General features: G+C 48.9%; 39 protein-coding genes, 8 tRNA genes and 1 riboswitch. Of the genes, 9 read left to right on the plus strand and 38 right to left on the minus strand.

Features of this window, described 5'->3' with window-relative positions:
• A partial coding sequence (locus FC99_RS14270) for an RNA-guided endonuclease InsQ/TnpB family protein (protein WP_235805919.1) occupies positions 1 to 312 on the plus strand: 312 nt, incomplete at its 5' end.
• A 568-nt stretch (positions 313 to 880) separates the two neighbouring features.
• Positions 881 to 1,063: a hypothetical protein gene (locus FC99_RS11520; protein ID WP_048735465.1), complete on the plus strand. Its 183-nt coding sequence runs from the start codon at positions 881 to 883 to the stop codon at positions 1,061 to 1,063.
• A gap of 258 nt (positions 1,064 to 1,321) precedes the next feature.
• Here the strand turns inward: FC99_RS11520 and rpoC are convergent, their stop codons facing one another.
• From rpoC to FC99_RS11610, 17 genes are all read right to left on the minus strand, one after another.
• Positions 1,322 to 4,969 carry a DNA-directed RNA polymerase subunit beta' gene (rpoC, locus tag FC99_RS11525; protein ID WP_048735463.1) on the minus strand — a complete coding sequence of 1,216 codons (3,648 nt, stop codon included), beginning with the start codon at positions 4,967 to 4,969 and terminating at the stop codon, positions 1,322 to 1,324.
• A 21-nt stretch (positions 4,970 to 4,990) separates the two neighbouring features.
• Positions 4,991 to 8,605, minus strand: coding sequence for a DNA-directed RNA polymerase subunit beta (gene rpoB, locus FC99_RS11530; protein ID WP_048735460.1), 3,615 nt, complete (start codon positions 8,603 to 8,605; stop codon positions 4,991 to 4,993).
• Positions 8,606 to 8,886: 281 nt separating this feature from the next.
• On the minus strand, positions 8,887 to 9,492 hold the full coding sequence (locus FC99_RS11535) for a TetR/AcrR family transcriptional regulator (protein ID WP_048735457.1): 606 nt from the start codon (positions 9,490 to 9,492) through the stop codon (positions 8,887 to 8,889).
• A gap of 655 nt (positions 9,493 to 10,147) precedes the next feature.
• The gene (locus FC99_RS11540; protein ID WP_048735454.1) at positions 10,148 to 12,640 is read right to left on the minus strand and encodes an ATP-dependent Clp protease ATP-binding subunit; all 2,493 of its coding nucleotides are present in this window, start codon (positions 12,638 to 12,640) and stop codon (positions 10,148 to 10,150) included.
• A gap of 17 nt (positions 12,641 to 12,657) precedes the next feature.
• A complete protein-coding gene (locus tag FC99_RS11545) occupies positions 12,658 to 13,125 on the minus strand; it encodes a CtsR family transcriptional regulator (RefSeq protein WP_048735451.1) in 468 nt (155 codons plus the stop codon).
• Positions 13,126 to 13,706: 581 nt separating this feature from the next.
• Positions 13,707 to 13,780 (minus strand) — tRNA-Pro (locus tag FC99_RS11550).
• A gap of 35 nt (positions 13,781 to 13,815) precedes the next feature.
• Positions 13,816 to 13,889, minus strand: a tRNA-Pro gene (locus tag FC99_RS11555).
• A 36-nt stretch (positions 13,890 to 13,925) separates the two neighbouring features.
• A tRNA-Arg gene (locus tag FC99_RS11560) sits at positions 13,926 to 13,999 on the minus strand.
• A gap of 17 nt (positions 14,000 to 14,016) precedes the next feature.
• Positions 14,017 to 14,102, minus strand: a tRNA-Leu gene (locus tag FC99_RS11565).
• An 11-nt stretch (positions 14,103 to 14,113) separates the two neighbouring features.
• Positions 14,114 to 14,185, minus strand: a tRNA-Gly gene (locus FC99_RS11570).
• 28 nt (positions 14,186 to 14,213) lie between these two features.
• Positions 14,214 to 14,286, minus strand: a tRNA-Thr gene (locus tag FC99_RS11575).
• A 36-nt stretch (positions 14,287 to 14,322) separates the two neighbouring features.
• Positions 14,323 to 14,404: transfer RNA gene (locus FC99_RS11580), tRNA-Leu, on the minus strand.
• A gap of 37 nt (positions 14,405 to 14,441) precedes the next feature.
• Positions 14,442 to 14,514 (minus strand) — tRNA-Val (locus FC99_RS11585).
• A gap of 566 nt (positions 14,515 to 15,080) precedes the next feature.
• Positions 15,081 to 16,352, minus strand: coding sequence for a serine--tRNA ligase (gene serS, locus FC99_RS11590; protein ID WP_048735447.1), 1,272 nt, complete (start codon positions 16,350 to 16,352; stop codon positions 15,081 to 15,083).
• 287 nt (positions 16,353 to 16,639) lie between these two features.
• Positions 16,640 to 17,272 carry a deoxynucleoside kinase gene (locus FC99_RS11595; protein ID WP_048735445.1) on the minus strand — a complete coding sequence of 211 codons (633 nt, stop codon included), beginning with the start codon at positions 17,270 to 17,272 and terminating at the stop codon, positions 16,640 to 16,642.
• 294 nt (positions 17,273 to 17,566) lie between these two features.
• A complete protein-coding gene (locus FC99_RS11600) occupies positions 17,567 to 19,072 on the minus strand; it encodes an amino acid permease (protein ID WP_191979287.1) in 1,506 nt (501 codons plus the stop codon).
• 119 nt (positions 19,073 to 19,191) lie between these two features.
• A riboswitch (Lysine riboswitch) is annotated at positions 19,192 to 19,373 on the minus strand.
• A 489-nt stretch (positions 19,374 to 19,862) separates the two neighbouring features.
• The gene (locus FC99_RS11610; protein WP_048735440.1) at positions 19,863 to 20,393 is read right to left on the minus strand and encodes a GNAT family N-acetyltransferase; all 531 of its coding nucleotides are present in this window, start codon (positions 20,391 to 20,393) and stop codon (positions 19,863 to 19,865) included.
• 106 nt (positions 20,394 to 20,499) lie between these two features.
• Here FC99_RS11610 and FC99_RS11615 point away from each other — a divergent pair, with 106 nt between their 5' ends.
• Positions 20,500 to 21,294 (plus strand): lp_1002 family arylesterase, encoded by a 795-nt coding sequence (locus tag FC99_RS11615; RefSeq protein WP_048735437.1) that lies wholly within the window; start codon positions 20,500 to 20,502, stop codon positions 21,292 to 21,294.
• A 384-nt stretch (positions 21,295 to 21,678) separates the two neighbouring features.
• On the opposite strand, the gene FC99_RS11625 is transcribed toward FC99_RS11615, so the two are convergent.
• From FC99_RS11625 to FC99_RS11665, 9 genes are all read right to left on the minus strand, one after another.
• Positions 21,679 to 22,347: a phosphatase PAP2 family protein gene (locus FC99_RS11625; RefSeq protein ID WP_048735432.1), complete on the minus strand. Its 669-nt coding sequence runs from the start codon at positions 22,345 to 22,347 to the stop codon at positions 21,679 to 21,681.
• 108 nt (positions 22,348 to 22,455) lie between these two features.
• Complete coding sequence (locus FC99_RS11630; RefSeq protein WP_048735429.1) at positions 22,456 to 22,905, minus strand: threonine/serine exporter family protein; 450 nt, start codon at positions 22,903 to 22,905, stop codon at positions 22,456 to 22,458.
• Between the two features lie 13 nt (positions 22,906 to 22,918).
• Positions 22,919 to 23,704 carry a threonine/serine exporter family protein gene (locus FC99_RS11635; protein WP_420324053.1) on the minus strand — a complete coding sequence of 262 codons (786 nt, stop codon included), beginning with the start codon at positions 23,702 to 23,704 and terminating at the stop codon, positions 22,919 to 22,921.
• Between the two features lie 159 nt (positions 23,705 to 23,863).
• Positions 23,864 to 24,511 (minus strand): metal-dependent transcriptional regulator, encoded by a 648-nt coding sequence (locus tag FC99_RS11640; RefSeq protein WP_048735424.1) that lies wholly within the window; start codon positions 24,509 to 24,511, stop codon positions 23,864 to 23,866.
• Between the two features lie 163 nt (positions 24,512 to 24,674).
• Positions 24,675 to 25,571 (minus strand): cation diffusion facilitator family transporter, encoded by an 897-nt coding sequence (locus tag FC99_RS11645; protein WP_048735422.1) that lies wholly within the window; start codon positions 25,569 to 25,571, stop codon positions 24,675 to 24,677.
• A gap of 204 nt (positions 25,572 to 25,775) precedes the next feature.
• On the minus strand, positions 25,776 to 26,339 hold the full coding sequence (locus tag FC99_RS11650) for a GNAT family N-acetyltransferase (protein ID WP_048735419.1): 564 nt from the start codon (positions 26,337 to 26,339) through the stop codon (positions 25,776 to 25,778).
• Between the two features lie 612 nt (positions 26,340 to 26,951).
• The gene (locus FC99_RS11655) at positions 26,952 to 28,247 is read right to left on the minus strand and encodes an arsenic transporter (RefSeq protein WP_048735415.1); all 1,296 of its coding nucleotides are present in this window, start codon (positions 28,245 to 28,247) and stop codon (positions 26,952 to 26,954) included.
• Positions 28,248 to 28,324: 77 nt separating this feature from the next.
• Entirely contained in the window at positions 28,325 to 28,645 is a 321-nt protein-coding gene (locus FC99_RS11660; RefSeq protein WP_048735412.1) for an ArsR/SmtB family transcription factor, read from the minus strand.
• A gap of 902 nt (positions 28,646 to 29,547) precedes the next feature.
• Positions 29,548 to 29,988 carry a MerR family transcriptional regulator gene (locus tag FC99_RS11665; RefSeq protein WP_048735410.1) on the minus strand — a complete coding sequence of 147 codons (441 nt, stop codon included), beginning with the start codon at positions 29,986 to 29,988 and terminating at the stop codon, positions 29,548 to 29,550.
• A gap of 222 nt (positions 29,989 to 30,210) precedes the next feature.
• On the opposite strand from FC99_RS11665, the gene FC99_RS11670 reads away from it, so the two are divergent.
• Entirely contained in the window at positions 30,211 to 31,710 is a 1,500-nt protein-coding gene (locus FC99_RS11670; RefSeq protein ID WP_048735407.1) for an MDR family MFS transporter, read from the plus strand.
• Positions 31,710 to 32,432: a DUF4811 domain-containing protein gene (locus FC99_RS11675; RefSeq protein ID WP_048735405.1), complete on the plus strand. Its 723-nt coding sequence runs from the start codon at positions 31,710 to 31,712 to the stop codon at positions 32,430 to 32,432. Before FC99_RS11670 ends, FC99_RS11675 begins: the two co-directional genes overlap by 1 nt.
• Before the next feature lie 679 nt (positions 32,433 to 33,111).
• Here the strand turns inward: FC99_RS11675 and FC99_RS11680 are convergent.
• Entirely contained in the window at positions 33,112 to 33,351 is a 240-nt protein-coding gene (locus FC99_RS11680; RefSeq protein ID WP_048735403.1) for a helix-turn-helix domain-containing protein, read from the minus strand.
• A gap of 187 nt (positions 33,352 to 33,538) precedes the next feature.
• Between FC99_RS11680 and FC99_RS11685 the strand changes: the two genes are divergently transcribed.
• The 3 genes from FC99_RS11685 (at position 33,539) to FC99_RS11695 (ending at position 34,982) form a co-directional block, all read left to right on the plus strand.
• A complete protein-coding gene (locus FC99_RS11685; protein ID WP_048735402.1) occupies positions 33,539 to 34,243 on the plus strand; it encodes an AzlC family ABC transporter permease in 705 nt (234 codons plus the stop codon).
• Positions 34,234 to 34,566, plus strand: a complete 333-nt coding sequence (locus FC99_RS11690; RefSeq protein ID WP_048735399.1) for an AzlD domain-containing protein — start codon at positions 34,234 to 34,236, stop codon at positions 34,564 to 34,566. Before FC99_RS11685 ends, FC99_RS11690 begins: the two co-directional genes overlap by 10 nt.
• 152 nt (positions 34,567 to 34,718) lie before the next feature.
• Positions 34,719 to 34,982, plus strand: a complete 264-nt coding sequence (locus FC99_RS11695) for a RelB (protein WP_048735397.1) — start codon at positions 34,719 to 34,721, stop codon at positions 34,980 to 34,982.
• Between the two features lies 1 nt (position 34,983).
• Here the strand turns inward: FC99_RS11695 and FC99_RS11700 are convergent, their stop codons facing one another.
• The 11 genes from FC99_RS11700 to FC99_RS11755 form a co-directional block, all read right to left on the minus strand.
• On the minus strand, positions 34,984 to 35,685 hold the full coding sequence (locus FC99_RS11700) for an ATP-binding cassette domain-containing protein (protein WP_048735394.1): 702 nt from the start codon (positions 35,683 to 35,685) through the stop codon (positions 34,984 to 34,986).
• Positions 35,686 to 35,688: 3 nt separating this feature from the next.
• Entirely contained in the window at positions 35,689 to 36,414 is a 726-nt protein-coding gene (locus FC99_RS11705) for a hypothetical protein (RefSeq protein WP_048735392.1), read from the minus strand.
• 196 nt (positions 36,415 to 36,610) lie between these two features.
• Positions 36,611 to 37,885, minus strand: coding sequence for a uracil-xanthine permease family protein (locus FC99_RS11710; RefSeq protein WP_048735389.1), 1,275 nt, complete (start codon positions 37,883 to 37,885; stop codon positions 36,611 to 36,613).
• Positions 37,886 to 38,137: 252 nt separating this feature from the next.
• Complete coding sequence (locus FC99_RS11715; RefSeq protein WP_048735386.1) at positions 38,138 to 39,328, minus strand: MFS transporter; 1,191 nt, start codon at positions 39,326 to 39,328, stop codon at positions 38,138 to 38,140.
• Positions 39,329 to 39,359: 31 nt separating this feature from the next.
• Complete coding sequence (locus tag FC99_RS11720) at positions 39,360 to 39,767, minus strand: hypothetical protein (protein ID WP_048735384.1); 408 nt, start codon at positions 39,765 to 39,767, stop codon at positions 39,360 to 39,362.
• A 203-nt stretch (positions 39,768 to 39,970) separates the two neighbouring features.
• On the minus strand, positions 39,971 to 40,489 hold the full coding sequence (locus FC99_RS11725) for a GNAT family N-acetyltransferase (protein ID WP_048735382.1): 519 nt from the start codon (positions 40,487 to 40,489) through the stop codon (positions 39,971 to 39,973).
• 15 nt (positions 40,490 to 40,504) lie between these two features.
• On the minus strand, positions 40,505 to 40,957 hold the full coding sequence (locus tag FC99_RS11730; RefSeq protein ID WP_048735379.1) for a MarR family winged helix-turn-helix transcriptional regulator: 453 nt from the start codon (positions 40,955 to 40,957) through the stop codon (positions 40,505 to 40,507).
• Positions 40,958 to 41,586: 629 nt separating this feature from the next.
• Positions 41,587 to 42,150, minus strand: coding sequence for a GNAT family N-acetyltransferase (locus FC99_RS11740; protein ID WP_048735376.1), 564 nt, complete (start codon positions 42,148 to 42,150; stop codon positions 41,587 to 41,589).
• A gap of 232 nt (positions 42,151 to 42,382) precedes the next feature.
• The gene (locus tag FC99_RS11745; RefSeq protein ID WP_048735373.1) at positions 42,383 to 43,138 is read right to left on the minus strand and encodes a DUF1003 domain-containing protein; all 756 of its coding nucleotides are present in this window, start codon (positions 43,136 to 43,138) and stop codon (positions 42,383 to 42,385) included.
• A gap of 5 nt (positions 43,139 to 43,143) precedes the next feature.
• A complete protein-coding gene (locus FC99_RS11750; RefSeq protein WP_048735371.1) occupies positions 43,144 to 44,031 on the minus strand; it encodes an RluA family pseudouridine synthase in 888 nt (295 codons plus the stop codon).
• A gap of 24 nt (positions 44,032 to 44,055) precedes the next feature.
• Positions 44,056 to 44,373: a biotin/lipoyl attachment domain-containing protein gene (locus tag FC99_RS11755; RefSeq protein WP_048735369.1), complete on the minus strand. Its 318-nt coding sequence runs from the start codon at positions 44,371 to 44,373 to the stop codon at positions 44,056 to 44,058.
• Positions 44,374 to 44,611: 238 nt separating this feature from the next.
• Between FC99_RS11755 and FC99_RS11760 the strand changes: the two genes are divergently transcribed.
• Entirely contained in the window at positions 44,612 to 44,836 is a 225-nt protein-coding gene (locus tag FC99_RS11760; protein ID WP_048735366.1) for a hypothetical protein, read from the plus strand.
• The last annotated feature ends 238 nt before the right edge of the window (positions 44,837 to 45,074 follow it).

Consider the following 45,074-nt stretch of genomic DNA (forward strand, 5'->3'; position numbering starts at 1 on the left):
CTAGTCGTAGCCGAAGAACTGCGGGGTAAAAATATGTTGCGTAACCATGCTTTGGCAATGAGTATCTCGGATGTCGGGTGGCGAACTCTACTGAGCATGTTGGTCTATAAGGCTGACATGTACGGCCGAAAATTTTTGACAATCGATCCCCGAAATACGACACAGACATGTAGCGATTGTGGACACGTCATGGCCGGAAAGAATAAGTTGACGTTGGCTCGTAAGTGGACGTGTCCTAACTGTGGGGTATTCCATGTGCGTGATCATAACGCAGCTAAAAATATATTAGCAAAGGGTTTAGCGACGTTGTAAAGAATGAGTCCGCCTGGCAACCTGCGGACCTAAAAGGCTTTGGTAATTAGCGGATAAGTCCTATTCGTAGGCTAGCGCTGTATCTAAGAAAATTGTGGTCGCCATGCCATGGGGTGTGGTTCCCACAAGCGTCCGTTTTTAAACGGGCGTGGTTGACAACATCGTACCTCAACAGAGTTCGAAGATCTCTATGCAATTAGCATTAGAGGCGGTGATATCATTGCCACAAACCTATCACCAACACTACCACTTCGTACCGGTTTCAGTGAAGATAACTATAAAAAAATTACACACTACAAAGAGTCTATAATCTTACTTCACAATCATCCTGAAAGCACCCGACCTTCTATTGCCGATATTTTCACCCTAGAATCAGAATCAGTTGTAAGCGCCAGTCTCATCATTGGCCATGATGGCTCTTTACAACTAATTACGATTCCAAACGGAGACCCGAATATAGATACGCTTTTCAAATTCTGGTATACTGCCAGTAAAGAAAAGGGCTATCACCGTCACGAAGCCATTTTGAATGCCACCGACCAGATTTACGCCAGAGGAGCTGTACATTTTGAAGAATATTGAAAAAGATGACTTAGTATTTATCATCGACGAACGTGAAACAAGAGCCCTAACGCCCGAGGAAAACGAGCACATGGCCGACCAAAAAAAGGACCCAGCTTACCAACAGTGGATGCGCCAAAAAGAAGCCGAAGCGGAGAAACTCTTCAATTTACGACCATCCTCGCACTAAACTCAACTGAAAATGCACATACTAAACTGCAAAAGCGACTCGCAATCTGTACAGTGGATTGCGAGTCGCTTTTTTATCTTAGAGTGTCCTTAATGTCCGAGTCTTCCCCTATTACCACTGTTTCTAAAATGTACGCCACAAGCCAGATCTCTCTGCGCAGAAAAAAAGGACCCCCAATCGGCAATCACCGGTCAGGAGTCCTTTCCTCTCTAATGCTCAGAGTCTCAACGACTCATTTTGCACGTTACTTAGCTGTCACTAAGCTTGAGAGTCTTCTTGCATTTGCTTTTCCAAATCGCTGATGGAGTAGACGCCTTCGGTCGATGAGCCACCGACTTCTTTGGGCTTGATCTGACGGTAATCTGGCATCCCAGTCCCGGCAGGAATAATCTTCCCAATAATAACGTTTTCCTTCAAACCAACCAGTGGATCGTTCTTGCCCCGAATAGCAGCATCGGTCAAGACACGCGTCGTTTCCTGGAAGGATGCGGCTGATAAGAAACTGTTCGTTTCCAAAGCAGCCTTGGTGATCCCCAAGATAACTGGACGTGCGGTAGCAGCAATGCCACCATCGATCAACGTCTGGTAGTTGGCACGACGGAAGTCTTGGATATCCATCAAGGTACCAGGCAGAACGTCGGTATCGCCCGGATCCATGATCCGAACCTTACGCAACATTTGCCGAACCATGATTTCCACGTGCTTATCACTGATCGCAACACCTTGCATCCGGTAAACCCGTTGAACTTCACCTAAGATGTAAGTTTCAGTTGATAAGACATCGCGAACCCGCAGCATTTCCTTAGGATCAACAGACCCATAGTTCAATGCAGAACCACGGTGGATAAAGTCGCCTTCAGTGACCCGCATGCGGGCAGTGATTGGTAACGTGTAACTCCGCGTATCAGCTTCACCCTTAATGGTAATTTCCTTCGTCCGTTCTGCTGGGTTTTCTTCGATTGATTCAACCGTCCCAGTAACTTCGGTAATTTCAGCTTTACCTTTAGGGTTCCGAGATTCAAATAATTCTTGAACACGAGGAAGCCCTTGGGTGATATCTTCGTTCCCGGCAACACCACCGGTATGGAAGTTACGCATGGTCAACTGGGTCCCTGGTTCACCGATAGATTGCGCGGCAACAGTCCCGACAGCTTCACCAACTTCAACTTCGTCACCAGTAGCCATGTTCCGGCCGTAACAATGCTCACAAACACCATGTTCAGTGTTGCAAGTAAAGGCGGAACGAATAGTAACTTCTTCAACACCAGCATCAACGATCTTTTGTGCGGTGTCTTCGACGATCATTTGGTTCTTAGGAACAATAACGTCCCCAGTCTTTGGATCGTAGACGGTCTTTTGGGTGTAACGCCCTAAGATCCGGTCGTACAATGGTTCAATCATTTCATTACCATCAGTGATGGCACGAATCTTCAAACCACGGTCAGTCCCACAATCCTTTTCCCGAATGATAACGTCTTGCGCAACATCGACCAGCCGCCGAGTCAGGTAACCTGAGTTGGCAGTCTTGAGGGCCGTATCGGTCATCCCTTTACGAGCACCATGGGTCGAAATGAACATTTCCATAACCGTCAGGCCTTCACGGAAGTTAGACGTGATCGGCAGCTCCATGATTTCACCGTTAGGAGCGGCCATCAGACCACGCATCCCGGCAAGTTGCGTAAAGTTAGAAATGTTCCCACGAGCACCAGAATCACTCATCATAAAGATAGGGTTCTGTTGATCGAAACTGTGAATCAAGGCGTTTTGAATGTCGTCCTTGGCATCGTTCCAGATTCCAATAACGCGTTCGTAACGTTCATGATCGGTAATCAGACCACGACGGAACTGCTTGGTAACCGTAGCAACCTGCTTGTGGGCTTCGTCGATGATTTCTGGCTTTTCTTTCAAGTCAGTCACATCGACCATCCCAACGGTCAGACCGGACTTAGTTGATTCGTCATAACCTAAGTCCTTGATCCGGTCAAGCAACTTCGACGTTGCCGTTACCTTGTATTGTTGGTAAACGGCCGCAATAATATCGGACAAGAAGCCCTTCTTAAATGGACCGATCAATTCAGCATTTTGCAGGTAATCGTGAATGTCTTCGCCCGGTGCCAAGAAGTACTTGTCAGGGACGTAGCCGTTCAGGTTCGTGCTAGTTGGTTCGTTCAAGTATGGGAACGACTTTGGCAGGATGTTGTTGAAAATCAACTTCCCAACGGTCGTGACCATAATCTTCGTGCGTTGATCATCCGTAAATGGCTTATCAGGCATCGAAGACACTTGAACACCGACCCGACTGTGCCAGTGAACTAAACCATTCCGGTAAGCCAGAACAGCTTCGTTGAGGTCGGTAAAGATCATGCCTTCCCCTTCACGATTGTCTTCTTCCATCGTCAGGTAGTAGTTCCCGATAACCATATCTTGTGAAGGCGCAACAACTGGCTTACCACTGGCAGGAGCCAAAATGTGGTGAGCAGCCAGCATCAGCAGACGTGCTTCAGCTTGTGCTTCGTCAGATAATGGAACGTGGATGGCCATTTGGTCCCCATCGAAATCGGCATTGTAAGCTTCACAAGCCAATGGGTGAAGCCGCATTGCCTTACCACTAACCAAGACAGGTTCGAACGCTTGAATCCCCAAACGGTGAAGCGTAGGGGCCCGGTTCAACAGCACAGGGTGTTCCTTGATGACGTCTTCCAAAACGTTAAAGACATCGTCATCTTCACGGTCGATTTGGCGCTTAGCGTTCTTAATGTTAGAAGCTAACCCGCGAGCAACCAATTCCTTCATGATAAATGGCCGGAATAATTCCAAAGCCATTGGAACTGGCAGACCCATTTGGTTGAACTTGAGGGAAGGACCAACGTCAATAACGGAACGACCAGAGTAGTCAACCCGCTTCCCTAACAAGTTTTGCCGGAACCGCCCTTGCTTCCCTTTCAACATGTGTGAAAGAGACTTCAATGGACGGTTACCAGGACCAGCCACTGGACGGCCACGACGACCGTTATCGATCAAGGCGTCAACGGCTTCTTGTAACATCCGCTTTTCGTTTTGAACGATAATACCAGGCGCATTTAAGTCCAGCAAACGCTTCAACCGGCTGTTCCGGTTGATAACCCGCCGGTACAAGTCGTTCAGGTCGGACGTTGCGAAACGACCACCTTCGAGTTGTACCATTGGACGAAGATCAGGTGGGATTACCGGAATAGCATCCATGACCATCCACTCCGGACGGTTACCAGATGTAACGAAGGCTTCCAAGATGTCCAAACGACGAACGGCACGCGTCCGCTTTTGGCCAGTAGCTTCCTTCAATTCTTCCTTTAATTCCTTAACTTCTTTATCTAGGTCCACGGCCATCAACAACTTCTTGATGGCTTCGGCACCCATTTCAGCCTTAAAGGCACTGCTGCCGTATTCGATCAGCTTGTCACGGTAATCACGTTCGGAAAGTAATTGCTTCTTTTCGAGTGGCGTGTTACCTGGATCTAAGACAACGTAGGAAGCGAAGTAAATAATTTCTTCCAACGCCCGGGGACTCATGTCGAGGACTAAGCCCATCCGACTTGGGATACCCTTGAAGTACCAGATGTGAGTAACAGGAGCAGCCAATTCGATATGGCCCATCCGTTCACGACGAACCTTAGAACGGGTAACTTCAACCCCACAACGGTCACAAACGACACCCTTGTAACGGATTCGCTTGTATTTCCCACAGGCACATTCCCAGTCCTTAGTAGGGCCAAAAATCCGCTCGTCGAATAGCCCGTCTTTTTCAGGCTTTAATGTCCGGTAGTTGATGGTTTCAGGCTTTTTGACTTCCCCGTAAGACCAGCTACGGATCTTATCAGGCGAGGCAAGCCCGATCTGCATGCTTTCGAACTTATTGACATCGACCAAAGAAGCGACCTCCCTTATTAATTAGTCTTGTGTGTTCGGTTGACTTTCATTTTTCGTAGGTGCAGGTGTTGCCTTAGCATCATCGGTCTGAGCAGCGGCTTTCCGTTGTTCTTCCTGCTGTTGAGCATACTTGCTCAAGGCATCAACGTTCACAACATCATCGTCATCGTCGTCCATATCGCGGAGTTCGATTTCTTCGTTGTTCCCGTTTAAGACCTTCATGTCCAGCCCTAAGGATTGTAATTCCTTGACCAGAACACGGAATGATTCAGGCACACCAGGCTTAGGAATTGGATCGCCCTTAACGATGGCTTCGTAGGTCTTAACCCGACCAACCACGTCATCGGACTTGTACGTCAAGATTTCTTGTAACGTATAAGCGGCACCGTAAGCTTCCAAAGCCCAAACTTCCATTTCACCAAACCGTTGGCCACCAAATTGCGCTTTACCACCAAGTGGTTGTTGCGTAACCAGTGAGTAAGGTCCGATGGAACGGGCGTGCATCTTGTCGTCGACCATGTGGGCCAACTTCAGGTAGTTCATGACACCAACGGCAACCCGCTTGTCAAATGGTTCACCGGTCCGGCCATCGTATAAGACAGTCTTAGCATCGGCGGCCATTCCGGCTTCCTTAACAGCGTCCGCGATATCAGTATCTTGGGCACCATCGAAGACAGGCGTCGCAATGTGAATACCCAACTTACGAGCAGCCATCCCCAAATGCAATTCGAGCACTTGCCCGATGTTCATCCGAGAAGGCACACCCATTGGACTCAGCATGATGTCGATTGGCGTCCCATCTGGCATGTACGGCATATCTTCTTCAGGGATAACGACTGAAACAGTCCCCTTGTTACCGTGACGACCAGACATCTTGTCCCCAACCTGGATCTTCCGCTTTTGCGCGATGTAGACCCGAACCATCATGTTAACACCAGGAGAAAGTTCATCACCGTTTTCACGCGTGAAGATCTTAACGTCCTGGATGATTCCGCCACCACCATGTGGCACCTTAAGAGAAGTATCCCGAACTTCACGGGCCTTTTCACCAAAGATAGCATGGAGTAAACGTTCCTCAGCAGATAATTCAGTCACACCCTTAGGCGTTACCTTACCAACTAAGATGTCGCCGTCTTGAACTTCAGCACCAACACGGATAATCCCGTCTTCGTCCAAGTTCTTCAAGGCGTCTTCACCCACGTTAGGAATTTCGCGAGTCATTTCTTCAGGTCCAAGCTTCGTGTCACGTGCTTCTGATTCGTATTCTTCAATATGAATCGACGTGTAAACGTCATCGCGAACCAACCGTTCGTTGATCCCGATGGCATCTTCGAAGTTGTACCCTTGCCAAGTCATGAAAGCAACTAATGGGTTTTGACCTAAAGCCAATTCCCCATTTTCCATTGAAGGACCATCAGCCAAGATTTCGTCGTTGTCGACGTGATCGCCAACCTTAACGATTGGACGTTGGTTGTAGTTCTTCCCACCGTTTGACCGGCGGAACTTCATGAGCTTGTAAGTGTCGAGCGCACCGTCTTCACGCCGCACGCGGATTTCCCGTGCATCAACGTATTCAACAGTTCCGTCGTGTTGACTGATTAAGGCAACCCCGGAATCATGCGCTGCTTTATATTCAATACCAGTCCCAACTAATGGGGCGTGAGGATCCAGCAATGGCACAGCTTGCCGTTGCATGTTGGCCCCCATCAAGGCCCGGTTGGAGTCATCGTTTTCCAAGAAAGGAATACATGCCGTGGCCACAGCAACTACTTGCTTAGGCGAAACGTCCATGTAGTCGATCCGGTCTGCACTGGTTTCAATGTTTTCGGACTTTGCACGAGCCATGATGGTGTCGGTATCAAATGAACCGTCATCCTTCAATGGCGTGTTGGCTTGAGCCACAACGTAGTTATCTTCTTCATCGGCCGTCAGGTAATCGATCTTGTCGGTAACCTTGTGCGTATCCCATGAGACACGACGGTATGGCGTTTCGATAAAGCCGTAGCGGTTAACCCGGGCATAACTGGACAAACTGTTGATCAACCCAATGTTAGGTCCTTCAGGCGTTTCAATTGGGCACATCCGGCCATAGTGGGTGTAGTGAACGTCCCGGACTTCATATCCGGCACGGTCACGCGTCAAACCACCAGGTCCAAGGGCAGACAAACGCCGCTTATGGGTTAATTCACCCAGTGGGTTAGTCTGATCCATGAATTGTGACAATTGAGATGACCCGAAGAATTCCTTAATGGAAGCGACTACTGGTCGAATGTTGATCAATTGTTGTGGCGTTACCGTCGCAGCATCTTGAATTGACATCCGTTCACGCACAACCCGTTCCATCCGCGATAACCCGATCCGGAATTGGTTTTGCAGGAGTTCACCCACGGAACGAATCCGCCGGTTACCCAAGTGGTCAATATCATCGGTGTTCCCGATGCCTAATTGTAAGTTGAAGAAGTAGTTCATGGAAGCAATGATGTCGGCTGGGCGGATGTGCTTCAGCTTGATATCAATGTTGCCATTCCCAATAACGGGAACTTCTTGTTCTGGATCATCTGGTGATTGTACCTTGATGATCTGTAACTTCAATGGTTCAGTGACAACGGCTTCGTCTGAAGGTTGGAAAGTCACCATCTTGAAGTCTTCTTGATCCAAGAATGGTGCCAAGGTCTTCATAACGTCCTTGTCAACGACCGTGCCCTTTTGCGCGATAACTTCACCAGTATCTGGATCAGCTAACGTTTCGGCTAAGGTCAGGCCCAATAAACGGGTCTTTAGGCTTAACTTCTTGTTGGTCTTGTAACGACCAACGGGAGCCATGTCGTAACGCTTTGGATCAAAGAACCGTGCAGTCAGTAAACTCCGTGAAGAGTCAGCCGTCTTTGGTTCACCTGGACGTAGGCGTTCGTAGATGTCCTTTAAGGACTCTTCGACACGTGAATCGTCGGTGTTCTTGTGAATATCCTTTTCCAACGTTGCCATTAAGCTTTCGTTGTCACCTAAGATATCCAAGATTTCGTCATCGGAACCGAACCCTAATGCCCGAACTAATTCAGTCATTGGGATCTTCCGTGTCCGGTCGATTCGAACGTAAGAAATGTTCTTCGCGTCCGTTTCAAATTCTAGCCAAGCCCCCCGGTTAGGAATAACCGTGGCACCGAAAACGGTCCGGCCATTCTTATCGGTATCTTCATTGAAGTAAACTCCTGGTGACCGGACTAATTGAGAAACAATAACCCGTTCTGCCCCGTTGATAATGAAGGTCCCTTGGGCCGTCATTAATGGGAAGTCACCGAAGAAGACATCTTGCGACTTAATTTCACCCGTTTCGTGGTTGGTCAAACGTAAGGTGACGTGAAGTGGTGCTGAATAGTTCGCGTCGTGCTCCCGTGCTTCATCCACGCTATATTTGGGTTCCAGTAATTGATAATCAACAAACTCTAACGAAAGGTTTCCTTGAAAATCTTCGATTGGCATGATGTCGTCGAACATATCACGCAAACCTTCGTCGAGGAACCAGTTGTAAGAATTGGTTTGAATCTCGATTAAGTTAGGTAAATCAAGAACTTCCTTGATCCGCGAATAGCTACGGCGAGTACGGTGTTTCCCGTATTTCACTAAGTGTCCTGCCAAGTTGTTCACCTCTCCTATTTATTCTGTGGACTGGCCAAACCGTTATATTACATTTTGGTTACAAATTACTTTTCACCCGGTTTTTTGGCAAAAAAAATCCAAAAACAAACCCAATTTGATTTGCTTTTGGCTTCTTATAACGGCAACGCCGGACAATAGATCGTCGTTGCCAATTTCAGTTCACAGTTGCATACGAATAATATAATACTAAATTAGTTCTGAATTGTCAATGACGAACACTCACGATTCCTAGCTGTTTTGTAAGTTTCTCGTCAATCAGCCTACTTTTTGACCGCCACGCCAAACAGAATCAGACGAATCAACGCCACCGTCTGGTCATGCTGTGACGCATCTGCCGGCCCGACATGGTGGAATGTATTAAATAGTGGGCTGAGACTGGTGAGATAAAAGGAAGCGGCATCTTGTGGTGCCAACTGCGGTCGCAGGGTCACAATCCCCAATTCGAAGAAGTGCTGCAGCGGCCCAACGTAGTCCTGACCGAATACCATCCCCAGTTGTCGCTTATTTTCTGGTTTGAGGTATTTGAAGCTACTATGGATCACCGTAAAGACATCTCGCGGATGTACGGCCGTCAAGACCTCCGTAATCTGAACCAAGGCGTCGACTGGATCAGGATTCTCTTCGGTGGCTAACCGGTCGTTGACCTGGGTTAAACCGGTCCGAATTTCAGCCCCCACAGTTTTAATGACCTCAAGAAAAATGACCTCTTTATCACTAAAATGGTGGTACAACGCCGGTTGGGTGATGCCCACTTCCTTTGCAATGTCTCTAGTAGAGGTCGCTTGGTACCCCTGCGATAAGAACTGCTCCCGTGCGGCCTGTAAAATGGCGGCGTGTGTGTGGGTTAACTGCTCTTCTCTTTTCATTGGTGGCTCCCGTCCTTTCATCTCTCGTACTGTAAGTGTACCACAGCCACTTATCACCAGCTAGACCAAGTAACAGTTGATGCTTAAATGGTTGTGATATTGCTGAGGGATGGCCGCAACATTGCTGTGAGATAGCCGCACTCCGGCTGCCAGGGGTTCCACCTGCTGTGGGGGACGCTTCGGACTGAGGAACGGTCCTCTCGCTCGCTTTTAAGCCGCGAAAATCACGCGTCTTAAAAGTCGCCCATCTTGATAGCTAGTCAGTGGCCAGCTATCAAGATTACCACGGCTGGCTCCACCCCTGGTCTCCTCCGGCTCTGCTTGTGTCACTTCAAATACAATCACTTACTGCTCTAGACTGAGCCTAATTTCTCCTACAGATCCGCTGGTACCATCACTGTTATGTTTCCGGTCACTAGAACAAAGTTGGCATGAGTATTAGCTGGACGGGTGTTTGTTTCTGTCCAAATAGCGACTACTGTGCCCAACTCAACAGTGAATGACAAGCACAGAAATCCCCCGTAAGTGTCTCCCCACAGACCCGTCACCACAATCCGCACCAAATTAGCCCCCAATCGCCCGCCATCCACATCGCACCAAAAAAGCAGTATGTCCCAGGTCAGCCCCAGCACACACTGCTTTCATTCAATGCAATTTAGTTCGTGGCAACCGCCGTTTTCTTGGTGGCTGACTTGACGCTGACCGTGATCTTACCTTGAGTGGCTCCAATCGTGACTTGGTCGTTGGTCTTGACCTCGCCGTTTAAGAGTTCCTCACTCAGCTTATCTTCAACCTGCGTTTGCAGTGCCCGCCGGATTGGCCGTGCCCCATATTCTGGGTCAAAGCCCGCCTTGGCTACGGCATCGATTGCTGCAGGTGTAATCTTCAGCTTGATGTCTTGTTCTGCCACGCGATCGACGATCTGCTTGGCCATTAACTTCACAATTTCGTGGAGTTCTGGCTTCTTCAAGGAGTGGAAGATGACCGTTTCATCAATCCGGTTCAAGAATTCTGGCCGGAATGATTGCTTCAACGTTTCCCGGATGGTTTGGGCCATTGCCCGGTAATCGTTGGCCATATCTTCGGCACCGAAACCAACGGTCTTTTCATCCCGTAACTTCGTTGCCCCCAAGTTGGACGTCATGATCAGAATTGTATTTCTGAAATCGACCTTCCGTCCCTTGGAATCGGTCAAGTAACCGTCATCTAAGACTTGCAGTAAAATGTTGAAGACATCTGGATGGGCCTTTTCTACTTCATCAAAGAGGACAACAGAGTATGGCTTTTGACGAACCTTTTCCGTCAACTGGCCACCCTCGTCGTAGCCCACGTAACCTGGTGCGGACCCAATCAAACGACTGGTCGAGTACTTCTCCATGTATTCGCTCATGTCGACTCGAATCATGTTGTCTTCGGAACCGAACATCGCTTCGGCCAGTGCCTTGGCTAATTCAGTCTTCCCAACACCGGTTGGCCCAAGGAACATGAAGGACCCAATTGGCCGGTTCGGATCTTTCAACCCGGAACGTGCCCGCCGAATCGCACGAGAAACGGCTGAAACGGCTTCTTCTTGGCCAACGACTCGCTGATGCAAGATCTTTTCCAAATTGACCAGCCGATCCGCATCCGTTTGCTTCAACTGGGTAACGGGAACACCCGTCCACTCGGCAACAACGTCCGCGACATCTTCACCGGTCACATTTAAGCTATAGTGATGCTCTGGCTCTTCGGCAGCAGCCGCAGCAGCCTTGGCCTTCCGTGCCTCAATCTTCTCACGCAACTGCATTTCTTTCGTCCGCAGTTCCGCAGCCTTTTCGAAGTCTTGGTCTTCAATGGCCGCTTCTTTGTCAGCAGACAGCTGATTCAACTCTTGAACCTGCTTGCTAGCTGGCGTTGGCTTGTCCATTTGGTCGATACGGACCTTGGCAGAGGCTTCATCCATCAGGTCGATCGCCTTATCTGGCAAGAAACGGTCGCTGATGTAACGGGTAGACAGCTTCACGGCCTGGTCCAGCGCTTCATCGGTAATGTTAACGTGATGGTGGTCCTCATAACGTGGCCGCAAGCCCTTCAAAATTTCTAAGGCTTCGGCTGGCGTTGGTTCATCGACTTGGACCGTCGCAAACCGCCGCTCCAGCGCAGCATCGGATTCAATGTACTTTTGGTACTCATCCAACGTGGTGGCCCCGATGGTTTGGAGCTCCCCTCGCGCTAAGGCTGGTTTCAAGATGTTCGAGGCATCAATGGCCCCTTCAGCACCCCCGGCACCGATCAGCGTGTGTAATTCATCAATGAAGAGAATGACTTGGCCATCGTTGTAAATTTCTTCGATAACCTTCTTCAAACGGTCTTCAAATTCACCACGATACTTGGTTCCGGCGACTAATGATCCCATATCGAGCATCATTAACCGTTTCTGTTGCATATCTTCTGGGACATCACCGGCAACGATGCGTTGGGCCAAACCCTCAGCAATCGCCGTCTTCCCCACACCAGGTTCCCCAATTAAAACGGGGTTGTTCTTGGTCCGCCGACTCAGAATCTGGATCACGCGCTTAACTTCCTTGTTCCGGCCAACCGTCGGGTCCATACGACCCTCTTTAGCGGACTCCGTTAAGTCCCGAGCCAGAGAGTCCAACGTTGGGGTCCCGCCTTGAGGCGCACCCCGCCGCGCACGAGCATCGTTACGACGCTTAGGCGTGTCGGAAATCCCTAACTTACGGAGCACCACTTTACGAGCATCCACAAGTTCAACGTTTAAATTCTTCAGGATCCGAGAAGACAAGATGGTCTCGTCACTCAATAATGCCAGTAACAAGTGTTCCGTGCCGATCTTAGTTGCCCCCAGCCGCTTGGCTTCATCGCCAGCTAAGGCTAACATCGCCTTGGCCTTTGGGGAGTATGGCAGGTAACTATCCTTGTCGACGTTAGCTAAGGTCCCGTATCCCGTGAAACGTTCGATTTCCTCGCGAACGTCATCGTCGGTCACAGAGAACTGCTGTAAAACCTTGTTGGCAATACCATTTTTTTCAATGGTGAGGGCGAGCAACAAGTGTTCCGTACCCACCGCTTGGTGCTTAAAATATTTTGCTTGTTCCTGTGCCAAAACTAAAACACTTTTAGCACTCGGTGTAAATAGGTTATCCATTGCAACTCCTCACTTTCTCAACTTTCGTAACGCAGATGGTTCAAAATAGAAATCAAGACGCGTGCCCGAATCTGCTGGTCCAGGTCACGGTCGCCAGTATTAATGGCGTCCTTATCGATTGCGGCCAAAATGATATTAACCTCTCGCCGGTTCACAGCGCCCGCCTCAAACAGGCTACGAACAACCGCTAAACCGTCGTGCCGGGTAATGTGGTCACCCACCGCCGCCACGAGAGAGTCAATAAAGTCTAAGTTGTCGAGGAGCTTCACTTTTTCAATCCGAATATAACCGCCGCCACCCCGTTTACTTTGGACCACGTAACCGTCCTGGATGGTAAAGCGCGTCTTAATCACGTAATTGATCTGTGAAGGCACCACGTTAAACTGGTCGGCAATTTCCGCTCTGCGGATCTCCACCTGCTGGGACTCAGCCAGAATCTGCTTAAGGTAAGACTCAATAATATCCGAAATATTTTGATTTTCCATTATCGTCCCCCCTTCAGTGCAGTTTTCTTGACTAATGTTGACTAATATTATACGAACTTCCCATAAAAATGCAACGGATTAGACCGCGTTTACCTGAGAAGTTCTGGTAATCCATCATACCAAATAATCTTTGACCTTCCAAACAATTAGCGTGAAAGCCGTCTCACTGCGCGTAAATTCCCGCACTGTAGCTGCCAGGGATTCCGCCTACTATCAACAATTGGTCCACAAAGAGGCACTAACCATTTAGGCTTTGTCTCACGGCCGCCGGAAAATTTTTATTTTCAATCTCTCTTCAAGCCTACTATAGAAGTCATGCGTTCGAATACGCCATCCTAGCTAGCAGCAACTGCTTTCTCACTAATCAGTCCTTGGCCACAGTCCTATTCTAACCTATTATAATGGCTCGCTTCCATCAAATTGACTTGCTTAGGACTAGTGTTGACCAGTCCCCGTGCCAACCGATTTACTGTGAATCCCTACCGTAGAAGTAATTCGCCATTTTTAGTGCAAAAAAAGAGAACCAATTCGTAATGAACTGATTCTCTAACTTTATTATATGTAGTCTCGGGATAAAAAAATCGGGAAGACAAGATTTGAACTTGCGACCCCCACGTCCCGAACGTGGTGCTCTACCAAGCTGAGCTACTTCCCGAGATAGCCCGCTGGCGAACTGCTTACGCCAGTTAATCGGGAAGACAGGATTCGAACCTGCGACCCCCTGGTCCCAAACCAGGTGCTCTACCAAGCTGAGCTACTTCCCGAAAAAATTGCCCATAATTACTTATAAGCAACAAAAATGCACCCAGTAGGAGTCGAACCTACAACCTTCTGATTCGTAGTCAGACACTCTATCCAGTTGCGCTATGGGTGCATAATTATTAAGTTAAATGCCGAGGACCGGGATCGAACCGGTACGGTCATCACTGACCGCAGGATTTTAAGTCCTGTGCGTCTGCCAATTCCGCCACCCCGGCAAAAGGGCAAAAGCGGAAGACGGGATTCGAACCCGCGACCCCCACCATGGCAAGGTGATGTTCTACCACTGAACTACTTCCGCAAATTGGCTATTTGGTTTTTTGGAACCATGCCGACTAGAGGATTCGAACCTCCGACCTCCTCATTACTAGTGAGATGCTCTGCCAACTGAGCTAAGTCGGCAAAATATTTTAACAATATTTTGCAATATTTGGTTAATGCAGGTGAAGGGACTCGAACCCCCACGTCATAAGACACTAGAACCTAAATCTAGCGCGTCTGCCAGTTCCGCCACACCTGCAACGTTGGCGAACTAACGCCAGGGACCTAGGTCCCAATGGAGGATACAGGGCTCGAACCTGTGACCCTCTGCTTGTAAGGCAGACGCTCTCCCAACTGAGCTAATCCTCCATATCATCCGAACTGAGAAACAACTCTCTCAATCGAAACAACTATTATAATTTACCATGCCGACGAAAGCTTGTCAACATCTTTTTCAAATTGTTTTGAATAAATATTCGTGAACTGAATAACTACTCTCGTAACAACAAATAATATTGTATCGTATCCCCAGAAAAAAAGCTAGGCCTTTTTTGAATTTTTTTGCAAAAAGTTTTAAAAACTGGCTTAACCCACTTAGAATCCGCTTCATTACCGGCCTTGCTGGCGCAAAAGTTTCCAATTAACCTGTCAACTCACCTAGCCTCCCCAGGCTTCCCTCTCTCGGCACAACTATGCATGCCACTTGGATAAGATCTCTTTTATCACTTACCACCAAGGCAATCATCAGAATGGCTGTTTATCCACTACCAATCTTATTTCTACCTCACGGGCTACCTAAATCGTCCTCACAGCCGATTAACGCTCCCCCTTACAACTATTCCCTCACTTTCGCTTACAGACCCGCTCCTCACAACAAAAAAGCCCCCACCAACGACAGCCGTCATCGGCAGAGACTTTCTCATATCAATTTTAACTTACTTGGTGATCTTCGTGACGCCGCCCATGTAAGGAACCAAGACTTCTGGGATGGTAACGGTGCCGTCTGCGTTTTGGTAGTTTTCCAAGATAGCAGCGACGGTCCGGCCAACAGCCAAACCAGAACCATTCAGTGCGTGGACGTATTGGAGCTTACCATTGTCGTCACGGTACTGGATGTGTGCCCGCCGAGCCTGGAAGTCCGTGGTGTTAGAACAGCTAGAGATTTCACGGTAGGTGTTTTGTTCTGGGAACCAGACTTCCAAATCGTGCGTCATTGCGGCCGTAAAGCTCATATCACTCGTGGTCAGGGTAATCACGTGGTAAGCCAGGCCTAACTTCTGTAAGAGGTCCTCAGCGTGCTTAGTCAACGCTTCAAGTTCATCCCATGAGTTTTCTGGCTTACAGAACTTGACCATTTCAACCTTGTTAAATTGGTGTAAACGAATCAAGCCACGGGTATCGCGACCGGCACTACCGGCTTCTGACCGGAATGCTGGCGTTAAGGCCGTGAACCAAACTGGCAGGTCCTCTTCTGGGATCACTTCGTCACGGTAGTAGTTGACCAATGGCACTTCGGCCGTTGGAATCAACGTCATGTCTTCGTCGCGTAATTGGTAAACGTCTTGCTTGAACTTAGGGAATTGGCCAGTGCCGTACATGGAGTCGTCGTTGACGATGTAAGGTGGCAGAACTTCCTTGAAACCAGCCTTAGTGTTTTCATCCAAGAAGAAGTTGTACACGGCTCGTTCCAAACGGGCCCCCAAGCCTAGGTAATAGAGGTAACGGCTACCAGAAACCTTGGCTCCGGCCTCAAAGTCCAAGATGCCCAGGTCTTCACCCAAGTCATAGTGGGCCTTAGGCGTAAAGTCCATGTTAGGCTTTTCGCCCCACTTACGGATCTCCACGCTACCATCTTCAGTCAAGCCAACGGGAACGTTGTCGTTAGGAATGTTTGGCAGGTGTGCCGCTGCATCGTGGACTTGTTCCTTTAACGTGTCGAGTTCCGTGTCGATCTTCTTGATGTCGGCGCTCACCTGACGCATTTCGGTAATCTTATCATCGGCGTCCTTCTTGTCGCGCTTCAACTGTGAAATTTCATCGGACACCGTGTTGCGTTGGGCCTTCATATTTTCACTCTTCACGATCAGGTCACGCCGTTGCTTGTCTAAGGCTAACAGGCTGTCGATGTCGGCTGGATCGACTCCCCGTGTCGCTAACTTTTCCTTAATAAAATCTGGTTCATTACGAATCAACTTCAAATCTAACATAGTTCTGTTTCTCCCTTCGATTTCACGGATGATACAAAAAAAGCCTCCGTCACATGGGACGAAGACCTTCGCGGTACCACCCAAGTTCGTAACTGATCGCCCAGTTACACCCTTGAACATGATAACGGTTTGCACCGTGCGGCATTACCCGCCCACTTCTTTAGTGCTGGAATGTTCGACGTCGCGGTTTGCAGCTTTCCCCGCTTCTCTGGCCGTCTACTGAATAGGCACCTCACGTGTTTACTAATTGGTCATATCATACCGCATTTTCACGGCGTTGACAACGACTAAAGTGACGCAATCTTTTCATCGATCAAATGTAAAACTTCGTCCCGGGCAGCTGGATTTTCAACAAAGTCCAACTTGTCACCATCGATCTGCATCTTAGGTGACTTGTCGTAGGCGTTGTACCAGTTCACGTAGCGTTGATCGAGTTGTTGGTAGTATTCGTACAGACTTGGATCATGGTCGATCTGTTCGTATGAACGGCCACGTTTCTGGATCCGTTCCAACATCGTTTCAAAGGAGATGTTGATGTGGATCAATAAGTCTGGGTTCTTCTTGTGCGTAGCATCGGGCAATTCTTGCATCATGTTGGCCAACAGGGAGTCGTAGATATCAACTTCCGTGCTGGTGGCGCGGCCCAAGTCGGCGTTCAAGTGAAAGAGTAAAGAGTCCTCGAAGATCGACCGGTCCAAGACACTTTCATCGTCAGCGTTAGCGGCCTTGATGCTGTCCAAACGCTTGTTTAAAAAGTAGATTTGTAATAAGAAGGCATACTTTTGAGGATTTTGGTAGAACAACGGCAAAATTTTATTGTCATCGACTGATTCGTAAAAAGCTGGTTTGTGTAAATGTTCGGCTAACAAAGTGGTCAGACTCGTTTTGCCGGCGCCAATGGTTCCGGATAATACAAGCATGCAATCTCTCCTTTAAATAACGACGTGCCGGTTATCCCGACACCACAACTGTTTTAATGGTTCCTACTAGTCCATTCAACTCACGACTGGGCCCGAAAAAATTCAACACCACATATTGTACCAACCTCACTCACAAAAGACAATATGTTGTCCTAAATTCGGCCTGGCCGGTTTTCGTGATTTGGGTTGTTGACGGACAAGAAGCGGCGCCCAGTGGGGATTTCCCCGACCAGTCGCCGCTTCAATTTATTTAAATTTTTCGTGTGCCCACACGTTTTATTTCAAAAGACCCGATTAATCGTTTGCAGCCGTCTTAGCTTCCTTTAACGTGCCGTCCTTGTGGACTGGTGACACGTCAACTTCACTGAGCGGAATTAACTTCGTGTGCTTCTTGATCTTGTAACCCACGTAAAGGATCAAGACTAATGGCACACTGATGTAAGTGATCAGCACTTGTTCCCAGTTACCGGAGAAGAAGGATTGTGGATCTTGACCCACGATAACCGCCACACACAAGATCAATGCTAAGATAGGTCCAATTGGGAACCACTTTGCATGGTAACTCAATTCGGATAACTTGTGACCCTGCTTGATGAATGCCCGACGGAAACGGTAGTGGGATAATGCGATCCCGAACCAAGCGATGAATCCAGTCAACCCACTAGCAGCCACTAACCACATGTAGATTTCTGGACCGGCAATACTGCTGACAAAGGTCAAGGCAGCAACAATCGTCGTGGCAAACAGGGCTGGGTAAGGAATCCCGTTCTTTCCCGTCCGTTCGAACAGTTGTGGTGCGTAGCCTTCCTTAGACAGGGAGTACAGCATCCGCGTAGAAGCGTACATCCCAGAGTTGGCAGCGGAAATAACTGACGTCAAGATAACGGCGTTCATGACACTAGCGGCAGCGGCCAAGCCGGCACGCTGGAAGACCAACGTGAAGGGACTGATGGCAATGTCACTAGCAGAAGAACCCAACAGATCCTTACTGGTGTAAGGCAATACGGCGGCGATAACAAAAATAGCTAAAATGTAGAATAAGATAATCCGCCAGAATACGGAATTGATGGCCTTGGGAACACTGTGTGCTGGATCTTCAGATTCACCAGCAGTAATCCCAACCAATTCAGTTCCTTGGAACGAGAACCCAGCAACCACGAAGACACTCAGGATTGCGGGGAAGCCACCAACGAAGGGGGCCTTCTTGTAAGTAAAGTTTTCCAAGCCAGTGGCGTGACCACCCATGATACCCACGATGACCATTAACCCAACGGCTAAGAAGACGAAGATCGTCACAACCTTGATCAAAGACATCCAGAATTCGGTTTCCCCGAAAGCTTGAACGGCTAAAGCGTTGATCAAGAAGACGATTCCTAACGCAACGGCACTCCAGATCCAACCGGGAACGCCGGGTAACCAGAACTTCATGACCAAAGCAGCGGTTGAAATATCAACGGCCACGGTGATTGCCCAGTTAAACCAGTAGTTCCAGCCCATGGCAAACCCTAACGCTGGATCAACGTACTTCGCGGAGTAAGCGGCAAATGACCCGGAGATTGGCATGTTCGTGGCCATTTCACCTAAACTGGTCATCAGGAAGTAAACCATCAGCCCCATGGCAACGTAAGCAGTCAGCGCACCACCAGGCCCGGCAGTTGAAATTGCCGACCCACTAGCGACGAATAACCCCGTCCCAATACAGCCACCTAACGCGATCATTGAAACGTGTCGCGTCTTAAGTCCCCGCTTAACCTGATCAGAGGCCTCGCTGGTTGTTGCGTTTGTCATACTCTGTTCCATAAATGTTTCCTCCTTCTTATTTTAGAAGGACTTCCTCGAAACGACCCAGTGAACTAAAAAATCTCCTTCGCAATAAAAGCCCGCGAAAGAGATTGGAAAATTCATTATTCCAAGTCAATATCGTTGAAAGCGCCCCGCAACCCATATTTGGCTGCGACAGTCCCTGATCTGTTGAACCAGGACCCAACCTGTCCGCTATGTCCTCACGTACAAGTTTCGGCGACCGCCCCTTTAACTTTCCCGCACCGATGTGACCCATCTTGGGAAAGCGACTCTTGTTGGTCGCGCCTCTTCTATTCGATATAACGTAGTATACTCATGTCTTTTTCAGATTGCAAGATTAAATTGCAATTAAAATCAATTATTTTCACTCATGTTTAATTAATCTTACGGATTAGCCAAATTGAACCGCCTGCGGCTGCCAGGGATTCCGCCTGCCATGGGGACCGTTTCCAGCCCAGAAACGGGCTTCCAACTCGTCTTGAAGCCCCGCACAGACCGCGGGTCTCCAAGACGTCCCAGTCTGTAAGGTCGAAAGCCCATCGACCTAACATCCTTGTCACGGCTGGCTCCATCCCTGGCCTCCTTCGGCTCACATGGGCCACCAATATGATGTGCGTTACTCAACTGGTTTTCTCATAGAGATACCACGAACCATGACAATATCGAATGGACTCTAAACTTACTATTAGTCATCTAGTGACGCTAACCATACGAAAACTGAAATGCCTCCTCGAGCCATGATCACTCAGAGCCCCCCTCTTGGCATTCCACCAGTTGAGTTAGTCCCCTACGCTGGTTCAACCACCAGTCGGAATAGGTACTGTGGAACTGGCGTTAATCCCGCACCACCCGGCGCCATGAAGTGGTCGTCAACCGTTTCAAAGTCTAATTTTTCTAAGACGCGGCGTGACCGTTCATTTTCTAGTAGGCAGGTTGCCCAGACAATCTGTTCCGTTGCCTGGGATTGACTGACCAATTTTAGACTCGCTTGAATAGCCTCGGGCATGATTCCCTGACCCCAATCCACCGGGTCTAAGAAGTAACCAATGTCATACTCCGGTTTGCTTGCCGCCAAATCATGCGCGTAGTACAGGACCACACCCATGAAGCGTGACGTGGCCCGTTCCTCGATGGCAAATGCATACGGGCTTTGGCGATCCGCCGTCAACCACTGGGCAACGTCAGCCGGCGTGGGGGTCACGTTGCCACCGTTGGCCTCATTCAAGACCGGCATCATCATTAACCGCTGGTAATCTGGCAGGTCGCTTTCCGTCAACGGCCGTAACCGCAACCGCGATGTTTCAATCACATTTTGCATTCCTATTCCTCTTTTCAAACGGTGCTAAATTGATGTTTCGCTCAAAAGCATTTTGCCTCACACGTGGTACAATGAACCTATTATAGCTTATCGGGAGGTTTCACACTTGAAAATTATCACTCAAGCACTCGCTAACGATTCTGCTGCCTATCTACAAGGCTACCTGCGTCATCCGCACGACGACACGGCCACTTATCCGGCCATGGTCATCGTTCCTGGCGGCTCGTACACGCATATCCCCGAGCAACAAGCGGAAGATTTGGCCCTGGCTTGGTTCGCCAAGGGCTACCAGGCTTTCTTTCTTCGCTACTCGTTCACTGGAGAATGTCAGCCCCTTCTGCCGACGCCGGTCGTTGAGCTTGCAAAAAGCCTGGCACTGATTCGGGCCAACGCTAAGGATTGGCAAATTGATTCGGCTAACATTACCGTTGCCGGATTCTCCGTTGGTGGTCACATCGTCGCGCTCTTCAACGACTCTTGGAACGACCCCCAGTTCAATCAGCTAGCCGACACGACGCCGGCACAGATCAAGCCACACGCCATTATTCTGGGCTACCCGGTCATTACACCGGCTGCCGGTTTTCCTAACGATGATACGACTCTCGCCGAATGGACCGACGACTCGGCTAAAATTGCCGCCGACAAACTGGTCACCGATGACAACGTACCAACCTTCGTCTGGGTCACGGCCGCCGATCCGCTGGTTCCCGTGCAAAACGCGCTCGCTTACGTTCAGGCTTCACTTGCCCACAACGTCGACACGGAACTCCACATGTTCCATGCTGGGCCACACGGATTGGCTTTGGCCAACGATGTGACGGCTTGGCGGGAAGGGACCGACTTGCCCCACGTCGCCCACTGGCTAGACCTCGCCACCGAATGGCTAGCCGAACTAAAATAGTTGGTAAATTGGCTCTAACTGGTCGCACTGCGGCTGCTGGGGATTGCGCCTGCTGGGGGGACGCTTCAGCCTGGAAGACCACCAGTCTTCTCGCTCGCTTTTAAGCCGCAAGATCACGCGTCTTAAAAGTCGCCCATCGTGGTAGCTGACAGCTACCACGATTTCCACGGCTGGCTCCATCCCCAGCTTCCTCCGGCTAAGTTAGATTTTTCCCGCAACATGGTTATTCTCAAAGCTAGCCTTTACCGTATAGGTCAGTCCTAACTTGCAGAACTCATCTAAAGTTAGCGAGAGCCTTTTTTACTCAGACTATGAAAACTTAATTCCAAACCAAAAGACATGCGCCCTTCCCTTAATCGGAATAGCACATGCCTTTTTTAGACCTTAAATTTCTGACTTCTTTAAGAATGGCCAGCCCTGCATGACTGGTGCCAATCTGATGTAGATACCTTGCGCAATCTGTAGCCATAAGTAAGCTAATAGGACCGCCCCAATCGTATCGGTTGGGAAGTGCGCGTTGAGGTAGACCCGTGAGATCATCACTAGCCCCATCCAAATGATTAAGATAACGCGGACGATCCAGGCCTTCCAGCTGGCACTGATCATTGGAATCAAGATCAACCAGATCATGGCCACCAAGAGAAATGTCCCAAAAACATGTCCACTCGGGAAACTATAGCCATCGTCAATAGCTAAGTGGGCTGTGGGCCGGGCACGCTTAACCACATTTTTAACCAATGCGGCAATGACATCCCCACCAGCTAGTGTGGTCAGGCACCACAGGGCAGGAATCTTGAACTTGAAGCCCCACAGCAGGAATGCGAGAATCAACACCCAAATAATAGCTAATTTTGGCTCTGCGAGACTCGTCACGCCCCGGTAAAGTAATGTCTTCCACTCTGGCTGATTCTTTTGAATCACGTCAACAATCGACGAATCTAAGAACTCCACGTAGGCATTCTGCGCTTGTATGTAAAATGCAACAATTAAAAACAGTACCGTTGCTAGGCCAAACTTCCACGGCCGGTCACGGTCCCGATTGAATAACATCATGATTTTAATTCCTTTCATCAGACCTGATTCTGGGAAAACCCCTAGCAATGAGTATACCACCCCACTCCCAGATTGCTAGGTTCCCCAGCCTTAAGAATTTCCTAAAGACTACCGTCGGTGCCGCCAAACCCGTCGCTGTACCCGGTTGACTACCTCTGACAGCAAGAACCCAAAGGCAATAGCTCCCGAGATCATCACGACCTGTAACAGGTAGTTAAACGCCGTATCGTTCTGACCCAACGCAAAGTTCTTGACCATTTGATAGGCCTGACCACCGGGCACCAGGGGCACAATCGCTGGAATATTAAAGAGAATCATCGGCATCTTCTTAAATTTAGCCGCCTGCAGTGACGCGACCCCAATCGCGACCGCGCCCAGCAAATTACCAACGACATAGCCACCGCCTCCGAGCACCGTGAAGCGATACAGAAGGTAGCCCAGCACGCCGATCCACCCACCAACGTTTAACGCCCGCCGGGGAATGTTGATCAGAATACCAAAGGCCAGCGTGGCCACATAGGTTCCCGCGACCTCCACTAAAAATTGTACGACCGTCATCCGCGTCGCCTCCCTACATGAATTGTAAAATCATGGCGATGCCAAAGCCGATGGCCGCCGCACTCACTAGGGCTTCCACACCCCGCGCCGGTCCACTAACCAAATTACCCGCTAAAATATCTCTGACCGAGTTGGTAATCGGGACCCCCGGCACCAGTGGCATGACGCTCCCAATGATGATGTCATCGACACTGTTACCAAGCCCCATGTGGACCCCCAGAACCGCCAACACGCCAATTGCGGCGGCTGCGGCGAATTCCGACAAGAAACGAATCTGGATAAACTTGCTCAATAGATAGTACACCAGCCAGCCCAGCATCCCCACCACACAGGTGATCCAGAAGTCTGGCAAATTGTGCCGGAAAACGACCTCTAGTGGCCCACTGACCAACGCGGCGGCCAACAGCTGTAGCCAAAATGGGAAGTAGCGACTAACGCTGTCCAAGTGGTCTAAGCGATTCGAAAACTGTTGCAGGTCAATCTTATGGTCCGCATATTGCCGCGACAGGTCATTGACCACCGCGATTTTTTCCAGGTCGAACGTTCGCCGCTTGACCGGTTCGATCTGCGCGCCGACCTCGCCATTGATGGCCATCAAGATTCCCGTGATCATCACAAATAGTTGACTTGTCTGGGCCCCCGCATTGTGGGCGATTCGCGTCATAGTATCCTCGACCCGCTCAATTTCCGATCCATTTTCAATCATGATCCGGCCAGCAGTGAGCGCCGTGTGGAGGATCAGCTGATCCCGTTTCTTCTGACTACTCATCCCGTCTTTCCCTTCTCTCAGCAACGGCATGGCCTCCCGGACAGACCACACTTTTTTATCATTATACGGCACTTCACTCACCGGGAAAATACAAAATCAGTGTTCCTATCAAAATTAAAATAATCGACCGGAAATTCTCAGACTAATAAAGGCACACAACCATTGTTCGATTGTGTGCCCGAGCTTAATCTATTTGACAAAAATGTAATGTGCCGCCTTGTAACTCACAATGAGTTCGGCATCGTCCGTCAGGTTCTGCACCGTCACGGGACCCTCAAATGGGTCATGCTTCAAAATCTTCAGTTGGTCCCCAATGTCTAGCTTGAGGTCGCCCAGGTAGGTCAACAGGTCATGATTATCAATGAACCGGTCGACCGTCACCACTGAACCGTCCTCGGCTTCATTTAAGACCGTGTGACTATCTTCGTGATAGTGACCGTAGCGATCGGGAATAACCCCACCGTTAGGACAGTGCGTGGGGTGACCCAGCATGTCATCCAGTGAATTCACCAACTTGGCACTCGTCACGTGTTCCAAGACCTCAGCCTCGTCATGAACGTCGGGTAAATCATAGTCGAGTTTTTCGACCAGAAAGTCCTCCCAGATCCGGTGTTTACGCACCAAATCTTCCGCCAACCGAATTCCCTTATTGGTGAGCGAAATACCGGCATACGGCGTGTGTTCAGCCAGTCCTTCCGCCGACATCTTGTTGACCATTTCGGTCACGGACCCGGCAGCAATATTTAAGCTGATGGCGATTTGCTTGTTGGAAACCTTTTTCTGCTTACCACCCAGCTCAAAAATAATTTTTAAATAATCCTCCTTCATCGGAGTCATCACTGTTCACCTCATCTAGAATGTGTGTTGCCAATTCACCGCTACCAAACCAACGATAGCGTTTCAAAACTTCATTAACATTTTTACTGCTTAATGCTCTAATTTTACCACAGACTAGCCGGAAAATACCCCGAAAAAGGAGTCAATCACCAGGTTGACTAAATTAGCTGTGCCGCCAATCATTTTGCTGATAAAAAAGCGACTCATCTTCCCCACGATGACATTCGGCCTGAATCGTGACGTGATTAACGTTGTATTTCTGACAGAGCAAGGCCTCAATCTGCCGGTAAATTGGCTCAATCTCGCTGATAGGGACATTGTCCATGTTGACGTGCATCGACACCACAATGTTGTTCTCATCGATCTGCCAAGCGTGCAGGTGATGGACCCCTTCCACCTCGGGCAAGGCACAGATATCCCTGGCGATGCCCTCAAAGTCCAAGTCCGGTGAGGCCTCCATCAAGATGCCAAAGGTCTGTTTCACAATCGGTAGCGACTCGTAGCAGATGTACAGCGCAACTAAAATTGTAATCGTGGGATCAACCCAGCTGACCTGCCAAATGGTGATCAGTAAAGCCCCCACAATGACTCCAACGGAAGCCAGGGCGTCACTCAATAAATGAAGGTAGGTCGCCCGAATGTTCAGGTTGTGTTTCGACCCGCGGTTCAAGAGGACCGTGGATAACAGATTGGCCAGAAAACTCACGACTGCGACCAGCAGCATGATATCCCCTTTGACCGGTTCCGGATGCAACAAGCGTCGTACGGCTTCGCCCGCCAAGATCAGCGAGATCACAATCAGCACGCCAGAATTTAACAGCGCCGCCAAAATTTCCGCCCGCCGGTAACCAAACGTATTGGTCCGTGTCTGCTGGCGGCCACCAATTCTGTGAGCCGCGTAGCTCAGCACAATGGAGAGTGCGTCCCCCAAGTTATGGAAGGCATCCGACAGCAGCGACAGACTACCTGATAATAAACCACCTAATAATTCAAATATCGTAATAATAACATTTAACACTGTGACCAGTAAGAACCGACCACCGGATAAACTCTTTTCCAATCACACCGCCTCCGCATCTAACTTCTCCCCCCATTATCGCAGAGTTTAGGGGGAATGAAAAGTCGGGTTCCGGCTAACCTGACATTTTTTCTATGCGCAGGCAGTCACTTCACCCACCAAAAAGGATCGACTCCGCGTGAAAACGGAACCGATCCTACTATGAGTAGTGCATTTAATTCAGCGGCCTTAAGTCATGACGCCTGATTATTTCACAATTTCTGTGTGAACGACATGCGCCGGTTTAACGTTGGCAGTCAATCGTTCGTAGGCGTAATCTTTGGTGCCCTTAAGTCCAGCGGCTTCTAAATCGATCATCCCAGTTTCGGTGAAGCCATTCTTTTTAATCACGTGTTGCATTGCCATGTTTTGTGGATGCGTGTCGATCCGGATACTCTCGATGTTTTGTGCGTGGTCGATCTGAGCAAACAACCGTTGGAACAGTTCGCCTGCCAGACCACGGCCACGATGGTGACTCGACACTGCTACACGGTGAATTGCCAGGTATGGTGCCTGCACAGTCAGCCACTGGCCATCGATCTGTTTATACGTGGGGTCCTCCCCCGGAATAATGGCAGCAGTCCCCAAAATTTCGTTGTTTTCTTCCAAGACGACCGTCCATCCTTGGTGAATGTCGTCGACTAGGACCGCCGTGTTCGGGTACGCCCCTTGCCATTGGTCAATTGCTTGGGCCGCCAATAACTCACGGCCATCGCGAATAATCGATTCAATTTGTGGTAAGTCAGCCATAGTAGCTTGTCGTAACAGCATGTGTAACACCATCCTTTTTGTTTTTGGTTTAAAGCGATTTTGTTATCTTAACACGTTCGCGTCAGATTTCAACGAAATAGATTACTTTTTTGCATTATTTTTTTGAAAAGGTGGTGAAAGCTTGTTGGCATTGGAGTTAGCGTGTAGCTGTAGTTCTAATTTTTCATTCATTTTCTTAAGCTGTTTTCATAAAATACGTGAGTTTGTGAACAAGTTGTTGGGGCGTCCAGCCGGTGCTTAACCTCCACTATTGACAATTTATCTAACAAAAAGAGTGTAGGACGAAATGTGGTTAGTCAATGCGTACTAACGTCGATAGCCAACCAATTCCGGTTTCTGATCGTTTGGCTATCGATGTTAAGTAGAATTGGTCGCCCGTTTTCAGCAATATAAGTTTGGGGATGCTAAAAAGGGCCTGGAGTTTTATCCCAGACCCGATTTTTCTTTACAGTAGCAGATCAAACATAACCATTCGCGAGTTTTAAGACCCGGCGACAGGTTCTCACCGTTCTAGCCCCTATCTGCTGGCCGGATTCCAGCCCACCTAATTCTTTACCAATATCGCTGCTATGTCAGGTTTGGCTAATCTTTTGCGACTTTCAATCTTAAAATCTAGTGGAAAATAGATAATGAGAGATATAGGCCTAACAACGTTACCAGCAGAACCGGTAGCGTCACCGTGATTCCAATTTTAAAATAAGTCCCCCATTTAATTTTTATTCCCTTCTGATCCAACACGTGTAACCAAACTAACGTTGCCAACGACCCAATCGGTGTAATCTTGGGTCCTAAATCGGAACCCACCACGTTAGCCAGAACTAAACTCTTATGTAAGAGGCCGACCGTATTACTGTCCTGAATCGATAGCGCATTAATCATAACTGTTGGCATATTATTCATTACGGACGAAAGGAAGGCCGCCAAGTATCCCATCCCTAACGTAGCGCCTAACCTTCCCCAATGAGCCATCTGTTGGATAGCACTTGCTAAGATACTGGTTAACCCGGCGTTCTGAAGACCGTATACCACGACGTACATTCCGATGGAAAACACCACAATATTCCATGGGGCGCCCTTAACGGCAGCCTTGGCATCAATCTGAGGACTGCGTTGCGCTAAGACTAAGAAAATCGCAGCAATTGGTAACGCAATCAATGACACTGGCGTCTTCAGAAAACTACTCAAAAAGTAGCCAACCAGCAAAGTAGCCAACACAACCCATGACAAATGGAACAACCGTAAATCCTTAATCACGCTTTGTGGCTCAGGCAGGTGCCGCCCTTCAAACTCCTTTGGGATTGCCTTTCGGAAATACAAATATAAGATCAGAATGCTTGCCCCTAAAGAAAAAAGATCAGGTAACCACATTCGCAGTGCATACTCAGAGAATGATAGTCCAAAAAAGTCTGCCGATACAATATTCACTAGGTTACTTACCACCAGCGGCAAAGATGTTGCATCCGCAATAAATCCACTCGCTATGATAAACGGGAGAATTTTTCGATCATCAAACTTCAAGGCTCGAACCATCGATAAAACAATTGGCGTTAAAATCAAAGCTGCACCGTCGTTAGCAAAGAGGGCGGCCACCACAGCCCCCAAAACAGCAATCAGAACAAACATTGTTACCCCTTTGCCGTGCGCCAAACGCGCCATATGTAAAGCAGCCCACTCAAAGAAACCAATCTGATCTAAAATTAGTGAAATCAAAATGATTGCGACAAAAGACAATGTGGCATTCCAGACAATCCCAGTAACCGTTCCAACGTCCTTAAACGAAACAACGCCAAACAATAGCGCTAAAATAGCACCGCCCGTGGCAGACCACCCAATCGATAATCCCCGCGGTTGCCAAATAACCAATATTAGTGTCGCAATAAAAATCAAACTTGACCAAATAACTAGCACAGAACTCCACCTACGACCTTCAAATTATAATTTGAATCCATTCCATCAAAATTAGATAATAAGGTAATTTGATTTGTCTAGTCAGGCCTAGAACAACTCGAATCACTGTGACACACACACTCATGACTGTCCCGCAACAGCTGCTTGATAAACTCAGGAAACTCAGTTGTAAATTCCGGCAGCAGTGTATAGTACTGCCAACGCCCCTTCTTAACAGCGCTGACAATTCCGGCAGTCTGGAGAACTTTCATATGATGAGAAAGCGTTGGCTGCGTAAAGTCAAAATTCTCTAAAATCTCACAGGCACACAATGTCCCACAGGATAACAAATCAATAATTTTAAGTCGGTTTTCATCAGCCATTGCCTTAATGACTTGAGCATACGCTGCATAGTTCAATATTTTCCCTCCTCAATATATAGATACTCGTCTATGTATCAAAGCATAGATAAGTATCTATATAAAGTCAAGAGCAATTTGATAGCTGTTTAGTGATATTCTCCTTTGGTAAATTTACCGCTGGTTTAGATTGACTGGTTTGGTGCTTATCTGCTGATATTCCGGTCCTGGCGGCTTCTGAAACGTGCGCCGCAGGACAGCTCCATCCGTTTAACCCCAATAAGTACCGGATTGCATTGACCCTTCAATTTTTACTGGTTTAGACCGTTCGGCTTGGCTTTTATCTGCTGATATTCCGGTCCTGGCGGCTTTTGAAACGTGCGCCACGAGGCAGGTTCCTGCGCTTAACCTTGGTTCAATGATGACCTCGGCCTTTAACTACCTATTGTTTTAGACCGTTTGGCTTGGTTTTTATCTGCTTATACTCTGGTCCTGGCGGCTTCCGAAACGAGTTCCACGAGGCAGGTTCCTGCGCTTAACCCCGGTTCAGCAATGACCCAAAATCGGGGTCATCACTGAGCCGACGTTAATGCTCAGAACCTAAACGCCTCGCTCCACTCTCTTATACACAAAAAGACCCACCCCAGAACTTTCTAAACTGGGGTGGATCATACGGGGGCGGTGACAGGCGAGCGAAAAATCAAAACACTTTAATTTTCCAAAAACACGTCGTTTTAGTTTCACGATTGCTTACGCTGACATCAGCCAGCGTAGTCCATGCGCAAGATAAACGCGCTATTACTCTTGGTTATTCGCCTGGTTTCACAACACGTCAACAACATGATTGACCACCAATCCAGCCAGAAGATCGATTGGCATCGAAAGTTTTTTCTGCCCACCACGAAAAGTTCTCCCGTGACTTCAGGTTACCATTGTTACCGTCGATACACAACGAAATCGCCCTAATTCATGGCGTCAATCAGCTTAAACTGCCACTTGTTATCCGTGCGTTGTGCGATTAGGTGCTTCCCCGGTTCTGGATCGAACGGTCCCATGTCAATTTCAGCTTGCTCGTCCGTGACCGTCATCCCCTCGAAACGGTTCTCGAAGAAGGAACGCAATGTGTCAAAATAGTCGTCCCTTCTTTTCGCTTGCTTCGCTGCCCCAACTAACGTGTAGCCATTGTCCAGAAAGCTCTTGATCTGTTCAACCTTAATAACCGTCTTATAGGAAAACTTACGATTTTTACTTCCATTAACGACCTCACTGCGAATATACCCCTTACTCTCCCAATACCGAATCTGACTTTGCGACACGCCCGTTGCGGCGGCCACATCCCCAATGCCAAAGATTAAATTCTCAATTGGAATCTTTTTTAAAAGCGCTTTTTGCTCTTCATTCATACCGCTGTCCGCCACCTCTCCCATTTTACTAACAAATCTCTAAATACCAGTTTACTCACAATGAAAGCGTTTGTGAATTTTGTTAGTTCTTCTAAGCTTCGTGTTCACTTTTCTCTAACTAGTATAGATAAAATAAAAGGTATGTCAAGCTAGTTGACAAAATCGTTTAATCTGCGTATAGTTGTTTCAGAATTAATTTTATGGACAAAGAGGGAATTTATATTGGGAACTGCAATTGATACCAACGGGAAGTCCTACAGTCGGACACTGCTCGTCGTTCTCCTATTAGTGGGGACTTTCTGTACGGTTTTGAACCAAACTATTTTAAGTACCGCCTACCCAACCTTGATGAAAGCCTTTGACGTCTCGACGTCAACCGTTCAATGGTTAACCACTGGGTTCTTGCTGGTCAACGGGATCATGATTCCCATTAGTGCCTGGTTACTGAGTACCATCAGCTCGAAATGGCTGTACATCGGTGCCATGTCAACCTTCTTGCTTGGGACTGTCCTTTGTTGGTCAGCCATTAGCTTTCCAATGTTACTGATTGGTCGGCTAATCCAAGCCGTTGGGGTCGGGGTTTCCATGCCTTTACTGCAAACACTGATGCTGACCATCTTCCCTGCTAACAAACGGGGAACTGCCATGGGACTTGCCGGAATCGTCATCGGTCTGGCACCTGCCATTGGGCCGACCTTGTCCGGGTGGGTCATTGACAACTGGACTTGGCGGGACCTCTTCGGGATGATCATCCCAATCGTCGCCGTCGTGGTTATCGCTAGCTTCTGGATCATGCATAGTGTTCTGGAAACGCGCAAGGAACCTTTGGACCTGATCTCCGTGGTCTTATCCACGATTGGTTTTGGGAGCATGCTTTACGGGTTCTCCTCCGTTGGTGATGACGGTTGGGGCAGTACCCTCGTGCTTTCTACGTTAGCCATCGGGTTTGTTTTCGTTGGCCTCTTCGTTTGGCGTCAACTGACGATGGACAACCCATTCTTGAATTTCCGGGTGTACAAATCAAAAGAATTTACCGTTTCCGCCATCCTGAGTTCCGTGGTCAACATGGCCATGGTCGGGGTTGAAATGGTCATTCCCCTTTACCTCCAAATGGTTAAAGGAATGTCTGCTTTCCACTCAGGACTGACGCTGTTAGCCGGAGCCTTGATGATGGGGATCATGAGTCCCATTACTGGTCGGGCCTTTGACCGCTTTGGCGCCAAGCGCTTGGCCATCATGGGGATGTTCCTCCTGACGATTGGGACCTTGCCCTTCGTTTGGATCACGAAGGACACGTCGACGGTCTACATCGTCTTGCTCTACGCCTTACGGATGTTCGGGATTGCCATGGTCATGATGCCGGCAACGACTGCTGGGATGAACGCCTTACCACTGAACATGATTTCTCACGGGACCGCCGTTAACAACACGCAACGGCAAGTCGCCAGTTCTGTCGGGACTGCGATTCTGATCAGTGTGCTGACCAACGTGACGAAGGGGCAGATGCCTGCTAAGCACGTCTTGACCACGAACCCCCTGAGCTACGCAAATGGTGCCATTAACGCCACCTTGTCCGGTTATCACGCTGCCTTCTGGATTGCCGTTGGCTTCTGTGTGATTGCCCTGGTCGTCGCCTTCTTCATGAAGGGCAGCCACCGCTCCGTTCATTTAGCTGACGAGGATTCTGCAGTCGCAAAGACGACGCAAGGAGGTGCCGCATAATGATTATTTTTTCACTGATTATCTGTGCTGTTCTGTCCTTCATCTTCTTCGTTTACATTGAAAATAAGCCGCTGAGTAACACGTTGACCGCGATCGCCGTAGTTGGCTTATTGGCAAGCATCTTCTTCATGGTTAAAAATGACCATGATCACCTGGGGATGCACAACGTCACAACCACTTCATCGCGCACCATTTACTCCGCGTCGCCTTCTAAGCAGACGCCCATGATGGTTTATCAACCAATTGGTACGGCGGATAAACACCAGGTCTACGTTTATAAGACCAGCGCAAACGCCAAGAAGGCCACCCACACGTCCGCCAAGGTCACTACCAAAAATGTGGTCAAACGGACGACGGGTGAGAACCGTATTGTGACGAAGAAAGTTTACCGGGAATACAAGAATGGCATGAGCAGTTTCTGGTTCGGCCTTTCCGGTAACGGTCATAAGTACGTGAAGGAAACCAACACGATTTACATCAACAAGAACTGGACAGTCTTAAGTGCCGCCCAGGCCAAAAAGTTACAAAAACTGGCTGGTTCTAAGAGCTACCAAGCTAAGCAAAAGGCCGCTGCAATGGCCTACGTCAAGCAGCAAGTCATGGCAGCGATGAAAAAGAATCCAACCATGTCAGCCGCTGAACAAAAACAGGTTACCCAACAAGCAACCGCTACCTACCAAGCCCAAGCAATGAAGCAATTGATTGCCCAGGTCAAGAAGTAGTCTGCATCAAAAAGAACAGATAACATCGTCCTGCGAAGCGCGTCTGCGACCATCGTAAAGGGGGATTCACCCGCAACGTGATGTTGTGTGGTGAATCCCCCTTTTTGGTTTGAATAGCTGTTGTGATTGAGCATGAATTGCCGCGCTCCGGTTGCCAGGGATTCCGCCTGCTGTGGGGACGCTTCAGCCTGGAAGAGCACCAGTCTTCTCGCTCGTTTTTAAGCCACGAAAACCACGTGTCTTAAAAGTCGCCCATCCTGTTAGCTAGCCAGCGGCCAGCTAACAGGATTACCACGGCTGGCTACATCCCTGACCTCCTCCGGCTCTGATTGTGTTCTACACAGTAACAATCGTTGGGGGCCTACATCCCATACGTCTGGCGGTTATGATAGTCCAACCAATAACGACTCCTACAATCAATCTGTAAATACCGTGTAAGCCGAGAGGTCGCCAGATATGGGCTCAGGCGCGTCGTCCTACTTGGTCGGCGCTCCTTGCCGGCTTAGTAGAAGACCAATCTTGTAGACTCGTGTTCTTCGAGGCTTCAAGTTGCGTCCGCACCGTTCCAGCCCATATCTGGCGGCCGGTAAGGCGAAGTCAAACTGTATTAAAAAAGCAGCTCACGGACTAGCTTCCGCCGAGCTGCTTAGTGGTACATTTTACCGATTCATTACCTTAACTAGTTCACCTGAGTTAATTGCGTTTGTCCCTTACGACAACGTGGCAATAACCCGGATAAGTCGTCTAAAGACGTTCCGTTTTCCTGAAAACATTGAATCATATCGATCCAGTACAGATCGGACTCATCAAACTCTGTTGCAGAGTGAGCCTCCCCTAACAAGCCGTTCTTAACGTAAGCTTCAATGTTGCTGGCGTCGACGTGTGCGGCCGCAGCCAGTTCAGTCAAGTTCATCTTCATCGCCCATACCCTCGCTTTCATCTTTTATCAATGAGAGTATCATACAACCGTCTTTACCGAAATGCAACCTTTTCTCTTAACAATTTTTGATGGCAAAATTTACAATTAAATTACACGTTTACGCCGTTCCTCGACAGGGCTAAAATGGAAGTTAAAACTAAATTAGAATTCAGAAAGGAAGTTAGTCATGGGTCCTTCACTCACCTTCAGGGCCGGCGTCCACGACGTCCTCCCCACGGTCTTTGGCTACATCGGGGTGGGCCTGGCTTTCGGCATTGTGGCTCACACCAGCCACCTTAGTTTATTAGTCGTTGCCGGCCTCTCATTTATCGTCTACGCCGGGTCCGCACAATTCATTATTACCAGCATGCTTCTATTACATGACCCGCTTTCTGCCATTTTTATTTCGACTTTCTTGGTCAATTCTCGAATGATTTTAATGAGTACCAGTCTCGCTCAATATTTCCGGCATGAATCGTTGACCCGCAACCTTTTAATTGGATCCTTGGTCACGGACGAAACCTTTGCATTAGCCATGAACAAACAGAACAAAACCAATGGCAAATTAAGCTTTGCGTGGCAATCCGCCGCAAACGTCGTCGCCTACCTGGTTTGGGGCATTGCGACCATTGTGGGGGCGGTCTTGGGTGGTCTGATCACTAATCCCGAACGTTTCGGCTTTGATTTCGCCCTGACTGCCATGTTCATTGGCCTCGTCTACCTTCAGTTGATCAGTGACCGTCATTTAGGCTTGTCCTTACAGCTAATGGTCATGCTCTTCGTGGCCCTAGTCTATTACTTTATGATTGGTATCATGAGCCAGAACTTTGCGTTACTCGTCGCCACCGTGACGGGCTGCCTTTTTGGAATGGAGATGAAAAAATGTCGATGAGCTTAACTGAACTCTGGACGATTCTCGGGTGTGGTCTAGTCACGATTATATCGCGGGCCCTACCATTTGCCTTCGTTAAATCGCTGACCATGCCGGCGTGGCTGATCAACTTTCTGTCCTTCGTTCCGATCACCATTATGACCGCGCTGTGCTGTCAGAGCCTGTTTATCGCCAACCCGGGACACTTAGCGACTCTCAACGTGGCCAACTGTCTCGCGGCAATTCCAGCAACCATTGCGGGCGTGCTGACGAAGAGCCTGCTGATGGTCGTAGTGGTCGGCATCATGGCGATGGCAGTGCTTCGCTACTTTTCGATTGGGTAAGAAACACACAAAAGTTAACACCAAATAGCCCATTCCCAGATACCAAAGGGAGTGGGCTATTTGCAACTACTTGTCAGTCCAACTTTAGTTGCAAACATTGCCGGAAAATAATCATTCTGGCGTATGATGGTAAAAACTAGGAGGCGAGCTAAATGAGCACTGATGTCAAAAATAAAATCGTTTCAACGCGGGTATCATCCGACACTTATGCGCGGGCTAAAAACAATTTAAAAATACAGGGATTAACTATTCCCGAATACACTCGCTTATCTTTAGCCAAGGCGGCGAATAGTGATGTAGACTGTTTAGATTTTTCTGAAACAACGATCGCCAAAAAAGAAGCTGAAACCGGCCAAGTATCAACTATTGGATCATTAGCTGAATTTAGTGATTGGCTAGACAGCTTAACACATTGATTTAATACTCCGAAAAGTCATATATAAACGGGAGCTCTTGAGAAAATTCCCTATCAATAAAATCCTGACCTCTGAGCTCTGAAACAATCTTTCCCTGATTTAAAACGGAAACAAAAGAATCAGGGACTAGACGAATATCCCGAACATCATGGGTGACAATCAAAAAAGTTTGTTGTTTCAGTCTTTCTTCGATTAAATCAAAGAGTTGCTTCACATTTCTCCGGTCAATATACGCAGATGGTTCGTCTAAAACGACAAACTCCTTTTGGGACTGAAGGAATAAATACAACTGTAGTAGCTTTTCCTCACCACCCGATAAGTCGTTATACTTTTTATGCCACACGTGTTTGAGAAATGAAAGCACCCTTTCATCTACCCTGTTCTCCAAGAATCCAAGATCTATGTGAGAATTCAAAAAAACATTGCCTAAAATAAACCTGGTGATTTCGGAACAACGAACGGTCCCTAGTAACGGCAAATATTGGGTAATATACAGATAGTTATTGTTAGTGGGACCAACGACTCGGCCCGCTGCCTTGCCTAACCGCGTATTCAAAGTCAACGCATCTATTAGCGTACTCTTGCCAGACCCATTTGGCCCAATCACAAAATTAACGGCATTTTCGCGGACCTTGTAGTTAACTTGGTTGAGTGCCAATGATGCTTCGTGTTGATAGGCATATGAGTAATCCTTTAGCTCCATGACTTAGCCTCTTTCCACTGGCGACGCATTGACCAGCCTCAGAATGAATCTACTGAAGATAAAGCTGAGAATAAGCGCCGTCAAATACCCCAAAGAAGGTAAAATCCTTGGCAATACAAGTAACCGGTAACAGAATACGAGAAAATTAATGGGATTTGACCATAAAGGAAGATGGAAGAATTTTGACGCACTGAAAGCTAAAAAGAAGGCAATCGCAAAGCAAATGTAATTGACCACGACCAATACTTTAGCATTTATTGGCAGTAAAATTAAAAACTGAAAAATATTGGCTAAAACAAAGTACGTCATGGCACTTGCAATCAAAAGCGTACCGAAAACGAAGACAATATTGATATGATAAAGAATGGCACATACCAACGAAATGAGCAAGATTTCGGCGCATTGCATAGCAAACCAGATAAGCTGCTTGCTGAAGGTAAAAACTGACAGCGAGGTCACCAATGTCTTGTATTGCTTTAAGTAGCCCTGTTCTCGCAGTGTAACGACATCAGAATTCGCCGTAATGGCATTGCTGAAGGTCAAGAACCCAATCCAAGGTAGAATTGTATTCAATGTTGCCGCTGAACTTGAATGCGTTGCAATTGATAGATTCGGTATGATCATTATCAGGGGAAGTAAAATACTATATCCCAGAAAAACCCATTGTGTCGTCTGAACCTTCAAAAAATATCGAAACATGATGATGAGTTCGTTTGTAAAAACTTTCATTTCGTTCACCTCGTAAGGGCCAATTTAAACCAGTTCCCTGAATAAGAATATCCAAGCCACTCGAATAAGTTATGTGTCTAACTAACGCAGTTGTCGCAGGGCCATCACGTTTTAAACAATACACCACGAAAAATAGCCGCTAACATCTCAACGAGATTAGCGACTATTTTTAATATGTGCCTACTTGATGATCAAGCTAATCATCCTGCGGCAGTACCAGATTCAACACGATTCCTAGCACGGCGGCGACCGCTAACCCGGAGAACTCGTATTGGCCGACCTTAAGATAGGCGTTGCCAATCCCAATAACCAAGATGGCCGAAGCAATCATCAGGTTGCGTTTCTTGTTAAAGTCCACGTGTTTTTCAATCAGAATGCGCATCCCACTCGACGCAATCACTCCAAACAGGAGGAAGCTGATACCACCAATAACGGGGTTGGGAATGCTTTCAATCAAGGCGCTTAACTTACCCACGAAACTAAAGATGATGGCGAAGACCGCCGCCCCAATCAAGACGTAAACACTATGAACCCGCGTAATCGCCAGCACACCCACATTTTCACCGTAGGACGTTACCGGTGGACCACCGACAAAACTCGCGATGATCGATGCTAGCCCATCCCCCGCCAGTGTGTGGTGCAGGCCGGGGTCTTCGAAGAAGTTACGGTGCGTCAGCTCATTTAGCACCGTGATGTGGCCAATATGCTCGGTCATCGTGACAAACGCAATCGGTGCAAGACTGACGATGGCCCCCCAATAGAAGTGGAGCGGATAACTGAGAATTGGCACTTCAAAGTTGGGCAGTGAGAACCACGCCGCCGTCATGACCGGCTTGAAATCGACCAGTCCTGCTAGAGCTGCAATCAAATAACCCGCAACGATGCCCAGTAGAATCGGCACCAGTGACAGAAAGCCGCGCAAATACAGGTTAAACCCAACCGTCAGGAGCAGCGTTGCCATGGCGACTGCGAAGAATTGCCAGTGATAGGTTCCCTGACTGTCCACCGTGGCCTTCTGAGCAGCACTCCCCGCCAACGAAAGACCAATCACCATGACCATTGGCCCCACGACGATTGGGGGTAAGGCCTTGTTGATCCAGTCCGACCCGACCAGCGCCACAATCAAGGCAACAATCAAATACACCGCCCCAACCGCCAGCGTTCCTTGGGCGATGCCCGGATACCCGGTCGTCTTCATTAAAGCCACCATCGGCACGATAAAGGAAAAGCTGGACCCCATGTACGCCGGAATCTTTCCGCGCGTGATCAATATGTACATCAAGGTTCCCACACCAGAACTAAACAACGCGATGCCGGGATTTAAGCCCACCAAAATGGGAACTAACACCGTTGACCCAAACATCGAAAATAAATGTTGGAGCGACAACCCGAACCATTTTCCCCAGCTCGGCCGTTCCCAGATGTCGATCAGGGCATCCGGATTGCGGTAGCGTGATGGTGCTTCTTTCATAAACAAAGACCTCCAGTCGTGAGATAGAAAAAGCGCGCCCGTCTCCCGTAAGGAAACGTGCGCGCCCACTTCAAGCCTAGACTTAGCCCAGCATCTGCCGGAGGGTGCACCCTTAGTTGCCTCACGGGACAACGTTAAAGGAACCTATTGACCGTCTGTTCATCGGCTAAAATTCACCAATGACAAACGTTATTTTCAACTATTATACGGACTCGCTCACACCCGTGTCAACGCCTATTTCATTAATCGTCTCTAGCGGATTAGTCGTTGATACCAATGATTAATTAAGGCTAACCCTAACACCAAGAGACTGCCTATAATGACCAGTGTCCAGTTGGCGACCCAGTCCGTCACGAAGCCAAAGATAAAGCTCCCCAACGGCTGAAAGGCATCGATGGCCAGAAAGAGAATGCCAAACATCCGTCCCAGATAATCCGGAGCCGTTAAATTTTGGGTGATCGTAATTGCCCGAATCTCAAAACACGAGTAACAGAAGCCGAAAAGACCACTAGCCACCAAAAGGACCCAGTAGTCGGCCCACAGCCCAGCGACCAGTAGTGCTCCCGCTGCCAGCGCCAGGTCGGCGTAGTTCTGTTGACGGTTCGGCTCTCGTCGCGCCAACGTTAACCGCGCACCACCAAGGATTCCGCCCAACGCCAGCATGACCAGCAAATAACTATACTTCGCCGAGTCCCCACCATACAGATGGTTGACGTCATAGGGTAAGACCAGCCGGACCGCCGCGTACAATACGTTGATCAGGCCGCCGAGCACGATGGCCTCGACCAACTTCGGCCGTTGCCAAACGTAATGCCATCCCGTCAGCAAGCTCTCCTTAACCCCCAACTGCGATGCTTCGCCGGTCGGCTTTTGGTAGCGAATGCTGAGGTATAACAGAAATGATAATAGAAATGAGGTCCCATTTAGCAGTAAAAATCCCTGAAGATTCAACCAGTGTAAGGCGAGCAGACCCCCACCAATCAGGGGCGCACAGATATCTGCCAGGTCGATCAGCGTGTTGCTGACGGCGTTAAATCGTTGGCGCCCCGCTAGCGTGATCAGCTCAGGAATCATCGCCTTGGCTGCGGGCAGACTGAATGCCAGTCCCACATCCAAGATGACCGTCAACGTAATCAGTGGTGCCGCCGTGATGTGCAGCGGGTCCAGCCACCAGGCACAGGCCAAACAACCTAAGACGCTCAGTAGTTCGGCGCTGACCACGATCCGTTTCCGGTTAAAATTATCGACGACCACGCCACAGAGAAGGTCACCGAAGAACAAAACGACCCCGCCGATGGCTTGAATCACCCCCAGCAGCGCCGCGTTTCCCGTGGCTTGTACCACGAACCAATTTAGTCCAAAGAGATAGAGTGTGCTCCCAAGTCGCGAGATGAAGGGGGCCAGTAAGAGTGGCAGGTTAAATGCCTTAGTCGTTTGCTGCATCCGACCACCTCCATTTCGCCATCATTCGCAGTTAATCGACCATCCGCCAGTTACCTTCATCTGCTTTAGAAATATCATTCAAAAATTTCAAGACCCGCTTAGCCCGGTCCGGTTGCTGCTCGTTCAATAGGTTCAATCCCGCCCCGGTCACCATGGGCGCGCTCAGCCGAAAGTCACCATCAGCGGTTTCTCCGGTCGCAAAGGCCATCACGGTCTCACCAGACTCAATCTGGGTGGTTAAGAAGAACATCGTGAAGTCATCGTCTTCCTGCATGTAGGCGGGCATTGCCCAGATATCCGGCGCAATCTCTTGCATTTCACCAGTCTCAGTCCCGTCAAGAAACTTGAATTCCTTGTGGTTGGCTTGGGTCACTGGTGATTTGAGCACCAGCATCATCTTGGCAAATTCGTTGTCGCCTAATTGTATGTCGTCCTTCATCGGTTAATCCTCCTAAAATAGTTCCGTTGTTGCAATGGGTGTCTTAATTTAAACCACCAATTCCACATTGCAGAAACGTGTGCCAAAGGGCAGCCGATTCCGTTTAAACCTGATAACCAACCAATCCAAGGTCAGGATTACTTGGTTATCAGCCTTAATACTCGTCAGCTAATCGCCCTTTGGCACACTCTCGTTAGCAACCATTATACCAGCGTCTTCTCCAAAATTAAATCGCGTTGTGCGTCCGTCCCCAACTGAAAGACGTGGTCACCGACCTGTTGGAAGCCCAGCCGCTGATAAAACTTCTGGGCGGGCTCGTTATGTTCCCAAACGCCGAGCCAAATCGTCCGGCATCCCAGTTGTTTGGCCGTTGCGACAGCGTAATCGTAAAATTGCCGACCGAGTCCCTGCCGTTTAAACGCTGGCAAGATGTAGATGCGCTCAATCTCCAAAGTGGCTGACCCCCGGTGCTCCGATTGGCTGGCCCCCCAATTTAACTTTAGGTAGCCCGCCACCTGGCCATCAGCCAAAATAAACTCAAACCGTGTCGTCGGTTGCTGCATCTCCTGGGTCAACTGCGCATCGCTATAAGCTGTATCTAAATATTCTGCCAAGTCTGCCGGCGTGTTGGCTGCGCCGAAGGTATCGGCAAAAGTGGCCCGACTAACTCGCTGTAGCGTTTCCAAATCCGCCAAGGTACACGATTTAATTTTTCCTGTCATTTCCAGTAGCTCCCTTTAATAGTGTCGTTGTTCACCATGCTTCACAGCGTCCCAACTGGCCGCAACGTTTTGATCGACGCGTTGCAGGTACTTGGCCAACTGGTTGGCCTCCGCCTCCGAGAATCCTTGTAAGGCAATGCCGTTTGAATAGTCATTCTCTCGCTTGACCAGGGGATAAATCTGTTCGCCCTGCGCCGTCACGAATAGCCGTTTAATTTTCTTATTTTCGTCGTCCGCCCGCTTTTCCAACAGCCCGGCTTGGGTCAGCTTCTGCACAGCCCGTGCCGCCGAGGTCCGATCGACCCGTAAGAGTTCCGCGAGCCGTTCCAAAATAATTCCGGGATGCTCGGCCACCCGCGCCAAGTATAAATACTGTCCCTTTGTCAACGCCACCCGCTGAAACTCCCGGTTGGCAATGGCGTCCAGCGCCCGCGAGATTCCACCGATGGGTCGCAATATCTCAGCCATTTGTCGATTCCCTCTTCCATGTTAAATAGTAGTTTAAAACAATTATGCTGTATTTGCAACAAAAAATGTGCTGATGTTGCTATTTTCGCCTTACCGGCCGTCAAATACGGGCTGGAACGGTGCGGATACAACTTGAAGCCTAAAAAAAACCGAGGCTACAAGGTTAGTCTTCTGCTAAACTGACGGAGGACCACCGTCAACTTAGCAGAACGACGCGCCTGAATCCATATTTGCCGATCTTTCGGCTTACACAGTATTTCTTCGACGGCAAGGAAGCTGAGCGTAAAATGCGTTATCAGTCGGCCAGAAAATTCAGAGGACAGGTAGACTTTAATAACCGTTGTGGTAGAGTGCAATCAGAGCCGGAGGATGCCAGGGATGTAGCCAGCTGTGTCGACGATGTTTGTCGGGGTTCTTTCCCGACTTACATCGTGAGACGACCTGAGAGACACGCGGCCTTCGTGGCTTTCAGGCGAGCCGGAAGCCCGCTTCACAGGCTGGAGGCGTTCCCCACAGCAGGCGGAATCCCTGGCAGCCGCAGTGCGGCCATTTCACATCAATTTATCAAGGTAAACAAAAAGTGTGCCCAAAACGACGAATCGTTCTAAGGCACACCATTTCAGTTCAGTTTAATTTGCGATGCGGACTGGTTGCCCAATCTCAAGTTGCATGTGGTAGTAATTGTGGTCACCAATCATTTGGGTCCCGGTAACTTCGTAGCCCATGCGCTCGTAAAGCTTCATGGCGCCGGGATTTTCGAAGTCGACGTTCAACCCAATGACCGACTGGCGGTCGCGCTGGGCATAAACGGGTAAGGCCCGCAATAGCTGACGACCGATTCCCTTGCCCTGATGATCTGGTGAGACGGCTAACGAATCCAAATACCACTCGCCCGGTGCGGTTTCCGAATCAGCCTCTAACGGTTCATCGAACGCCGCACTCTTGGCGGTTAGCCGGGTAATTACATCTTCCACGATGTCTTCTTTTTCGCCGGGGTAGCCGAACGCAACCCCAACAACTTGGCCATTGGCCTCGGCCACCACCGTGGTTGCCGCACCGGACAAGTAAGTCCGGGTACGGTATGCCGCCGTGATGACCTTCAATAAGTCGGGGCCAGGTACGTCCTCGAGGTCGGTCAATTCCATCTCGTCGTAAATCAAGTTCATCAACGGTGCTATCTGAGGGGCATCCATTGGTCGAGCTTCACGAATTATCACAAAAAATCCTCCATTTCTAGTACTTTCACTAGAGTAACGGAGGATTGAAAATTTGTCAAAGGATTTGCAGGGTCACCCGCACAACCTCAACGTGTTCATGGTCAATGGCTCACATCTCAACGCACTTATCTTGCTGAAACGTGTCCTGCGGCGCGCTGGCCAAAGACTAGACCAACAACAAATAAAACGCCAGCAGTTATCCAAGTTCTCATTGATGAGGCTCCCTTCGTGACGTCGACTCCGGAGATTTAGCTTCCCGCAATTCGGCGAGTTCTTGACGAATTTCACCTAAAATTTCTAACTGAAACCGCTCGATTTCCATGGTATGAGGCACCTGATTCTGCGCCAAGTGATCGACCTTAGCGTGTAGTAACCGCAGTTCGTGCTCGGCCTTTAAATTGACATGATAGTCATTTTCGGCCATCATCCGGTCACGGTCTGCAGAACGGTTCTGACTCATCATGATGATGGGCGCCTGAATCGCTGCCACACAGCTCAATACTAAATTTAACAGAATGAAGGGATAGTTGTCAAAGTTGACCCCAAATAAGTGGAGCCCATTGACGATCATCCAACCAATCAAGACGAACATGAAAACAAAGATAAAGCCCCAAGACCCACCGAAGCGGGCAACGTCATCCGAGACCTTTTGCCCAAATGTTAGGCTCTCTTTCAAGCTGTCGTTGACGTCGATAATGTCGTAATCATCGCTCTGTAGTGCCTTTGTCAGTTTATGATTGATTTTTTTCGTTTGCTTAAGGTCGGCGTTGATCATCGCATCGACGTGATCTAGCCGGTACTTTAACAGATGATGCCCGCAAATGTAATCGCTAGGCTTACTCTGCGGATAATCGCGCTTAATGCGATTACGCAACCCCACATCTAGCTCGGCCAACTGAAGACTGGTCTCAAGCGAAATGGGCTCACCGTCTACCAAACAGCCTAGATGTTCCTCGTCTGCCACTGTGCTCACTCCTCGTTCAAGGTTTGAATCATTGCCTGCCAATCAGCAGGAACGGTACTGGTAAAATGCCGTTGTTCGTGCGTAAATGGATCTTCAAATGCCAGCGTATGGGCGTGTAAGGCCTGCCGCGTCATTCCCCCAAGCTGGGGGCCCCCGTACAGCTCATCCCCCACTAATGGATGGCCTAAGTACGTAAAGTGGGCGCGAATCTGGTGCGTCCGGCCCGTATGTAGCTGGACTTCGACTAGCGTGGCATTCGACCAGCGCTGTTGAACCCAGTACTCCGTTTTTGCTGGCTTTCCTTCTGGTGAGACCATTTGGTTAAAACCGGCCGGATCACTCGCCAACGGTTGGTCAATGATGCCATGGTCGGCCTTAAGTTGCCCACTCACCACCGCTAAATAGCGTTTCTGAACCTGATGGGCAGCCTGCAACTGACTAGCTAGACTATTTGCTAACCGGTGCCGAGCAATCCACACGACACCGCTAGTGAAGCGGTCGAGACGCGTGACGATGTGTGGCACTAAGTTTTCGGCATCTTCATCCAGCCAATACCCTTTGACCCGGTTCACTAAGGTATCCGTCCGATTCGCGGGCCCCGGAACCACGTTGAGCCCCGCCGGTTTGTCCACAATCAACCAGTCGCGATTTTCAAACAACACGGCTAATGGACCGTGACTGACAGCGACCGCGTCGTCCGCCGCCTCTGCTGGGAGGGTGACGGCAACCTGATCATTGACCTGTAAGGTGACGGCCGGCGTCACCACGGTACCATTAACGCGAATCGTCCCATCACGTTTCAAATCACTAAAGACGCGATGACTGACTCCCTGCGTGTTGAGAAACTTCTTAAGGCTTGTTACCGGCTGTGTTACCTGCCAGGTCAATTCCATACCGTCTTGCTCCTTTTCGATCCATTAGTCATCGACCAGATCAACCATCCAGTCGAGATCATCATTTCGATTATTCAGACGTTCCGGATGGGCAACGAGATCCGTATTCACAGCGGCGATCCGTCCCGCAAATGGTGAACGTAACGTGAGCTCCTCTTTTTCGCCATGCACGATCACTAACGGTGTTCCCAATTTGACTTGACCACTGGTCTTTTGCCACGTAATCTTGGTCACTGGCCCTACTAGTTCACGGCCATCATCCGCAAAACCAATGCGGACGACCCCCTCTGCGTTGGGCGTTAACCATAAGGCATCCGCACTTGCTTCAATTCGATCAATCATGCTCGTCACCCCTATCGTCTATTTTGTTTGCTGGTCTTTCTGGCAACTCCGCTCACACTTATGCTATAACATGCACACCGAGCGTGAGGTATCTCTTGCCGAAATTGTTCTGGTAACTTACAAACTACCAGTAACTGTCCCTAACCATCATTTTAACATAGGCCCTAAATTCGCGGGAGTCATTTCACCCTTTCCCCTAGCAAATCAGTATAATTAGTTGAATAAAGGGGGAGATTCTATGATGACGGCAAATCTATTGACCGGGTCATTTATTCTAGTGGCGGGGATCGCACTACTTATTTTTCTGTTCGTTAAATTAATTCCAAAAGCAAAACGTGACACGGATACAACTGCACTCCTAACAGTTTTCGTCGTGGTCGCCGTGTTCCTCGTGGGCATGGGCGGCTGGGTCAGTCTGATGGGACTGGGCCATTTCAGCGGTGCTATGGGGTGTTGGCTATAATGGTGTCCAACCCACAAAAGCTTCACGGCCTAAATTGACCGTGAAGCTTTTAATTTCTATACACAAATACCGGTAATCAGGCTATCTAAAGGTTGCAAGATAAAATACCTGTCTCGCCCCAGTATTGGCAAGGATTCGCGCCATCAAGATAGTGTGAAATTGCCGCACTCCGGCTGACAGGGATTTCGCCTGCTGTGGGGACGCTTCAGACTGGAAAATCACCAGTCTTCTCGCTCGC

Origin of the sequence: Levilactobacillus koreensis JCM 16448 (genome assembly GCF_001435525.1) — a bacterium.
Classification (GTDB): Bacteria; Bacillota; Bacilli; order Lactobacillales; family Lactobacillaceae; genus Levilactobacillus; species Levilactobacillus koreensis.

Excerpts from the sequence above, each read along its gene's own strand:
- FC99_RS11630 (WP_048735429.1), bottom strand. The coding sequence starts at position 22,905 with ATGACGGTCGTACAATTTTTAGTGGAGGTCGCGGGAACCTATGTGGCC.
- FC99_RS11700 (WP_048735394.1), bottom strand. The coding sequence starts at position 35,685 with ATGGAGCTAAAGGATTACTCATATGCCTATCAACACGAAGCATCATTG.
- FC99_RS11695 (WP_048735397.1), top strand. The coding sequence starts at position 34,719 with ATGAGCACTGATGTCAAAAATAAAATCGTTTCAACGCGGGTATCATCC.
- FC99_RS11720 (WP_048735384.1), bottom strand. The coding sequence starts at position 39,767 with ATGAAGGACGACATACAATTAGGCGACAACGAATTTGCCAAGATGATG.
- FC99_RS11710 (WP_048735389.1), bottom strand. The coding sequence starts at position 37,885 with ATGAAAGAAGCACCATCACGCTACCGCAATCCGGATGCCCTGATCGAC.
- FC99_RS11610 (WP_048735440.1), bottom strand. The coding sequence starts at position 20,393 with ATGCAAAATGTGATTGAAACATCGCGGTTGCGGTTACGGCCGTTGACG.
- FC99_RS11755 (WP_048735369.1), bottom strand. The coding sequence starts at position 44,373 with ATGATTGATCGAATTGAAGCAAGTGCGGATGCCTTATGGTTAACGCCC.
- serS (WP_048735447.1), bottom strand. The coding sequence starts at position 16,352 with ATGTTAGATTTGAAGTTGATTCGTAATGAACCAGATTTTATTAAGGAA.
- FC99_RS11535 (WP_048735457.1), bottom strand. The coding sequence starts at position 9,492 with ATGAAAAGAGAAGAGCAGTTAACCCACACACACGCCGCCATTTTACAG.
- FC99_RS11760 (WP_048735366.1), top strand. The coding sequence starts at position 44,612 with ATGATGACGGCAAATCTATTGACCGGGTCATTTATTCTAGTGGCGGGG.
- FC99_RS11625 (WP_048735432.1), bottom strand. The coding sequence starts at position 22,347 with ATGATGTTATTCAATCGGGACCGTGACCGGCCGTGGAAGTTTGGCCTA.
- FC99_RS11740 (WP_048735376.1), bottom strand. The coding sequence starts at position 42,150 with ATGGATGCCCCTCAGATAGCACCGTTGATGAACTTGATTTACGACGAG.
- FC99_RS11690 (WP_048735399.1), top strand. The coding sequence starts at position 34,234 with ATGTCGATGAGCTTAACTGAACTCTGGACGATTCTCGGGTGTGGTCTA.
- FC99_RS11715 (WP_048735386.1), bottom strand. The coding sequence starts at position 39,328 with ATGCAGCAAACGACTAAGGCATTTAACCTGCCACTCTTACTGGCCCCC.
- FC99_RS11705 (WP_048735392.1), bottom strand. The coding sequence starts at position 36,414 with ATGAAAGTTTTTACAAACGAACTCATCATCATGTTTCGATATTTTTTG.
- FC99_RS11650 (WP_048735419.1), bottom strand. The coding sequence starts at position 26,339 with ATGCTGTTACGACAAGCTACTATGGCTGACTTACCACAAATTGAATCG.
- FC99_RS11665 (WP_048735410.1), bottom strand. The coding sequence starts at position 29,988 with ATGAATGAAGAGCAAAAAGCGCTTTTAAAAAAGATTCCAATTGAGAAT.
- FC99_RS11595 (WP_048735445.1), bottom strand. The coding sequence starts at position 17,272 with ATGCTTGTATTATCCGGAACCATTGGCGCCGGCAAAACGAGTCTGACC.
- FC99_RS11680 (WP_048735403.1), bottom strand. The coding sequence starts at position 33,351 with ATGAAGATGAACTTGACTGAACTGGCTGCGGCCGCACACGTCGACGCC.
- FC99_RS11635 (WP_420324053.1), bottom strand. The coding sequence starts at position 23,704 with ATGCCGTTGCTGAGAGAAGGGAAAGACGGGATGAGTAGTCAGAAGAAA.
- FC99_RS11685 (WP_048735402.1), top strand. The coding sequence starts at position 33,539 with ATGGGTCCTTCACTCACCTTCAGGGCCGGCGTCCACGACGTCCTCCCC.
- FC99_RS11545 (WP_048735451.1), bottom strand. The coding sequence starts at position 13,125 with ATGGAAAATCAAAATATTTCGGATATTATTGAGTCTTACCTTAAGCAG.
- FC99_RS11730 (WP_048735379.1), bottom strand. The coding sequence starts at position 40,957 with ATGGCTGAGATATTGCGACCCATCGGTGGAATCTCGCGGGCGCTGGAC.
- FC99_RS11640 (WP_048735424.1), bottom strand. The coding sequence starts at position 24,511 with ATGACTCCGATGAAGGAGGATTATTTAAAAATTATTTTTGAGCTGGGT.
- FC99_RS11725 (WP_048735382.1), bottom strand. The coding sequence starts at position 40,489 with ATGACAGGAAAAATTAAATCGTGTACCTTGGCGGATTTGGAAACGCTA.
- FC99_RS11600 (WP_191979287.1), bottom strand. The coding sequence starts at position 19,072 with ATGGAACAGAGTATGACAAACGCAACAACCAGCGAGGCCTCTGATCAG.
- FC99_RS11675 (WP_048735405.1), top strand. The coding sequence starts at position 31,710 with ATGATTATTTTTTCACTGATTATCTGTGCTGTTCTGTCCTTCATCTTC.
- FC99_RS11750 (WP_048735371.1), bottom strand. The coding sequence starts at position 44,031 with ATGGAATTGACCTGGCAGGTAACACAGCCGGTAACAAGCCTTAAGAAG.
- FC99_RS11540 (WP_048735454.1), bottom strand. The coding sequence starts at position 12,640 with ATGGATAACCTATTTACACCGAGTGCTAAAAGTGTTTTAGTTTTGGCA.